The 56696-nt window shown below is 63.8% G+C and carries 54 protein-coding genes (1 of these 54 cut by a window edge); 20 read left to right on the top strand and 34 right to left on the bottom strand.

Annotated elements, in window-relative coordinates; all coding sequences use genetic code 11:
- The 14 genes from NXT3_RS02050 to mutS all read right to left on the bottom strand — a co-directional run.
- Positions 1-1101, bottom strand: the 5' portion of a protein-coding gene (locus NXT3_RS02050; RefSeq protein ID WP_104838717.1) for a hemolysin family protein. 60 nt of this gene lie to the left of the window's left edge; only the first 1101 of its 1161 coding nucleotides appear in the window; the start codon lies at positions 1099-1101; the stop codon falls past the left edge of the window.
- 12 nt (positions 1102-1113) lie between these two features.
- The gene (gene ybeY / locus NXT3_RS02045) at positions 1114-1620 is read right to left on the bottom strand and encodes an rRNA maturation RNase YbeY (protein ID WP_037420738.1); all 507 of its coding nucleotides are present in this window, start codon (positions 1618-1620) and stop codon (positions 1114-1116) included.
- 17 nt (positions 1621-1637) lie between these two features.
- Entirely contained in the window at positions 1638-2693 is a 1056-nt protein-coding gene (locus NXT3_RS02040; protein ID WP_037420741.1) for a PhoH family protein, read from the bottom strand.
- 113 nt (positions 2694-2806) lie between these two features.
- Positions 2807-4207, bottom strand: coding sequence for a tRNA (N6-isopentenyl adenosine(37)-C2)-methylthiotransferase MiaB (gene miaB, locus NXT3_RS02035; RefSeq protein ID WP_104838716.1), 1401 nt, complete (start codon positions 4205-4207; stop codon positions 2807-2809).
- Positions 4208-4286: 79 nt separating this feature from the next.
- Entirely contained in the window at positions 4287-5102 is an 816-nt protein-coding gene (locus NXT3_RS02030) for a lyso-ornithine lipid O-acyltransferase (RefSeq protein WP_104838715.1), read from the bottom strand.
- A gap of 135 nt (positions 5103-5237) precedes the next feature.
- The gene (locus NXT3_RS02025) at positions 5238-5735 is read right to left on the bottom strand and encodes a GNAT family N-acetyltransferase (RefSeq protein WP_104838714.1); all 498 of its coding nucleotides are present in this window, start codon (positions 5733-5735) and stop codon (positions 5238-5240) included.
- 83 nt (positions 5736-5818) lie between these two features.
- Positions 5819-6499, bottom strand: coding sequence for a tRNA (adenosine(37)-N6)-threonylcarbamoyltransferase complex dimerization subunit type 1 TsaB (gene tsaB / locus NXT3_RS02020; RefSeq protein WP_104838713.1), 681 nt, complete (start codon positions 6497-6499; stop codon positions 5819-5821).
- A 191-nt stretch (positions 6500-6690) separates the two neighbouring features.
- Positions 6691-7257 carry a NifU family protein gene (locus NXT3_RS02015; RefSeq protein ID WP_037378149.1) on the bottom strand — a complete coding sequence of 189 codons (567 nt, stop codon included), beginning with the start codon at positions 7255-7257 and terminating at the stop codon, positions 6691-6693.
- A gap of 104 nt (positions 7258-7361) precedes the next feature.
- Complete coding sequence (locus NXT3_RS02010; protein ID WP_037378146.1) at positions 7362-7853, bottom strand: universal stress protein; 492 nt, start codon at positions 7851-7853, stop codon at positions 7362-7364.
- Between the two features lie 52 nt (positions 7854-7905).
- The gene (gene trpS, locus NXT3_RS02005) at positions 7906-8970 is read right to left on the bottom strand and encodes a tryptophan--tRNA ligase (protein ID WP_104838712.1); all 1065 of its coding nucleotides are present in this window, start codon (positions 8968-8970) and stop codon (positions 7906-7908) included.
- 73 nt (positions 8971-9043) lie between these two features.
- Positions 9044-9436, bottom strand: coding sequence for a VOC family protein (locus tag NXT3_RS02000; RefSeq protein WP_097525545.1), 393 nt, complete (start codon positions 9434-9436; stop codon positions 9044-9046).
- Positions 9433-11040, bottom strand: coding sequence for a murein biosynthesis integral membrane protein MurJ (murJ, locus tag NXT3_RS01995; protein ID WP_104838711.1), 1608 nt, complete (start codon positions 11038-11040; stop codon positions 9433-9435). Before murJ ends, NXT3_RS02000 begins: the two co-directional genes overlap by 4 nt.
- Complete coding sequence (locus NXT3_RS01990; RefSeq protein WP_037420770.1) at positions 11037-13886, bottom strand: [protein-PII] uridylyltransferase; 2850 nt, start codon at positions 13884-13886, stop codon at positions 11037-11039. Before NXT3_RS01990 ends, murJ begins: the two co-directional genes overlap by 4 nt.
- A gap of 201 nt (positions 13887-14087) precedes the next feature.
- Positions 14088-16835, bottom strand: coding sequence for a DNA mismatch repair protein MutS (mutS, locus tag NXT3_RS01985; RefSeq protein WP_104838710.1), 2748 nt, complete (start codon positions 16833-16835; stop codon positions 14088-14090).
- A gap of 102 nt (positions 16836-16937) precedes the next feature.
- Between mutS and NXT3_RS01980 the strand changes: the two genes are divergently transcribed.
- Positions 16938-19223 (top strand): NADP-dependent malic enzyme, encoded by a 2286-nt coding sequence (locus NXT3_RS01980; protein ID WP_064252534.1) that lies wholly within the window; start codon positions 16938-16940, stop codon positions 19221-19223.
- A 394-nt stretch (positions 19224-19617) separates the two neighbouring features.
- Here the strand turns inward: NXT3_RS01980 and NXT3_RS01975 are convergent, their stop codons facing one another.
- The 5 genes from NXT3_RS01975 to NXT3_RS01955 all read right to left on the bottom strand — a co-directional run bounded on the left by NXT3_RS01975 (position 19618) and on the right by NXT3_RS01955 (position 25417).
- Complete coding sequence (locus NXT3_RS01975) at positions 19618-20508, bottom strand: l-ornithine N(alpha)-acyltransferase (RefSeq protein ID WP_097537746.1); 891 nt, start codon at positions 20506-20508, stop codon at positions 19618-19620.
- Between the two features lie 112 nt (positions 20509-20620).
- Entirely contained in the window at positions 20621-22873 is a 2253-nt protein-coding gene (locus NXT3_RS01970; RefSeq protein WP_104838709.1) for a hybrid sensor histidine kinase/response regulator, read from the bottom strand.
- 47 nt (positions 22874-22920) lie between these two features.
- A complete protein-coding gene (gene lspA / locus NXT3_RS01965) occupies positions 22921-23421 on the bottom strand; it encodes a signal peptidase II (protein WP_097525540.1) in 501 nt (166 codons plus the stop codon).
- Complete coding sequence (locus NXT3_RS01960; RefSeq protein ID WP_097525539.1) at positions 23421-24278, bottom strand: TrmH family RNA methyltransferase; 858 nt, start codon at positions 24276-24278, stop codon at positions 23421-23423. The genes lspA and NXT3_RS01960 overlap by 1 nt, the downstream gene beginning before the upstream one ends.
- A complete protein-coding gene (locus NXT3_RS01955) occupies positions 24275-25417 on the bottom strand; it encodes an RsmD family RNA methyltransferase (RefSeq protein WP_037420791.1) in 1143 nt (380 codons plus the stop codon). Before NXT3_RS01955 ends, NXT3_RS01960 begins: the two co-directional genes overlap by 4 nt.
- Before the next feature lie 293 nt (positions 25418-25710).
- On the opposite strand from NXT3_RS01955, the gene NXT3_RS01945 reads away from it, so the two are divergent.
- A complete protein-coding gene (locus tag NXT3_RS01945; protein ID WP_097525537.1) occupies positions 25711-26163 on the top strand; it encodes an SRPBCC family protein in 453 nt (150 codons plus the stop codon).
- Between the two features lie 22 nt (positions 26164-26185).
- Here NXT3_RS01945 and NXT3_RS01940 read toward each other — a convergent pair whose 3' ends face one another.
- The 3 genes from NXT3_RS01940 to sppA form a co-directional block, all read right to left on the bottom strand.
- Entirely contained in the window at positions 26186-26527 is a 342-nt protein-coding gene (locus tag NXT3_RS01940) for a LapA family protein (protein WP_037420795.1), read from the bottom strand.
- Between the two features lie 121 nt (positions 26528-26648).
- The gene (locus NXT3_RS01935) at positions 26649-26951 is read right to left on the bottom strand and encodes an integration host factor subunit beta (protein ID WP_037378120.1); all 303 of its coding nucleotides are present in this window, start codon (positions 26949-26951) and stop codon (positions 26649-26651) included.
- 117 nt (positions 26952-27068) lie between these two features.
- Positions 27069-28028: a signal peptide peptidase SppA gene (sppA, locus tag NXT3_RS01930; protein WP_104838708.1), complete on the bottom strand. Its 960-nt coding sequence runs from the start codon at positions 28026-28028 to the stop codon at positions 27069-27071.
- Positions 28029-28288: 260 nt separating this feature from the next.
- Here sppA and lptC point away from each other — a divergent pair, with 260 nt between their 5' ends.
- The 8 genes from lptC to NXT3_RS01890 all read left to right on the top strand — a co-directional run bounded on the left by lptC (position 28289) and on the right by NXT3_RS01890 (position 35680).
- Positions 28289-28957 (top strand): LPS export ABC transporter periplasmic protein LptC, encoded by a 669-nt coding sequence (gene lptC / locus NXT3_RS01925; protein ID WP_104838707.1) that lies wholly within the window; start codon positions 28289-28291, stop codon positions 28955-28957.
- 16 nt (positions 28958-28973) lie between these two features.
- Positions 28974-29537: an LptA/OstA family protein gene (locus NXT3_RS01920; protein ID WP_037420804.1), complete on the top strand. Its 564-nt coding sequence runs from the start codon at positions 28974-28976 to the stop codon at positions 29535-29537.
- Between the two features lie 14 nt (positions 29538-29551).
- The gene (gene lptB / locus NXT3_RS01915) at positions 29552-30364 is read left to right on the top strand and encodes an LPS export ABC transporter ATP-binding protein (protein ID WP_176536527.1); all 813 of its coding nucleotides are present in this window, start codon (positions 29552-29554) and stop codon (positions 30362-30364) included.
- Positions 30365-30504: 140 nt separating this feature from the next.
- On the top strand, positions 30505-32067 hold the full coding sequence (rpoN, locus tag NXT3_RS01910; RefSeq protein WP_097537742.1) for an RNA polymerase factor sigma-54: 1563 nt from the start codon (positions 30505-30507) through the stop codon (positions 32065-32067).
- Between the two features lie 190 nt (positions 32068-32257).
- Positions 32258-32830, top strand: a complete 573-nt coding sequence (gene hpf, locus NXT3_RS01905) for a ribosome hibernation-promoting factor, HPF/YfiA family (protein ID WP_037378109.1) — start codon at positions 32258-32260, stop codon at positions 32828-32830.
- A 171-nt stretch (positions 32831-33001) separates the two neighbouring features.
- Complete coding sequence (gene ptsN / locus NXT3_RS01900; RefSeq protein ID WP_037420810.1) at positions 33002-33466, top strand: PTS IIA-like nitrogen regulatory protein PtsN; 465 nt, start codon at positions 33002-33004, stop codon at positions 33464-33466.
- Positions 33467-33666: 200 nt separating this feature from the next.
- Complete coding sequence (locus NXT3_RS01895) at positions 33667-34434, top strand: SDR family NAD(P)-dependent oxidoreductase (RefSeq protein ID WP_097525534.1); 768 nt, start codon at positions 33667-33669, stop codon at positions 34432-34434.
- A gap of 10 nt (positions 34435-34444) precedes the next feature.
- A complete protein-coding gene (locus NXT3_RS01890) occupies positions 34445-35680 on the top strand; it encodes a D-arabinono-1,4-lactone oxidase (protein WP_104838706.1) in 1236 nt (411 codons plus the stop codon).
- Positions 35681-35804: 124 nt separating this feature from the next.
- On the opposite strand, the gene NXT3_RS01885 is transcribed toward NXT3_RS01890, so the two are convergent.
- The 3 genes from NXT3_RS01885 to hrcA form a co-directional block, all read right to left on the bottom strand.
- Positions 35805-36161 (bottom strand): immunity protein Imm33 domain-containing protein, encoded by a 357-nt coding sequence (locus tag NXT3_RS01885; RefSeq protein ID WP_097525533.1) that lies wholly within the window; start codon positions 36159-36161, stop codon positions 35805-35807.
- Positions 36162-36173: 12 nt separating this feature from the next.
- Positions 36174-36800, bottom strand: coding sequence for a nucleotide exchange factor GrpE (gene grpE, locus NXT3_RS01880; RefSeq protein ID WP_037420822.1), 627 nt, complete (start codon positions 36798-36800; stop codon positions 36174-36176).
- Positions 36801-36959: 159 nt separating this feature from the next.
- Positions 36960-38030, bottom strand: a complete 1071-nt coding sequence (gene hrcA / locus NXT3_RS01875; protein ID WP_097525532.1) for a heat-inducible transcriptional repressor HrcA — start codon at positions 38028-38030, stop codon at positions 36960-36962.
- Between the two features lie 156 nt (positions 38031-38186).
- On the opposite strand from hrcA, the gene rph reads away from it, so the two are divergent.
- Genes rph through hemW form a run of 4 tightly spaced genes read left to right on the top strand, consistent with a single transcriptional unit; the run spans position 38187 to position 41248 of the window.
- Positions 38187-38906: a ribonuclease PH gene (gene rph / locus NXT3_RS01870; RefSeq protein ID WP_037420854.1), complete on the top strand. Its 720-nt coding sequence runs from the start codon at positions 38187-38189 to the stop codon at positions 38904-38906.
- A gap of 52 nt (positions 38907-38958) precedes the next feature.
- Entirely contained in the window at positions 38959-39375 is a 417-nt protein-coding gene (locus tag NXT3_RS01865) for a VOC family protein (protein WP_037420825.1), read from the top strand.
- 35 nt (positions 39376-39410) lie between these two features.
- Positions 39411-40055 (top strand): RdgB/HAM1 family non-canonical purine NTP pyrophosphatase, encoded by a 645-nt coding sequence (rdgB, locus tag NXT3_RS01860; RefSeq protein ID WP_097525531.1) that lies wholly within the window; start codon positions 39411-39413, stop codon positions 40053-40055.
- 11 nt (positions 40056-40066) lie between these two features.
- Complete coding sequence (hemW, locus tag NXT3_RS01855) at positions 40067-41248, top strand: radical SAM family heme chaperone HemW (protein WP_172900183.1); 1182 nt, start codon at positions 40067-40069, stop codon at positions 41246-41248.
- 130 nt (positions 41249-41378) lie between these two features.
- On the opposite strand, the gene NXT3_RS01850 is transcribed toward hemW, so the two are convergent.
- The 8 genes from NXT3_RS01850 to mutM form a co-directional block, all read right to left on the bottom strand.
- The gene (locus NXT3_RS01850) at positions 41379-42236 is read right to left on the bottom strand and encodes a nuclear transport factor 2 family protein (RefSeq protein WP_097525530.1); all 858 of its coding nucleotides are present in this window, start codon (positions 42234-42236) and stop codon (positions 41379-41381) included.
- Between the two features lie 14 nt (positions 42237-42250).
- Positions 42251-42727, bottom strand: coding sequence for an SRPBCC family protein (locus NXT3_RS01845; protein WP_037420831.1), 477 nt, complete (start codon positions 42725-42727; stop codon positions 42251-42253).
- Positions 42728-42800: 73 nt separating this feature from the next.
- A complete protein-coding gene (locus NXT3_RS01840; protein WP_104838705.1) occupies positions 42801-44069 on the bottom strand; it encodes an RNA polymerase sigma factor in 1269 nt (422 codons plus the stop codon).
- Positions 44066-44440: a YciI family protein gene (locus NXT3_RS01835; RefSeq protein ID WP_037420835.1), complete on the bottom strand. Its 375-nt coding sequence runs from the start codon at positions 44438-44440 to the stop codon at positions 44066-44068. Before NXT3_RS01835 ends, NXT3_RS01840 begins: the two co-directional genes overlap by 4 nt.
- 165 nt (positions 44441-44605) lie before the next feature.
- Positions 44606-46048 carry a chromosomal replication initiator protein DnaA gene (gene dnaA / locus NXT3_RS01830; protein ID WP_234819747.1) on the bottom strand — a complete coding sequence of 481 codons (1443 nt, stop codon included), beginning with the start codon at positions 46046-46048 and terminating at the stop codon, positions 44606-44608.
- A gap of 1108 nt (positions 46049-47156) precedes the next feature.
- Positions 47157-47423: a 30S ribosomal protein S20 gene (rpsT, locus tag NXT3_RS01820; RefSeq protein WP_018235071.1), complete on the bottom strand. Its 267-nt coding sequence runs from the start codon at positions 47421-47423 to the stop codon at positions 47157-47159.
- 190 nt (positions 47424-47613) lie between these two features.
- Positions 47614-48387, bottom strand: a complete 774-nt coding sequence (locus NXT3_RS01815; RefSeq protein WP_037420872.1) for an enoyl-CoA hydratase — start codon at positions 48385-48387, stop codon at positions 47614-47616.
- 54 nt (positions 48388-48441) lie between these two features.
- Positions 48442-49332 (bottom strand): bifunctional DNA-formamidopyrimidine glycosylase/DNA-(apurinic or apyrimidinic site) lyase, encoded by an 891-nt coding sequence (gene mutM / locus NXT3_RS01810; protein WP_037420875.1) that lies wholly within the window; start codon positions 49330-49332, stop codon positions 48442-48444.
- 181 nt (positions 49333-49513) lie between these two features.
- Between mutM and ubiE the strand changes: the two genes are divergently transcribed.
- From ubiE to coaBC, 6 genes are all read left to right on the top strand, one after another.
- Complete coding sequence (gene ubiE / locus NXT3_RS01805) at positions 49514-50290, top strand: bifunctional demethylmenaquinone methyltransferase/2-methoxy-6-polyprenyl-1,4-benzoquinol methylase UbiE (RefSeq protein ID WP_104838704.1); 777 nt, start codon at positions 49514-49516, stop codon at positions 50288-50290.
- A 4-nt stretch (positions 50291-50294) separates the two neighbouring features.
- Positions 50295-51869 (top strand): 2-polyprenylphenol 6-hydroxylase, encoded by a 1575-nt coding sequence (gene ubiB, locus NXT3_RS01800; RefSeq protein ID WP_104838703.1) that lies wholly within the window; start codon positions 50295-50297, stop codon positions 51867-51869.
- Positions 51870-52220: 351 nt separating this feature from the next.
- A complete protein-coding gene (locus NXT3_RS01795) occupies positions 52221-52724 on the top strand; it encodes a GNAT family N-acetyltransferase (protein ID WP_097525525.1) in 504 nt (167 codons plus the stop codon).
- A 123-nt stretch (positions 52725-52847) separates the two neighbouring features.
- Positions 52848-53708 carry a helix-turn-helix transcriptional regulator gene (locus NXT3_RS01790; protein WP_097525524.1) on the top strand — a complete coding sequence of 287 codons (861 nt, stop codon included), beginning with the start codon at positions 52848-52850 and terminating at the stop codon, positions 53706-53708.
- A gap of 135 nt (positions 53709-53843) precedes the next feature.
- Positions 53844-54386, top strand: a complete 543-nt coding sequence (locus NXT3_RS01785; RefSeq protein ID WP_037420885.1) for a YbhB/YbcL family Raf kinase inhibitor-like protein — start codon at positions 53844-53846, stop codon at positions 54384-54386.
- A 165-nt stretch (positions 54387-54551) separates the two neighbouring features.
- Positions 54552-55757, top strand: coding sequence for a bifunctional phosphopantothenoylcysteine decarboxylase/phosphopantothenate--cysteine ligase CoaBC (gene coaBC, locus NXT3_RS01780; RefSeq protein ID WP_104838702.1), 1206 nt, complete (start codon positions 54552-54554; stop codon positions 55755-55757).
- 15 nt (positions 55758-55772) lie between these two features.
- Here the strand turns inward: coaBC and NXT3_RS01775 are convergent, their stop codons facing one another.
- Positions 55773-56615, bottom strand: a complete 843-nt coding sequence (locus NXT3_RS01775; protein WP_104838701.1) for a class II glutamine amidotransferase — start codon at positions 56613-56615, stop codon at positions 55773-55775.
- Positions 56616-56696 lie beyond the last annotated feature (81 nt).

Raw genomic sequence — 56696 nt, 5'->3', positions numbered from 1 at the left:
ATCGGGCAAGATTTCCTTTTCGGGCTTGACCACTCGCCGGCGTGCCGGCGGCCGCTTGCGCATGATGCGCACCCGCTTTACGCGACGCGGATCGGCGTCGAGGATTTGGAACTCGAAGCCGGGAATGGCCTGCACCACCTCGCCGCGGACCGGAATGCGGCCGAGCGATGCGAAGACCAGGCCGCCCAGCGTGTCGACGTCCTCGAGCTGCTCGCGCACGTCGAAATCCCGACCGATCGCCTCGGCAATCTCCTCGAGCTCGACACGCGCGTCCGCCACGAAAACGTCGTCCGACGAGCGGGCGAACATCACCTCGTCGTCGTCATGCTCGTCCTCGATGTCGCCGACCACCATCTCGACAATGTCTTCGAGCGAGACCAGCCCGTCGGTGCCGCCATACTCGTCGATGACGAGCGCCATCTGAATGCGTGCGGCCTGCATGCGTTGCATCAGGTCGGAAGCGAGCATCGAAGGGGGCACGAAGAGGACCTGGCGAATGATGCCCGCCTCCTCGACCGATTTGTTCAGGTCGACGCGCGATAGATCGAAGCCCGGCCTCGGCGGGCGCGGCATCTTCTCCACCTTGTCGGCGACGACCGGATGCGCTGCCTTCCCGTTGCGGCGGCGGTTGCGGGCCTGCCGGGTCACATAGGCGAGCAGGTCGCGGATATGGACCATGCCGCGCGGGTCGTCGAGTCCCTCGCTATAGACCGGCATGCGCGAACGGCCGGATTCTTCGAAGAGAACCATGAGTTCGCCGATCGTGATGCTCTGATCGACCGCTTCGATATCGGCACGCGGCACCATCACGTCCTCAACGCGGACCTCGCGGAAGCGGAGGATGTTGTTGAGCATCGCCCGCTCTTCGGGCGAAAAGGCGGTGTTGCTGTCGGCATCCGTCATCAGCGCGTCGGCGAGATCCTCGCGCAGGCTCGACGCACCCGCACCGCGCCACAGGCGGGCCGCACGGCTCCAGAAGGATGAGGTGGATTTGTTGCCCTCTGGTCGGGCGGTGGTACTACTACTGCCCGCGTCGGCGTCGCCGGAGGCATCGGCCTCCTCGCTGGCAACCGTTGCCGGCTGTGTCTTGAAGTCGCTCATTGTTCCAAACTGTCAATCCGGGGTCCGGTCCCCGTAGGGATCAGATAGGCCAAGACGCGCCAAAATGCGAGTCTCCAACCCTTCCATTCTTTCCGCTTCGTCGTCTTCAATATGATCATAGCCGAAAAGATGGAGGAATCCATGGACGAGAAGATGCGTCAGATGCTCGTCGAAAGATTTCTCCAATTCATCGGCTTCGCGCTTCAGCGTCTCGTAGGCGACGATAATGTCGCCGAGCATCGGCCCCGGCATCCTGCCGGGCGTCACCGGGAAGGCGGGGAAGGACAACACGTTGGTCGGCTTGTCCTGGTTGCGCCATTCGGCGTTGATCTCCCGCATAGACCGATCGTCGGTGAAGACCAGCGACAGTTCCGGCGGTTCGGCCGGGAACGGCTGCTTCTCCTCGGTGGCGAGAAAATCCGCGGCCGCGCCGAGAATGCGCGCAGAAAGGGCCTGCAACCGGTCCTCCGGCGGCCAGTCTCCTTCATCGACGCTGATCTGAATATCCAAAGCCGTCATGACTGGTCGCGACCGCCTCAGCGGTCGCTCTGTTCGCTTTCGTCGTGAACGGCCGTATGGCTTTCATAGGCCCTGACGATCCGCGCCACCATCGGATGGCGCACCACGTCGGCATCCTTGAAGCGGATCACCGACACGCCTTCGACGCCCTTGAGGATCTGCAGCGCCTCGACGAGACCGGATTTCACGCCGCGCGGCAGGTCGACCTGGCTCGGATCGCCGGTGACGATCATCCGGCCGTTTTCGCCGAGGCGCGTCAGGAACATTTTCATCTGCATCGACGTCGTGTTCTGCGCCTCGTCGAGGATGACGGCGGCATTGGCGAGCGTCCGGCCGCGCATGAAGGCGAGCGGCGCGATCTCGATCACGCCGGCCGAAATCGCCCGTTCCACCTTGTCGCCCGGCATCATGTCGTAAAGCGCATCGTAGAGCGGCCTGAGATAGGGATCGACCTTCTCTTTCATGTCGCCGGGCAGGAAGCCGAGCCGCTCGCCCGCTTCGACCGCCGGCCGCGACAGGATGATGCGGTCGACCGCGCCGCGCTCCAGCAGCTGGGCCGCATGGGCGACGGCGAGATAGGTCTTGCCGGTGCCGGCCGGGCCGACGCCGAAGACGAGCTCCGCCCGCTCCATGGCCCGGATATAGGCGTCCTGCATCGGCGTGCGCGCAGCAATCGTCTTCTTGCGCGTCGATATCTGCGCCATCGTCAACTTGGCTTTGCGCTCCATGGTCGGCAACTGCAGCTGGTCGTCGGCCGCGACCGCCATGCGGATCGCCCCTTCGACGTCGGACGTATCGATCGAAGCACCACTTTGCAGTCTTCCATAGAGATAGTCGAGCGCGCGCCGCGCCTGGTTGGTCGCCACGATGTCGCCGGAGATCGCAACGGAATTGCCGCGCGGCCTCGCATCGACGCGCAGCCGTTCCTCAAGCAATTTCAAATTCTGGTCGAACTGGCCGAAGAGCTCGCTGGCGAACCGATTGTTCTCGAACGTGAGCACGAAGTGATTGGCGTCTGTCGCGGTTGTCTTGGAATGGCGCGATGAGGTTGAAATCATTTCGTGTCCGTTCAAGCGGTTCTGGCTCCTCACTCTCGATCTCGGCACCGCGCGTGAAATGACGCGCAGAGAATGTTCTAACGCCTTAACTCAGCAAAAGCTCCCGAGAAGGCTCTCGTGCCCCTGCTCTATTCAATCATCTCGGCAAACAGGCTGTTCGGGCCGGCCTTGGTGATTCGTACCTTGATAATGTCACCGATTTGCGATCGTTTTGCATCAACATTCACGGGCTGCAGCCAGGGCGAGCGGCCGACTAGCTGACCCGGCATGCGGCCGGGCTTTTCCAGAAGCAGGTCTATCTCTCTGCCGACGCAGGCGGCGGCAAAGTCGCGCTGCTGTTTGAAGAGCAAAGTCTGCAATCTTTCCAGTCGCTTGGCCTTTACGTCTTCGGGAACCTGGTCCTTGAGATCGGCCCCCGGCGTACCCGGGCGACTTGAATATTTGAAAGAGAAGGCCTGTGCATAACCCACCGCCTCGACGAGACGCATCGTGTCCTCGAAATCCTGGTCGGTCTCGCCCGGGAAGCCGACGATGAAATCGCCGGAGAGCGCCAGATCGGGTTGAACGGTGCGAATCCGCTCGACAAGGGCAAGATATTCGGCCGCCGTATGGCGCCGGTTCATCGCTTTCAGGATGCGATCGGACCCGGATTGGACCGGCAGATGCAGATAGGGCATCAGCTTGGCCATCGATCGGTGCGCCTCGATCAGGCTCTCGTCCATGTCGCGCGGGTGGCTGGTCGTGTAGCGCAGCCGCGCGAGGCCGTCGATCTCGGCGAGGCGCCTCAGAAGGTCGCCGAGGCCCCAGTCGCGTCCGTCAGGCCCCGTTGCGTGCCAGGCATTGACGTTCTGGCCGAGCAGCGTGATCTCACGCACGCCGCCGTCGACCAGCTTTTCCGCCTCAGCGACGATCTGCGTCACCGGGCGCGAGACTTCCGAGCCGCGTGTGTAGGGCACCACACAGAAGGTGCAGAATTTGTCGCATCCTTCTTGCACGGTGAGAAAGGCGGTGACGCCGCGGGCACGGGTCTTGGCCCTGTCCGGCGCCGGCAGATGCTCGAACTTGTCCTCGATGACGTAGTCCGTCTCGACGACGCGCTCGCCGCTCCTCGCCCGCTTCAACGCCTCGGGCAGCCGGTGGTAGGTTTGCGGGCCGATGACGAGGTCTACCGCCGGCGCACGCCGTAGTATCTCGTTGCCCTCGGCCTGGGCGACGCAGCCGGCGACGCCGATCACCATTTCGCGGCCCGCGCTCGCCTTCGCCTTCTTCAGTTCCCGCAGCCGGCCCAGTTCGGAATAGACCTTTTCGGCGGCCTTCTCGCGGATATGACAGGTGTTGAGCAGCACGAAATCGGCATCTTCCAGCACGTCCGTCGCAATATAGCCGTCCCGCGTGAGCGCGTCGGACATACGGTCGGAATCGTAGACATTCATCTGGCAGCCATAGGTCTTGACGAAGACCTTGCGCGCCGGAGCGTGTTCCTCGCCCGCCACGGGCGATTTCGGCAGAAGAGCGGTTTCCTGGGTCATGCGGGTTCTTTAGTGCAAAGCGGCCCAAAGTTGAAGCATTTTCGGCCGGCACCCAAGGCGGCGGGGCGGCTCGTTATCGCTAGGCCGCGGTCCTCTCGCGGGCCGGCGCCCGGCCTCTCAGCCGGTCCGACAACATGTTGCGGATCCGCTGCTCGACGAGGCGGCTGATGGTCTTGCGGCTGGAGTGCCGGTCGTAATCCACCGCCTCGCCGAAATCCACTTCCACGTCGATCGCCCCTTCCCGAAGGACCCCGACGAGGTGCGGCAGCAGCCCGATGTCGCCCGGCCAGGCCGCGATCGGCCGGTAGTAGCGGCCCATGGGCATGCCATGGATGCCCGTATAGGAAATCGCCACCGGCTGGACATGCACGACGCCGGTCGGCGACTGCGGCACGGCCGAGGCGGCTGCGCCGAACAGCGAGGTCTTGATCTCGAGAAGGCGGTTGCCGTCCGAAGTCGTGCCCTCCGGAAAGAGCACGACGACCTCGCCGTCCGCGAGCCGGCGGCCGATCTCGCTTACCTGTTGGCCGATTGTGCGTTTCTGCTCCCGTTCAATAAAAACCGAGGCCTGCAGGCGGGCAAGGATACCGAAGACGGGCCAGTCCCTGACGTCCGACTTGGCTACGAAAACGACATCGGCAATGGACGACAGGACCATTATGTCCTTCCAGGAGACGTGATTGGCGCTTATCAGCAGCGGCCGCCGCCGATCCAATTCCCCGTGGACCCGAACGCGAAGGCCGAGCAGACGGCAGGCGATGCGATGCCAGAACCGCGGCAGGAAGCGGCGCGGCTTCATATCCAGCCAGAGGCAGACAAGTTGGACCGGCATCAGCAGCAAAGAGACGATCGCCAGCAGGATGGCGTAGAGCGCGACCCGTATCCAGTTGATCATCCGGAAAGACTTTCTGATCCGACCACTTCGACGGGACTGGAGCGGGTGCGCTCAATGCGTCCGCGCCGCCGCTCTATCGGATTGATTTGCCGCATTTATGCGACGGCAGGTGAGTCCACCTGCCTGCAAAATGCTCTAGCGAAGATCGAGCCGCATGACAAGGGCGGCCGTGCGCGACCCGCCCGCTCCCTGATAATAGGCCTTGCGCTCGCCGACCTTCGCGAAGCCGAGCTTGCCGTAAAGTCCGATCGCTGCCAGGTTCGTCTCATCGACTTCGAGGAATAGCGTCTCAGCGCCCTTGACGATCGCCTCGCGCATCACCGCCTGCATCAGCCGCCAGCCGAGACCGGAGCGGGCAAAACGCGGATCGACGCCGATCGACAGGACCTCGGCCTCACCCGCGGCGGCACGCGACAGCACGAAGCCTCCGAATGCAGGTCGAAACGTGCCATTCGTCTGGCGGGCAGCGAAGCCGAAGACCGTTTCCTGCAGCAGGAGCGCATGAATTTCGCCGTCGCTCCAGGGCTTGGCGAAACGCTGGCTGTGCAGAGTTGCCGCCGCGATCAGGTCCGCCTCCTCCAGCGGGAAGATGTCGAATTCAGTTCGGCGCGTGAAATAGTCGGTGAAGCTCATCTCTGTCCTGCGCATCCGGCTCGACGGTACCGCGCCCTCCTCATCCAGGGCGCCGGCCGGCTGTCTCGATTGGCTGAACGGGTCTATCCTGCCGTCGCCCTCCTGACGGCGAAGCCCGCCTGAGGCTTTGCATCCGGGCCCCGCAAGTAGAGCGGTTTCGGCTTGGCCGAGGCTGGATCGGCCGTAGCGCCTAGCCGGCCGACGAGGCCGATATCGATGGCGATATCGATCTCGTCCGGCTTGCCGACCGTATCGGCCGAGGCAACGAGCGGTGCGCCGGAGCCGCAAATAACGCCGACGAAACCGGAAAAGCGGTCGCGCGCTGTGGCGAGCGGCAGGATTTCGGGCTCGCCTTGCGCCTCGCCGCACGCGCTAAAGGCCTGGACATAGACCTCGTCCCGTTTCGCGTCGATGACCGCCAGCACCGGCTGCCCCGGCTGCTTCTCCCTGGCGCTCTCGGCAACAAGCTGGAGCGTGGTGATACCGAGGGCCGGCTTGCCGAGGGCAAGCGCCAGGCCGCGCGCCGCTGCGACGCCGACGCGAATGCCGGTGAACGACCCCGGCCCTACGGTGACGGCGATCCGGTCTATGTCCGCAAGTTCCCTGCCGGAGGCGAAGAGCGCCTCATCGACGAACTCCATCAGGCGCTCGGCATGACCGCGGCCGATGTCGGCGCCGGCATGGGCCAGCACTTCGCCCGCCGCGCCGTCATAGACTGCAGCCGCGCAACCGCTGCCCGAGCTATCGATGGCAAGGACCAACATTGTGAGACGCCATGACCTCCCTGCGCTGCTTCGCCGGCCCGCGAAGAGGCTCTTCCGCTGCAAGGCGCGACCGCAGCCGTCGCCTGTCGTCGGTGTCCGAAAATCTTGGGGCTGCAACAAGCCTAAGTCGGTACGAACCGTATCCGCAAGAGCGGCGCAAGCGCCGCTCCGCCTATCCCGCTCGGCCGGCTTCAGACCGATTCGACCGATTCGACCTCGGGCACGAAATGGCGCAGCAAGTTCTGCACGCCGTGCCTGAGCGTCGCGGTCGAGGACGGGCAACCGGAGCAGGCTCCCTTCATGTTCAGGAACACGGTGCCGTCCTTGAAACCCCGGAAGGTGATGTCGCCGCCATCCTGGGCGACGGCCGGGCGCACCCGCGTGTCGAGCAGTTCCTTGATCGTCGCGACGATCGCCTCGTCGCCCTCGTCATAGAATTCGCCTTCCTGATCCGTCTCTTCGGCTCGGCCGGCGCCCGACATGATCGGCTGGCCGGACATGAAATGCTCCATAATCGAGCCGAGGACCGCGGGCTTAAGGTGCTGCCACTCCTGCCCTTCCTTGCTGACGGTGATGAAGTCGTAGCCGAAATAGACGCCGCTGACGCCGGGAATCGAGAAAAGCCGTGCCGCCAGCGGCGAACCGGCGCGCGCCTCTTCCTCGCTTCGGAATTCGGCGGTTCCGTTCTCCATCACCACCTTGCCCGGCAGGAACTTCAACGTGGCCGGATTCGGCGTGGCTTCGGTCTGGATGAACATGGTTCTCTCCGTTGCGCCGGGAGCACTCTCAACCGGCTCTTTAGAATTGTTCAAAAATATAGGGGCATCGCTCCGGCGCCGCAAGGGCGCGTTCTGCCGCACTGTCAGGTCAGCGCGTCGATCTCCTCGTCGGTCAGAAGATCGGGAATGACCGTGACCGGAATCGGAAAGGCCGCCGCCTTGCCTGCGATCGAAGATACGAGCGGCCCGGGCCCTTCTTTCGCCGATCCCGCGGCAAGCACGAGGATGGCGATATCCCGATCTTCCTCGATCAGCGCGTATATCTGCTCCGTGGCGATCCCCTCGCGAATGACGATTTCAGGCTCGATGCCGATCCTCTCGCGTACCGTCTGCGCGACCTTGGCCAGCGTCGCCTCGGCCTCCTCGCGCGCCTCCGCCCGCATGATTTCCTCCACCCCCAGCCATTGCTGGAAGTCGGCGTCGGAGATCACATAGAGCAGCACGAGACCGCCATTGGAGTTCTTGGCGCGCATGCCTGCATAGTGCACGGCACGGCCGCATTCGGGCGTGTCGTCGATCACCGCCATGAACTTGCGGCGATGACCTTCCAGTCGTGAGAGTCGGGTGGAAACCATGCGGCGAACATTACATCGCCGCATGCGTCCCGCAAGCTCTCATTTCGGCGGACTACTGCAAAAAGCCGATGATCTCGCGAACCTCGCGCATGGTCTTTTCCGCCCGCGCCCGCGCCCGCTCGCTGCCATTCCTGAGGATCGAGTCGATATGCGCCGTGTCGTCCATCAGACGACGCATCTCGCCGGTGATCGGCGACAGCACTTTGACGGCGAGATCGATGAGGGCCGGTTTGAAGACCGAGAATTGCTGACCGCCGAACTCGGCGAGAACCTCATCCTTCGTCCGGTCGGCAAGGGCCGCATAGATGCCGACGAGGTTTTCCGCTTCCGGGCGGCCCTTCAGCCCCTCGGCTTCGCTCGGCAGCGCATCCGGATCGGTCTTGGCCTTGCGGATTTTCTTGGCAATCGTCTCCGGATCATCCAGCAGATTGATGCGCGACAGGTCCGACGGATCGGACTTCGACATCTTCTTCGTGCCGTCGCGCAGCGACATGACGCGGGGCGCCGGTCCGCCGATCAGCGGCTCCACCGGCGGGAAATAGGCATGGATCGGTTCTTCGCCGACGACAATGTCGACGCCGTAGCCGCGCGTCCGGATGTGCTCCATGAAGTCGATGTTGAACTTCTGGGCAATATCGCGGGTGAGCTCCAGATGCTGCTTCTGGTCGTCACCGACCGGAACATGGGTGGCGCGGTAGACGAGAATGTCGGCCGCCATCAGGCTCGGGTAAGCGAGCAGGCCGAGCGAGGCGTTCTCGCGGTCCTTGCCGGCCTTGTCCTTGAATTGCGTCATCCGGTTCATCCAGCCGATGCGGGCGACGCAGTTGAAGATCCAGGCAAGCTCCGCATGCTGCGGCACCGCCGACTGGTTGAAGACGATATGCTTCTCGGGATCGATGCCCGAGGCGACGAAGGCGGCCGCGATCGAGCGGATCTGACCCGGCAGGTCGTCATGCACCAGCTGCGCGGTGATGGAGTGCAGGTCGACGACGCAATAGATGCAGTCGTTGTTCTCCTGCAGGGCGACGAATTTTCGGATCGCGCCGAGATAATTGCCGAGATGCAGATTGCCGGTCGGTTGAACGCCGGAAAATACGAGCGGCCTGAATTCGTTCATGTCGTCCTCATCGGGCTTGTGGAGGGCCCACCAATTGATATCGCCGCGCTTATGCACGGCGCGCCAAATGCAATCAAGAGGCGGGTTGCAGGAGGTCCCAACGATTGCCGAACGGATCGGTGAAGACGGCGACAATGCCGTAGGCCTCATGGCGCGGCGTCTCGAGGAATTCGACGCCGGCGGCAAGCATCGTCGCATGGTCGCGGGCAAAGTCGTCGGTGAAGAGGAAGAAGCCGACGCGGCCGCCGGTCTGATTGCCGATCGCCGCCTTCTGCCGATCGCCCTCGGCCTTGGCGATGAGCAGCGCCGTTTCGGTCGCGCCTTTCGGCCGCACCAGCACCCAGCGCTTGCCGCCGCCTAGATCGGTGTCCTCGATCAGATCGAAGCCCAAGCGACCGCAATAGAAGGCGATGCCCTCGACATAGTCCGGGACGAGAATGGCGACCCGGGCAATGGTCTGCCTCATGGCTCGCCGTTCTCCTCACCCGCCCTCGAGGCAGCCGCCGGAACAGCTTTGCGCTTCAAGCTGCGGCGTATCATCCCCAGGCTGGCGCCGCCAAGCCCAAAGGCGGCGGCGAAATAGATCGACATCGCAACCGCCACCAGGCCGCAGACGGTTGCGGCGCGGATCGCCAGTGGCGCGGCGGAGGAAAGCGGGAAGGCCAGCCACTGGATGGCGTAGTGGAGCGCCGCCGCCATGATCGCGGCGGCGATCACAAGGCGCGGAATGCGGGTGAGTAGCGGAATGTCGCGGCCCCAGTGGCCGCGCCAGGCGAGCGTCGCAAAGAGCAGGAGGGCGTTCACCCAGCCGGCGACGATCTCGGCGGTGGCGATGCCGCTGGCGCCGAGCGAGGGAAACAGCGTCAGCGCCAAGGACACGTTCACCGCCACCGAGATCGCAGCGAAGATCATCGGCGTGCGCGTGTCCTCGCGCGCGAAGAAGCCCGGGATGAAGGCCTTGATCAGCACGAAGGCCGGCAGGCCGAGACCGTAGATCGCCAGGATATGCCCGACGACGACGGTCGATTCGGGCGAGAACTTGCCGCGTTCGAAGAGCAGCCGGACGATCGGCTCCGACATGACGAGCAGCGCCGCGGCCGCCGGCAGCGTCAGGAACAGGGTGAACTCGACGGAGCGGTTCTGGAGGTTCGACGCCTCGTTGAGATTGCCGGCGCGCAGCGCCCGCGACAGTTCCGGCAGGAGCACGGTTGCGACGGCGATGCCGACGACGCCGAGCGGAAGCTGGTAGATGCGGTCCGCATAGACGAGCGACGAAACCGCCCCTTCCTGCGCCGAGGCGATATTGGTGTTGATCAGCAGGTTGATCTGGGTGATGCCGCCGGTGATCGCCGCCGGCAGCGCCAGCACCAGCAGGCGCCGGACATTGGCGGTCAGGCGCGGACGGCGGAAGCCGATCCGGATGCCGGCGTTGCGGACGGCGATCCAGACGATCGCCAGCTGGACGAGGCCGGCCGCCATGACGCCCCAGGAGAGGCTGTAGCCGACGGCAACCGCGTCCTGGCCGCTATACCAGGCATAGGCAAGCGCGCCGATCAGGATGAAGTTGAGGAACACCGGCGCGATCGCCGCGGCGAAATAGCGGTGCAGCGAATTGAGCATGCCCGCCATCATCGCCGCCAGCGACATGCAGGCGAGATACGGGAACATGATCGTCGCGAAGGTGACGGTGCTTGCGAATTTCGCCGGATCGTCGGCGAAACCGGGAGCGATCAGTTCGCCCACGATAAACGGCATCGCCAGTTCCATGGCGATCGTCAGAAACAATAGGACGGTGAAGAGCACGCCGAAGACTTCTTCGGAGAAGCGGCGGGCGCCGTCCATGCCGCGCGCCTCGATCTCCTTGGCGAAGAGCGGCACGAAAGCCGAGTTGAACGCACCCTCGGCGAAAAGCCGGCGAAAGGTGTTGGGGAGCCGGAAGGCCGTGTTGAAAGCGTCGGCGACCGGTCCGGTGCCGAGGGCGGCCGCCATGAAGGTCTCGCGCACGAAGCCGAAGACGCGGCTTCCGAGCGTCGCGCCGCCGACGGTTGCGAATTTCTTGACGAGGCTCATGTTTCGGCTTTTGTCGTTCTGGAAGCCTGCGACGTCCGCGGCGGATGGGCGGGAGCGATGATGCCGGAGGGCATGCGCTCGCGCGCCTCGTCGACCTCGCCGGCCAGCACTGCCTTGAGGCGCGCGGCAATGTTACTCTGCCGGTTCTCATTGATGATCTTCGCGCCGACCAGGTCGGTCACATAGAAGGTGTCGATGACCTTCTCGCCGAAAGTGGTGATATGGGCCGAGGCGATATCGAGCGAGAGGTCGGAAAGCACCGCGGTGATCTCGGAAAGCAGGCCGGTCCGGTCGAGGCCCTCGACCTCGATGACGGTGAACTTGTTCGACAGCGTATTGCTGATCGTCACCTCCGGCGTCACCGTGAAGGCCTTGCTGCGCCTCTTCGCCCGGGTGCGGCTGGCGATCACCTCCGGCAGCCGCTTGCGGCCGGAGAGCACGTCCTCGATCAGCTTGCCGATGCTCGCCGCGCGCCGCATCTCGTCCTCGTCGACCGAGAACTCCCGGTTGACGAGGATCGTATCCAGCGCCCGGCCATCCGAGGTCGTATGGATCTGCGCGTCTACGATGTTGGCGCCCGCGGCGGCGCAGGCGCCGGCGATGACCGTCAGCAGCCGCGGATGGTCCGGCGAAAGCACGGTGATCTCGGTGATGGCATGGAAATGATGGGTGCGCACCATCGTCGCCAGGGTCTTGCCGGCCTTATCCGCCTCGCGGATGAATTCGGCGTGCCGCACCTGATCCTCGAGCGCCACGGTCAGGAGATAGGGCTGGTAGTGAAGCCGGACATAGGCGTCCCGCTCCTTCTTCGACCAGTCCTTGAGCGCGTCTGCAAGCATATGGGCGGCGTGCTTTGCCCGCTCCTTGCGCGACAGTTCCGAGAAGCCGCCGGAGAGAAGAAGCTCGGTTTCGTAATAGAGCGTGCGCAGCAACTGCCCCTTCCAGCCGTTCCAGACGCCGGGGCCGACCGCCCGGATGTCGCAGACGGTCAGGATGAGCAGCATCTTCAGGCGCTCGAGCGATTGCACGCGCTCGGCGAAGTCGAGGATGGTCTTGCGGTCATTGAGGTCGCGGGTCTGCGCGACCATCGACATGGTCAGATGTTCCTCGACCAGCCAGACCACCGTCTCGGTCTGCTTCGGCGACAGGCCGAGACGCGGGCAGAGCTTGCGGGCAACCTTGGCGCCGGCGACCGAATGGTCCTCGGGCCGGCCCTTGGCGATGTCGTGCAGCAGCACGGCGACGTAGAGCGCCTCGCGATCCTCGATGCCGGGCATCAGCATGGCCGTCAGCGGGTGCGCTTCCTCCTCGAGGCCGCGATCGATCCGCGACAGCACGTCGACCGTGCGCAAGAGGTGCTCGTCCACCGTGTAGTGATGATACATGTTGAACTGCATCATCGAGACGATCTTGCCGAAATCCGGGATGAACCGGCCGAGCACGCCCGACTCGTTCATGCGCCTCAGGATCAGTTCCGGATTGCGGCGCGAGGTGAGGATCGACAGGAACAGCCGGTTGGCCTCGTCGCTTTCGCGCAAATGCGGGGTGATCAGGCCGAGCGAACGGGTCACCTGCTTCAGCGCGTTCGGATGGAACTCCAGCCCGTGGATATCGGCAATATGGAACAGGCGCAGCAGGTTGATCGGATCCCGTTTGAAGACGTCCGGGCTTGCGAGCGCGATGCGGCCGCCATCGTCGACGAAATCGAGCGTACCGGCAATCTTGCGCGTGCGGTGCCGGAAGCGGCTGAAGACGCCCGAGATCCCCGGCGTATCCTTGGCCTGCTGGTCCTCGAGCGCGGCGCAGAAGATGCGGGTGAGATCGCCGACGTCCTTGGCGACGAGGAAGTAATGCTTCATGAAGCGTTCGACGGCCGAGAGGCCCGGATGGTCGTGATAGCCGAGCGCTTCGGCAATCTCGCGCTGGATGTCGAAGGACAGGCGTTCCTCCGCCTTTCCGGTCAGGAAGTGCATGTGGCAGCGAACTGCCCAGAGGAAATCGTCCGATTTCTGGAAAAGCTTGTATTCCTGCCGCGACAGGACGCCGAGCTTGACGAGGTCGGCCGGATCCTTAACCCGGTAGAAATACTTGGCGATCCAGAACAGCGTGTGCAGATCGCGTAAGCCCCCCTTGCCCTCCTTGACGTTCGGCTCGACGAGATAGCGGGTGTCGCCCGCCTTGCGGTGGCGCCCGTCGCGTTCGGCGAGCTTGGCAGCGATGAATTCGGGGCCAGTGTTGCGGACGATCTCGTGATCGAAGCGCTGCTCGAGTTCGCCAGCCAGCGCCTCGGAACCGCAAATATAGCGGCATTCGAGGATCGCCGTGCGGATCGTCATGTCGGCGCGCGACAGTCGGATGCATTCGTCGATGGTGCGCGTCGCATGGCCGACCTTGAAGCCGAGGTCCCACAGGACGTAGAGTGTGAATTCGATGGCAGGCTCCGCCCAGACCGCCTTTTTGGGCGGCAACAGGAAGAGCAGGTCTATGTCCGAGCCCGGCGCCAGGGTGCCGCGGCCATAGCCGCCGACCGCGGTCACGGCGAGCCGGGAAGCCGCCGGCGCATGGGCGGCGTCGAACACCTCGTTCAGCACGAAATCGTGCAGCACGGTGATCAGTTGATCCTGCAGCCAGGATATGCGCTCGGCGCATTTGATGCCGGCCCCGTCGACGGCAAGCAGTTCGCGCGCCTTGGCTCGGCCTGCATTGTTCGCCTCCTTGAAGGCGGCGAGAAGCGCGCGGCGCATCGGCTCGCGCTGCTCGGCATGGGCCGAGGCGATGAAGCCGCACTTGGCCCGAAGTGCGGCGACGTCGAGAATTTCAGGGAAGGAAGTTTCGTGTTTGGCCATTTAGTGCCGGGAGGCGTCCTGTCCGACTGATCGTAATGGTTCGCTGCATGTGCAAGCGCCGGAATCATGCAGCATTTCAAGCACTACCGCATGCCCTCGTGAAAAGGCACGCGGCGCTGTATAGCCTTTTTGCCGGTCGATTGACAGGGAAAATCGGGGCGCTGCGCAACGGCCCGGGCGCGTCGAGACGCGCCTCTCAAGTCAGCGGCCGGCGAGGTCCTTTTTCAAGGCGTAGAGCGCATCCAATGCGTCGCGCGGCGTCATGTCGTCGGGATTGAGCGCCCTTAGCGCCTCTTCGACCCTGGAGGGGCCGGAGGCCCTCGCCGCCTCTTCGCGCCTGACCGCCACCTGGAAGAGCGGCAGGTCGTCGATCAACTGGCTCGCCGGATTCTTGCGGTCGGCATCCTCAAGCTTGGCAAGCACGTCCCTCGCCCGCGCGACGACGGAGGCGGGAAGCCCGGCAAGGCGGGCGACCTGAATGCCGTAGGATCGGTCGGCCGCGCCCGGGCCGACCTCGTGCAGGAAGATCACGTCGCCATCCCATTCCTTGACCCGCATCGTCGCATTGGAGAGCCGCCCGAGCTTTTCCGACAGCACCGTCAGTTCATGGAAATGGGTGGCGAAGAGCCCGCGGCAGCGATTGACCTCGTGCAGATGCTCGACCGCCGCCCAGGCGATCGACAGGCCGTCGAAAGTCGCGGTGCCGCGGCCGATCTCGTCGAGGATGACGAGCGAGCGGTCGGTCGCCTGGTTGAGGATCGCCGCCGTTTCGACCATCTCGACCATGAAGGTCGAGCGGCCGCGGGCGAGATCGTCCGAGGCGCCGACCCGTGAGAACAGCCGGTCGACAATGCCGATATGGGCAGCGTTGGCGGGCACGAAGGAGCCCATCTGCGCTATGATGGCGATCAGCGCGTTCTGGCGCAGGAAGGTCGACTTGCCGCCCATGTTCGGACCGGTGAGCAGCCAGATGGCGCCGGCCTCCGGACCGTCCGGAGGCGACAGGTCGCAGCCATTGGCGACGAAAGGATTGGCCGCCTGGCGCCTGAGCGCCTGCTCGACGACCGGGTGGCGTCCGCCGTCGATCGAAAACATCCGCGAGTGATCGACGAGCGGCCGTGCATAGTTCTGTTCCTCGGCAAGCACGGCAAGCCCGGCCGAGACGTCGAGCGTCGCGAGCGCCAGCGCCGCCGCCTTGATCGCGTCGGCCTCGGCGACGACCTCGCGGGCCATCGCCTCGAAGGCCGCGAGCTCGATCGCCAGCGCCCGATCGGCGGCATTGGCGATCTTCGTCTCGAGCTCGGCAAGTTCCGTGGTGGTGAAGCGCATCGCATTCGCCATGGTCTGGCGATGGATGAAACGGGCGCGGCCGGCATCGGTGTCGGTCATGGCGCCGGCATTGCCGGCCGTCACCTCGATGAAATAGCCGAGCACATTGTTGTGCTTGATCTTCAGCGACTTGATGCCGGTCTCTTCGCAGTATTGGAGCTGCAAGCCGGCAATGACGCGACGCGACTGGTCGCGCAGCGCCCGCATCTCGTCGAGTTCGCCGCTTGCCCCTTCGCGCAGGAAGCCGCCGTCCCGCTTCAGAAGCGGCAAGTCTTCGGCAAGCATTGAATCGAGGCGCTCCAGCAGGGCTGCCGGCAAGGCGGCGAGCGCGGCTTGCGCTTCGGTAAGCTCCGACGAAAGCCGCGCCTCCGCAAGCAGCGCCGAGGTCGCCGCCGCGGCCCGAAGTCCCGCCTGAATGGCGCCGAGGTCGCGCGGGCCGCCGCGGCCGAGCGCGAGCCTAGAAAGGGCCCGCGGCATGTCCGGCGCGCGCCGCAAGGCGTCGCGGACGTCCATGGCGAAGCTTGGCTGGTCGATAAGGACCTCGATCGAATCGAGACGGTGATTGATCCGCTCCGGGTCGGTGAGCGGCGACATCAGCCGCTCGGCGAGCAACCGCGCGCCGCCGCTGGTGACTGTGCGGTCGAGGGCTCTCAACAGGCTACCGTCGCGGGAGCCGGACAGCGTCTTGACGAGTTCCAGATTGGCGCGGGTTGCCGGGTCGATGAAGAGGGTCGAGGCGGCGCTCTCCCGCTCCGGGATGCCGAGCGCCGGTCGTTCTGCGAGCTGCGTCTTCTCGACATAGGAGATCGCGGCGGAAGCGGCGGCAAGTTCGGCGCGCGAGAAGGTGCCGAAGCCGTCCAGGGTCTTTACGCCGTAGTACCGGCCGATCCGGCCTTCCGCCGTGGCACTGTCGAAGAGGACCGCCGGCTGCGGCACCGCCACCCGGCCGAGCACGTCGAAGACCGGGCGCAGTTCCGGATCGTGGAAGACGGTATCCGGCAGGATCAGCTCGCGCGGCTCGACGCGCAGGATGTCGGCGAGCAGCCGGCTCTCGGCCGTCTCGGCAAGACGGAAAATGCCGGTGGAAATGTCGATCCAGGCGAGCGCGTAGGCCGGATCCGAGCCGCTGCGGATGCGGGCGAGCGCCATCAGATAATTGGTTTCCGAGGGCGAGAGCAGCTTGTCCTCGGTGATCGTCCCCGGCGTCACCAGCCGCACGACGTCGCGGCGCACCACCGATTTGCCGCCGCGCTTCTTGGCTTCGGCGGGGTCCTCCACCTGCTCGCAGACGGCGACCCGGAAGCCGAGCGCGATGAGCTTCTGCAGGTAGTCGTCGGCGGCGTGCACCGGCACCCCGCACATCGGGATGTCCTGGCCCAGATGCTGGCCGCGTTTGGTAAGCGTAATGCCAAGCGCGCGCGAGGCTTCCACCGCATCCTGGAAGAACAGCTCGTAGAAATCGCCCATCCGGTAGAACAACAGCGAATCCGGATTGTTCGCCTTGATCTCGATGAACTGCTCCATCATCGGCGTGGCAGTGGAGCGGCTCTCCTCGCTCGCCAGATCGGACACGGAAAGGACGTCGCCCGTGCGGCTCGATGCGTCAGGCATGAAATTCATGATTGTTCCAAAAAAAGAGATGTCACACTATCCGCAAGCATTTATAGACGACAACAACAAAGAGGCTGATCGAAAGGGTCGCCCACAGGAGGTTGAGGAAACATGCCGGCTACCGACAAGTCCGACCGCACGAGGACGAGCGTGACTGAACAGGAAGCACTCGACTTCCATTCCCAGGGTCGTCCCGGCAAGCTGGAGATCTCGCCGACGAAACCGATGGCGACGCAGCGCGACCTGTCGCTCGCCTATTCGCCGGGTGTCGCCGTTCCCGTCAAGGCAATCGCCGAGGATCCGGCGACGGCCTATGACTACACGGCGCGCGGCAACATGGTGGCGGTTATTTCGAATGGCACGGCGATCCTCGGCCTCGGCAATTTGGGGGCGCTTGCCTCGAAGCCGGTGATGGAGGGCAAGTCGGTGCTCTTCAAGCGTTTCGCCGATGTCGATTCGATCGACCTCGAGGTCGATACCGAGAATGTCGACGAATTTATCAACTGCGTGCGCTTCCTCGGTCCCTCCTTCGGCGGCATCAATCTCGAGGACATCAAGGCACCGGACTGTTTCATCATCGAGCAACGACTGCGCGAGGTCATGGACATTCCGGTGTTCCATGACGACCAGCACGGCACGGCGATCATCGCCGCCGCCGGTCTCATCAATGCGCTGACGCTGACCGGGCGCGACTTCAAGACGACCAAGCTCGTCTGCAACGGCGCCGGTGCGGCCGCCATCGCTTGCATCGAGCTGATCAAGGCGATGGGCTTCAATCCGCAAAACATCATCCTCTGCGACACCAAGGGCGTGATCTTCAAGGGCCGCACCGAAGGCATGAACCAGTGGAAGTCGGCGCATGCGGTCGAGACCGATCGCCGGACGCTGGCCGAGGCGGTCGAGGGCGCCGACGTGTTCTTCGGACTCTCGGCAAAGGGCGCGCTGTCACCCGATATGGTGCGCTCGCTCGCTCCGAAGCCGATCATCTTCGCCATGGCCAATCCGGATCCGGAAATCACCCCGGAAGAGGTCGCCCAGATTCGCGACGATGCAATCGTCGCGACCGGCCGCTCCGATTATCCGAACCAGGTCAACAACGTCCTCGGCTTCCCCTATATCTTCCGCGGCGCGCTCGACGTGCGCGCCTCGACGATCAACGACGCGATGAAGATCGCCGCGGCGGAAGCGCTTGCCAGCCTCGCCAAGGAAGACGTGCCGGACGACGTCGCCGCCGCCTACCAGGGCAACCGGCCGCGCTTCGGAGCGCAGTACATAATTCCGGTGCCCTTCGATCCGCGCCTGATCTCGGCGATCCCGATGGCGGTCGCGAAGGCAGCCATGGAGACGGGCGTCGCGCGCAAGCCGATCACCGATCTCAATGCCTACGGGCAGCAGCTTTCGGCCCGGCGCGATCCGATCGCATCGACGCTGCAGCGCATCTACGAGCGCGTCCGCCGCCAGCCGAAACGCATCGTCTTCGCCGAGGGCGAGGAAGTGCAGATGATGCGCTCGGCCATCGCCTATGCGAACCAGCAGCTCGGCACGGCCATCCTGCTCGGACGCGAGGAGCAGATGCGCGAAACCGCCGAGCGGGAAGGCATTGACCTCGACCGACCGGGCATCCAGATCGTCAATGCCCGCCTGTCGAAACGTGTCGGCGCCTATACCGACTTCCTCTATGCCCGCCTGCAGCGCAAGGGATATCTCTTCCGCGACGTGCAGCGGCTGATCAACAACGACCGCAACCACTTCGCCGCCTCGATGGTCGCGCTTGGCGATGCCGACGGCATGGTCACCGGTCTTACGCGCAATTATTCGACGGCGCTCGAGGACGTCCGCCGCTGCATCGACGCAAAGCCCGGCCACCGGGTGATCGGCGTCTCGATCGCGCTCTGCCGCGGCCGCACCGTGCTCGTCGCCGACACCGCCGTGCACGACATGCCGTCGGCCGAGGAACTGGCCGATATTGCCGAGGAGGCCGCCGGCCTCGCCAAGCGGCTCGGCTACGTGCCGCGCGTCGCGATGCTGGCCTATTCGACCTTCGGCCATCCGTCGGGCGAGCGCTCCGAGCGGGTGCGCGAGGCCGTGAAGATACTCGACCGCCGCCGTGTCGACTTCGAATATGACGGCGAAATGGCCGCCGACGTGGCGCTCAATCACCGGGTGATGGAGCAATATCCGTTCTGCCGGCTTTCCGGCACCGCCAACGTGCTGGTGATGCCCGCCTTCCACTCGGCCTCGATCTCCACCAAGATGCTCCAGGAGCTGGGCGGTTCGACGGTCATCGGCCCGCTGCTCGTCGGCTTCGACAAGTCGGTGCAGATCGTCTCCATGTCGGCCAAGGACTCCGACATCGTTAACCTGGCCGCAATCGCCGCCTACAATGCCGGGACCTGACGGGGCGGATGCGCCGTTTCGGCACGGCCCACCTTGTCGTAGTCAAGCGCATTTGTGAATCTGTACAGTAACGGTACAAAGTCTCCAAATAAAACAAGAGCCCACTTCTTGAGAAGGAAGTGGGCTCAATACATTGTGGCCAACCTACAGCTTACGTCATCAAAAATACGGAACTTTCCGCGATCGCGGCTCCCTCCAGCCGCAGCGGCGGTTGCCCCCTTCTTTTTTACACCGCTTCGTAATGAAATTGAGATCCAACCACGAGGATATATTTCCGTCTCATTATGTTAGAAGTCAAACATACACTTAATAAGTGGTTAACGGTTAAACTGCGACGTAAAAGGCATGGCTTCGCCGAGCATGATCTTCTTGAACGATCGGCGTGATGGGGAGATCAGGAGACGGATGAAGAAAAACGTCCCGCGTCGGCACCGTAGTAGTTGAGATAGCGACCGGAAATATTGCTGATCGGCAGAACGATCAGCACGTCTGTCGTGCGGAAAGCGTGATCGACCACGGCACCGTCGCCGACCATGGCACCAAGCCGCATATAGCCCTTGATCAGCGGCGGCAGGGCCGCAAGCGCCTTTTTCGGATTAACCGCCTCGGACGGCATCAGATCCATCGTGCGATAGAGCTCCGGCCGGGCGGCGACCGCCCATTCGTCGCGAGCCAGAATATTGTGGTGCAGGAAGGAGAGCGCCAACGCGTGCTCCGCCGGAACCACGCCCGGAAGCGAACCGCAGCCGAACATGGCGTCGATGCCGTGCCTCAGCGCATAGGCCCAATTGCCCTGCCAGAGCAGTTCCACCGTGCGCTTGGTCCGGTACTCCGGCAACACGCAGGATCGGCCGAGTTCCATGAAGCGCTTGTCCGGATGCCGGGCGAGAAGATCGCCGATCGCGAACTCGGAGGCCGAATAGAAGCCGCCCGCGCGCACGGCAACCTCCTGGCGCAGCAGGCGATAGGTGCCGACGATCTGCTCCTCGGCATCGCCTTCGATCGACGTGTCGAGGACGAGCAGGTGGTCGCAGATCGCATCCCAGCCGTCGACATCGCGTTTGCGCCGTTCTGCTTCGGGCGCCACCTGCGCCTTCATCTCCTCGACGAAAACCCGGTAGCGTACCGCCTGCGCCGCATCGATCTCCGCGGCCGTACGGGCAAGGCGCGTTTCGAGATTGGCGATACGGCCGAGAACATCGGTTGCCGGTGCCGCAATCGTCTTGCGGACGCAAGCCTGTGAAGTGTCAACCACGCTCGTCGAATCCAGAAGGTCGATCGTCATGCCGTGTCATCCCGAATCGTCAGTGTCCGTCGGGCTTAGACCACGTTTCTGCAACAACATAGTGACACGAAAACGCAAGACAACCCCGAGGCGGGACAATGCCGCGCGGCGGCTAGGCTTGCCCGACCCCAAGCAGCCGAGCGACTTCATTGAGGAACTGCTGCGGTTCGACCGGCTTTGTGAGAACGGCGTCGACGCCGGCCGCAAGCAACAGCCGATGAAGATCGCTGCGGACGTCGGAGGTCAGAACGATCACCGGCAGGCGACGTCCCGTTCCGGGCGCTTCCTCCGCGCGAAGGCGCCGCAGCAGGGCAAGACCGTCGCCGCCCGGCATGTTGACGTCCGTCACGATGAGCGCCGGGGCACCCTTCTCTCGCAACACGGCCTCGAGCGCGGCGAAATCGCCAACAGGGTGGACGGCGTGCCCGGCTCCTTCGAGCATTTTCCGCAGGATCAGGGCGTTCACCGGATCGTCCTCGGCGAGCAGCACCGGGCGGCCGTGATCTCGGACCGTTGCCGCCTTCGGCGGCTCCGCCCTCAGGATCGGCCTGTTGTCGTTGATCCCGTCGCGCCTTTCGATGCCCGTCATGCGGCCGAGCAACACCTCGACCAGCGATTTCTCCCGCAAGGGGCGTATCAGCCAGGCCTCGTAGCCGCCCATCCTGCTGAGCGGATGGCTGCTGCGCTCTTCGGGGCTGATCAGGCAGGTCTTGCGCAATCGCTGCCGCCCGAGCGCCGGCTCCAGGGAGAGGAGTTCGCGCAACTGCGCCGCATGGCGGTGATCGACGATAATATCCGTCAGCGGCAAGCGATCGGCGAGCGCGTCGGCTGCGACAGCGCGCGCGGCCGAGAGGGTTCCGGCACGGTGGCACTTGCCGCCGAGCGTCTCGATCGTCGCCGCAAGCGCCGTCGAAGCAGGACCGTCGGGAGCGAGCAAGAGTACATGGGTGTCGGCAAGGACACCGCGGCGGGGCTGAGCCGCCGAACCGGCTCCAGCGACCGGGAAGCGAATATCGAAGCGGCTTCCCTCTCCCGCGATGCTCGACGCGGTCAGGCTGCCGCCGAAAGCCTCCATGATGCGGCGGGATATCGCCAAACCGAGACCCGTTCCCTTGGAGCGCTGGGCGTCGTCGCCGGCCTGTTCGAACTCATCGAAGACACGCGCCAGTTCGTCGGCCGACATGCCGAGGCCGCTGTCGTCGACGCGGATGCGGACGATCCCCGCTTCGAAGCCGGCCGTGACGAGGACGCCGCCGGTCTCGGTGAATTTCACGGCATTGCCGATAACGTTGAACAGCACCTGCCGCAGCCGCGCCGCATCGAAGGCCACGCAGCGCGGCACACTCGCATCGATCGCGGCGCCGATTTCGATGCCTTTCTCATGGGCACGATGCGAGAGCATCTCCACGACGTTCTCGATGACGAGGCGCAGGTCTTGCCCGGACGGATGCAATTGAAAGCGCCCAGCCGAGAGCGAGGAGAAGTCGATCAGGTCCTCGACCAGTTGCACCAGGGCGTGGCCCGACTGCTGCATGTCGGCAAGATAGTTCCGCTGCTCGGCCGACAGTTTCGTCTGGGCGAGCAGATGGCTCATGCCGAGAATGCCGGAAAGCGGCGTGCGGATCTCATGCGTGACGGTCGCAAGCAGCCGCGATTTCGCCTGGCTCGCCTCTTCGGCGCGCTGCCGCGCCTCCTCCCGCCGGCGTGCCGCCTGCGCTTCCTCCGTTATGTCGCGGGCGATGCTGTGGCGCATCAGCCGGCCGGTTGCCGGGGCGCGGATCACGACATCGTGCCAATCGAAAAGGCGCAAGCCCGCCGGCGTCGCCAAGCGGACGATGAAACGGTCGGGATCCGGCCGCGTTTCGAACTCGAGGCCCAGCGAGGAGCAGGTCAGCCCCCGCACGTCGGCTCGCCCGCACATTCGCGTGAACACCCGGTTCGCCTGGACGATCCTGCCGTCCATGCCGCGGACGAGAGCAATGTCGCCCAGCGCGTCATGGATCGTCGAAAGCAGCTTCGCCGTCTCGGAACACAGCGCATCGGCTGCGGCCCTGCCCGCCTCCGGAACCTGCCCGGAGGCCGTGCCATGGCTGGAGAGCAGCAGAAAGCCGCCAACAAGGGCACTGAGGGCCGCAAGGACCGGCAGCAGATAAAGATCGGCGCGCGCGCCGACGACCAGCAGAACGCCCGCAGCAGCGAGGCCGGCGAGCGCAAGGAGAAGTCGCCCGACGGATGCTTCGCCGCCGATCGCCGGCCGCAAGCCACCACCGAGCGTAGTCGCCTTCGAGAACGTGATTCCAGCCGCTCCGGATCGCGCGCCCGAGCCGGCTTGGTTCCGATGCTTGACCGATGGAAGCTCGCTCATGCCTTCAACCTGGCATGGCAAGCCTTCCGAATGGCTTCAACGGACGTCTAAAGTTTTAGCGACCGCGGTTTTTTCGCCTGCAACAGCTCGTCCAGAATGATCGCACCGGCCCCGACGGTGATGAAACTGTCGGCGAGATTGAAGACGGCGAAGGACCAGGTGGCGGTGTGGAACAGGATGTAGTCGATGACATAGCCGAAGAGCAGCCGGTCGACGAGGTTGCCGAGCGCGCCGGCAATGATCATCGCATAGCCGAGATGGGCGAAGAAGCGGTCCTTCGGAGTGCGGCGCCACAGCCAGAGCACGAAAGTGACGACGGCGAGACGAATACCGACGATGAACCAGCCTTCCATGCCGGAGAGCATCGAGAAGGCGACGCCGTAATTATAGGTGCGGTAGAGCGCGAGCATCGGGATGACCGACACCGCCTCCTGGAAGGGCAGGAAGGCTTCCACCAGATACTTGATCGCCTGGTCGGCAACGAGCGCGACGAGAATGAAAAGCGCGATCGGCAGCGGCCGGGAAAAAAGGGTGTTGCGTTCACTCATCAGCGCTCATCCAATGAAAGAAGATGGCGGCGCGCCTCGAACAGCATGATGCCGGTGGCAATCGCCAGATTGAGCGAGTCGGCCCGGCCCGCTTGCGGAATGCGCGCCAGTGCGCCGGCTTCGCGAGCGAGCTCGACGGGCAGGCCTGCTTGCTCGTTGCCCATCAGCAGGACGACCGGCTTCGACCGGTAGTCTATGGTGCGATAGTCGACGGAGCCCGCCAGATGCGTCGCCACCACCTGGACGCCGGCCGACTTCTGCCAGCGGACGAACTCCTCGGCACTGGCCCGCGCGATCGGCAAGGCGAAGACCGAGCCCATCGTTGCGCGCACCGTTTCGAGCGAGAAGGGATCGGTGGTCTCGCCGACCAGGATGATGCCGGACGCTCCGGCGGCGTCGGCGGTTCGGATGATCGTGCCGAGATTGCCGGGATCGCGCACCCGGTCGAGCGCCACGTAGGTCTCGCCCTCCTGAGGGCGGATATCCTTCAGCGGCCGGTAGCGTTGCTCGAAGATGCCGACCACCATCTGCGGGTTGTCGCGGCGGGTGATCGTCGAGATCACCTTCTCGCTGACCTCGAGGACGAGCCCGCCCTTTGCCACCGCCTTTGCCGCTATCTGCTCGACCTGCGGTTTGCCTTTGGCCGCCTTGGCATAGACGAGCGTCTTGATCTTCCAGCCGAGATCGAGCGCATCGATCACCAGCTTCAGCCCTTCGGCCATGAAGGAGCGCGTCTCGTCGCGATGCTTCTTCTGGGAGAGCGCGCGGATATCCTTGATGATCGGATTGGTGAGGCTGGTGACCTCCTTGACCTGGCCGACGCGCGGCGTGCCGTGATCGCTTCTGTCAGAATTCATTTGGGTACCCAGCGGCTGAAGAGGGAGGTGGACAGCGCCCGACCGGGCGCCGTGCCGTCGAGACCGCCCTCGCGGATGATAAGCTCGCCCGATTCCACCCGGCCGCCGCGCCCCCGCATCGTCTCGCGCATGAGCTCGTGGATCGAATAGAAGCTGGCGCGGATCGAATAGGCGGTGAGCACCAGGCCGCGAGCATCCTCAGACAGGATTTCGCGGCAGATGTCGAGCATCGCCGCCAGATGGTCGAAGAGCTGCCAGACCTCGCCGTTCGGACCGCGGCCGAACTTGGGCGGGTCGGTCAGAATGATGTCGTAGCGGCTGCCGCGTCGCTCCTCGCGCTGGATAAACTTCATGGCGTCGTCGCAGATCCAGCGGATCGGCAGTTTCTCGGCGCGCGCCATGGCTTGGTTCTCGCGTGCCCAGCCGATTGCCTTCTTGGAAGCATCGACATGGGCCACCTCCGCGCCGGCCTTCGCCGCGATCAGCGAGGCGACGCCGGTATAGCCGAAGAGGTTGAGCACCTTCAGCGGCCGGCCGGCCGACGCGACCTGGTCTTTCATCCACGACCAGTGGGCAAGCTGTTCGGGGAAAACCCCGACATGCCGGAACGAGGTGAATCGGCCGAGAAAATCCGTGTCGAGAAGCTGCATCGGCCAGGTTTCCCCGAGCGCTTCCTGCGGGAAACGCCAACGGCCCATGCCATCCTCGTCGGTGTCGCCGGTGAAGATCGCATCCGCCTTTTCCCAGACGCCAGAGGGCAGCGCCTTCGGCCACAGCGCCTGGGCTTCGGGCCGGACGATGCGATAGGGCCCGTACTGTTCCAGCTTCTCGCCGTCGCCGCTGTCGATCAGGTGGTAGCCGGCGGTCGGCCGCGTCTCGAGGATGAGCGGCACCGTCTCGGCCGGCTTCGCGCCGCTCCGCGGCTCCACGCGGCGCGGCGGCGTGCTCTCCTGTGCGGCCGAACGCGGCAATTTCTGCGGCGCCGCCTTTGGCGACGGCAGCCCGCCGGCCTTGCCCTTCTGAGGACCGCCCTTTGCCGAAGAATGCCTTTGCTCGTGACGACCGCCACGCGCCTCTGCGCCGCGTCCCTTGGCCGCCGTGACCGAGGCGTTCTTCGATCGCCGATCTTTTTCCTTCACGCGCTGATCCTTGGATTTCGCTCGATCACCGGCACATCCCTTTTGCCCGGCCAGCAGAGGGAATGTGCCCTGGCCGCGCGCCCGGACGGACGCGCGACTTGCTCAGTGCGTGCAATAGCATCGCGGATGCTCTTGGCAAAGCCGTTTCCGGTCTGCGAAGATCGGTGACTTCACTACAGCGTCGCGCGCCTCAGGCGCGCAAAGGTCGCTGTAGCACTTTGAATTGCTGCATGTCTTTGTCCTTAAAATCGAGGTCGATTTAGGGACACATACAGTAGAAGGGAGGAAGCTCTATGGACATTACCGGAGAGGAGCGGATCGCGGCACGGCGGGAAGCGGTTTGGCAATGCCTGAACGACCCCGAGATCTTGAAGCGGTGCATTCCCGGTTGCCAGGCGATCGAGGCGGTCTCGCCGACGGAACTCACGGCCGTCGTGAAGGTCAAGATCGGTCCGGTTTCGGCGACCTTCAACGGCACGGTCATGCTCTCCAACCTGAATCCGCCCGAAAGCTACCGGATATCGGGTGAGGGAAAGGGCGGCATCGCCGGTTTTGCCAAGGGGGGCGCGGATGTCATGCTTGCCGAAGCGAGTGACGAAACGGTGCTGCGTTACGACGTCAAGGCCGAAGTCGGCGGCAAGCTCGCTCAGCTTGGCTCCCGCCTGATCGATTCGACGGCCAAGAAGCTCGCGCAGCAGTTCTTCGCCAATCTGAACCTCGCCGTCAGCGGCGAGCCGGCGGGCTGAAGCGCGCCCGCATCTCGGCCAGTCAGTTCTGCGGCGCCGGCAGGCTCGATTGCGCCAACCTTTCGGCCTCGCTGCGGTGCTTTTCAGCCTCGCGATGCCATTTCAGCGCCTCATGGGCCTCGTTGCGCGCCCGGCGGCGGTACTTGCCCTGGCTGAACCAAACCACGGCGGCCCCAAGGAACAGGCCGAGGACGACCGCCAGAAATAGGAAGAGGAAAAACGGCGCGGATACGGAAAGCACGTTGTCGGCCGGATCGAAGGGATTGAGCGACAATGTAACGGTCTGTCGGTTGGCGACGCTCAAGGCGACAAGGATCACCCCGAGCGGTACGAGCACGACGATGTTGACGATTTTCTTGAACATGCACCGCTCCGGCTATGGCACCGGCTCGGAATGCTCTGCGGCAGGCACGGTGCGCTGTTGGAATGAGAGGGGCGACCGCCGCTTTCAAAACGTACGGCGCTGTCGTCGCTGCGCCTCTCGCTCAGTCTTCATCCTGACCGTTCATACCTGGATTGAGCCGTTCGCGCAGCTCCTTGCCGGTCTTGAAGAACGGCACCCATTTCTCCTCGACGAAGACGGAATCGCCAGTGCGCGGATTGCGGCCCGAGCGCGATGGCCGGTTCTTCACCGAGAAGGCACCGAAACCGCGCAGTTCGACCCGGTTTCCGGCCGCGAGTGCGTCAGTGATCTCATCGAGGACCGCATTGACGATATTTTCAACGTCGCGGTGATAGAGATGCGGATTGCGCGCGGCCACAATCTGCACCAGTTCTGACTTGATCACTTTCGCCCCCTGGTCTTTTGCTTTTTGTGAATGTTTGTGACGCTTGGAAGACCTCACCGGACGCCCGGAGCATGGGTGAGGCCCCATCTCGCCTCAGGGCGGCATTTCTAGCCTTCCTTATTGAGCATCAACCTGCCAAACCGAAACAAGACCGTCAAGAAACAACTTGTCGCCGCCAATCTTTTCGATCCCGTTCATCGCCGGAAAAGCATCATATCCCAACAGCTTGAGCCAATTGGATACGACCGTCGAAAGCCCGAAGGGGAAGGAGCCGCCCGGATCCTTCCAATCGACGACGGGCAGGTCCTTCGACACCTTGCGCTCGGCCAGAAATGCCCTGATCTCGTCGTCGCCACCGATCGTGTCGACGAGTTTGTCCCTGAGAGCCTGCCGCCCGGTGAAGATCCGGCCGTCTGCCAGCGCCAGCGCCTCCGGCCGCGGCAGCTTGCGCCGCTCGGCCACGAGATCGACGAACCAGTTGTAACTGTCGTCGATCATCGTCTGGATCATCGCCCTTGCCTCGGGGCTGGGCGGGTGGAACGGCGAGGGCTCGGCCTTCAGCGGCCGCGACTTTATCGACTCCAGCGACACGCCGACCTTGTCCATCAGTTCCTTGACCTGCGGATACTGGAAGATGACGCCGATCGAGCCCGTGATCGAGGTTTCGCCGGCGACGATGCGGTCGCCGGCGAGCGCGATCATGTAGCCGGCGGAGGCGGCAAGCGTCCTGACATCGGAGACCACCGGCTTCTTGGCTGCGACTTTGCGGATCGCCTTGTAGAGCACCTCTCCGCCATAGGTGGTGCCACCCGGCGACGATATGGTCACGATCAGAGCCTTGGCGGAATTGTTGTCGGCAATGCTCTCCAGCCTCTCGACCAGCTCCCGATCGTCCTGGATGACGCCCGTCACGGTCACGCGGGCAACGTGCTCGCGGGCCCGTCCGCTGACCTCCGTCCAGCCCAAAAGGGCAACGAGCGCGAAACCGCCCAGAACGAGGATGGCAGCCGCCGCCCAGCGCCAGAAGCTCAGCTTCCGGCGCAGGCTGCGGCGATCGGCAACGGCGAGTTCGTCCATGGGCATCTCCCAAATCTTGGCGCGGGTCCTGTCAGTTTCCTCAGGAACATGCTATCTGCGCCCGCGGTGGCAGGCTAGATAGGCGCGGCTGGCGACGGAGGAAAGTCGAAAGCCCGCGTTTTTCGCAGTCCCTTCAAACTTTTTGCCGCTCCATTGCCGGACGATAACAAAATAACCATATTCGCCGTGACCTACGCCATTGCATGTAAATGCGGATCTTGCGGCTATCGCAAGATCCGAACGGAACCAACAGGCCCTTGATGCTGAACCAAGCGCGTTTTCCCGATATCGTCGCCGATACGGGCACGAGCTCCGTGGATGCCTATGCATCGGCGGCGCGACACTCCGCGCGGGTGAAGCGCCTGAAGATCGTCCTGCCGCTCGCGGCCGGCGTCGTCGCTCTCGTCTTCGCGGCCATTTCCTTCATCCGCGCCTTTCTGCCGGAGGAACTGCAGCTCGAAACCGCGACGATCGAAAACGGCAAGATCGTCATGCAGAATCCGGCGATTTCCGGCCGCAACCGGCAGGATATCAGCTATTCCATGAAAGCCCAGCGGGCGCTGCAGGACATTGCCAATCCGGACATCATCACGCTCGAGAAGATCCACGCCGAGATGCCGGTCAACGAGACTTTGGTGGCGACGGTCGACGCGACGAGCGGCATTTACGATCGCGGCGGAAATACGCTCGATATGAACGCGCCGTTCACTATTTCGATGAATAATGGCGTCAATGCCGATTTCCAGTCGGCATATCTGGATATCGACGCCGGCGAAATGGAGACCAAGCATCCGATTGCCATCAGCATGAACGGCGGATCGATCATTGCGCAGTCGCTGCGAATGACAGATAAGGGACGTATTGTAACATTCGAAGGCATGGTCCGGGTCAATGTCGAACCCAGCGCCATCCGCAAGAACGCCAAATAGGACCTGGTGCACCCCCATGTCGGTCACATCTACCGTTTCTTTTAAGGTATCCGCCACCCTGGCTGCCGCCGGGCTCGGCGCTTTGATCATTGCTTCCGGCGCCTTGGCGCAGGCCACATCCAGCCGCATGAAGGGCATGCAGCTTTCCAACGACCAGCCGATCCAGATCGAGAGCGACAAGCTCGAGATCAAGGATCCGGAAAGCAAGGCGATCTTCACCGGCAATGTGAAGGTCGTGCAGGGCACGACGACGCTGCAGGCCGGCAACATGACCGTCTTCTACAAGGCGACCGAAGGCGCGACGATCACCAGCGGCAACGCCGATATCGACCGGATCGAGGTCAGCAACAAGGTGTTCTTGAGCTCCGGCGCCCAACAGGCCACGGGCGATACCGGCCTCGTCAACCTGACCAACCAGACGATCGTGCTCAAGGGCGAGAAGGTCGTGCTGTCGGAGGGCAAGAACGTCTTCGTCGGCTGCCAGTTGAATGTGCAAATGGATACGGGCGAAGCCCAGCTCGAGGCCTGCGGCGGCCGCGTGCAGATTCAGCTCGATCCGCAGTCCCGCAAGCAGAATTGATGCAAGATTCGGACGTGCAGATCCCCTTTCTTCCCAAACGCAAACGGGTCAAGAAACCGTCGGCGGCAGCCGTTGCTGCGCGCACGGTCGACAAGGCGCGCTATGACGGCACGCTGATCGCCCGCGGCCTGACGAAATCCTACCGCTCGCGGCGCGTCGTCAACGGCGTCTCGCTTGTCGTGCGCCGCGGCGAGGCGGTCGGTCTGCTTGGGCCGAACGGCGCCGGCAAGACGACCTGCTTCTACATGATCACCGGATTGGTCCCCGTCGACGAGGGAGCGATCGAGATCAACGGCAACGACGTCACCACCATGCCCATGTACCGCCGGGCGCGGCTCGGCGTCGGTTACCTGCCGCAGGAAGCCTCGATCTTCCGTGGGCTGACGGTGGAGGAAAACATCCGCGCCGTGCTCGAAATCCACGACAAGAATGTCGAGCGGCGCGAAAGCAAGCTCAACGACCTGCTTGGCGAATTTTCGATCACGCATTTGCGCAAATCACCGGCCATCGCCCTTTCCGGCGGCGAACGCCGCCGCCTCGAGATCGCCCGCGCCCTTGCAACCGACCCGACCTTCATGCTGCTCGACGAACCCTTTGCGGGCGTCGATCCGATCTCGGTCGCCGATATCCAGGCGCTGGTCCGGCACCTGACCTCGCGCGGCATCGGCGTCCTGATCACGGATCACAACGTCCGCGAAACGCTGGGGCTGATCGACCGCGCCTATATCATCCATGCCGGTGAAGTGCTGACCCACGGGCGCGCCAATGACATCGTCACCAATCCGGATGTGCGCAGACTTTATCTCGGCGACAATTTCAGCCTGTAACCGTGCGTGCAGGCGAATTACCGCTTCACAACGCCTCGGCGCTTGACCAAATTCCAGTAATAAGCAATTTTTGGGCCAACTAAGAAATGGCCCGTCCACGCTAGACCGGCCCGAAGAATTGACGGGAGTTTCGCGTCTGCATGGCTTTGTCCGCCAGCCTTCATTTGCGACAGTCACAGTCGCTGGTCATGACCCCGCAACTGATGCAGTCGATCCAGCTGCTTCAGATGACGCATCTCGAACTCGGCCAATTCATCGCCCAGGAAGTCGAAAAGAACCCGCTGCTGGAGTTTCAATCGGCCGAGGAGGCAGGCTCCGGCCCAGACCGGTCCGAACGCGACGAGGCAGGCCTTGCCAGCGAGACGGGCGGCGGGGCGGAGGAGAGTGGCAGCCAAAGCGACCTCTATGACAGCACCATGTCGAGCACCGGCGAGAGGCTCAGCGAAGAACTCGACGCCGACTTCGCCAACGTCTTCCAGGACGATACGGCTCCGCAGCGCGCGGATGCGCCGGAGCTGCTCGGCCAATGGAAATCGATGCCGGGCGCCGGCGGCGGCGATGATGGCGAAGGATACGATCTCGACGATTTCGTCGCCGGCCGGAAAACGCTCCGCGAGACGCTGCTCGAGCAGATCCCCTTTGCGCTTGCCGCCGCGCGCGACCGGCTGATTGCCCAGCATCTCATCGACCAACTCGACGAAGCGGGCTATCTGCATGCGGAGATCGGGGAAACGGCGGCAAGGCTTGGCGTGGCCGCGCAGGACGTGACGCGCGTCCTTTTCGTCCTGCAGCAGTTCGATCCGCCCGGCGTCTTCGCGCGCTCGCTCAGCGAATGCCTTGCCATTCAGCTGCGCTTGCGCAACCGCCTCGACCCGGCCATGGAGGCGCTTGTCGCCAATCTCGAGCTTCTGGCGCGCCGCGACTTCGCGAACCTCAAGAAGATCTGCGGGGTGGACGAGGAGGATCTCGTCGACATGCTCGCGGAGATTCGCAAGCTCGATCCGAAGCCGGGGACAAGCTTCGAGACCAGCATCACCGAGGCGATCATACCCGATGTCGTCGTCCGCTCGGCACCCGATGGCGGCTGGCTGGTCGAGCTTAACCCTGACGCGCTGCCGCGGGTCCTCGTCAATCACGACTATTTTGCCGAGGTTTCACGCCACAGCCGGAAAAACAGTGCCGAGCAGGCTTTCCTCAGCGATTGCATGCAAAACGCCAATTGGCTGACGCGCAGTCTCGACCAGCGCGCCAGGACGATCATGAAGGTCGCGAGCGAGATCGTGCGGCAGCAGGACGCTTTCCTCATCCATGGCGTCGACTACCTGCGGCCGCTGAACCTCAGGATCGTCGCCGACGCGATCAAGATGCATGAATCGACGGTGAGCCGCGTCACCTCGAACAAATACATGCTGACCCCGCGGGGTCTTTTCGAGCTGAAATACTTCTTCACCGTGTCGATCGGCTCGGCGGAAAACGGCGACGCCCATTCGGCGGAATCCGTCAGGCACCGCATCCGCACGTTGATCAGTCAGGAAAGCGCCGATGCGGTGCTGTCTGACGACGATATCGTCGATGTCCTCAAGCAGGCCGGGGTCGACATCGCACGGCGCACCGTCGCCAAATATCGCGAAGCGATGAACATCCCCTCCTCGGTCCAGCGGCGCCGCGAGAAGCGCGCGCTTGCCAAGGCAGCCGGGTTCTGATTGGGGTTTTTTTTCGGCTGCAATTGACTCGCTGCGACGCAGGCGATATGAGGCCGCCGCGAAATGCCGAGCCAGTCACTCCACTTCGGCGGCTCCACGCGCCCCGTCCGCCCCCTCGTTGAAACGCTTGGATGACGAAGGCGCTTGGAATAGACTGGATACGCAAGTCACGAACGAGAGAGGAAACTCCATGAGTGTGCGTGTATCCGGTAAACATATGGAAATCGGCGAATCGTTTCGCTCGCGCATAGGCGAGCAGGTCCGCGAGGCCGTAACCAAATATTTCGACGGAGGATATTCAAGCCAGGTCACTGTGGAAAAATCCGGCTCACGCTTCAGCGCCGACTGCAAGCTTCATCTCGACACGGGCGTGGTCTTGCAGGCAAACGGTCAGGCGAATGAACCACAGCTGGCCTTCGACGCGGCTTCGGAGCGCATCGAAAAGAGGCTCCGGCGCTACAAGCGTAAGCTCAAGGACCATCACAACGGCAATGGTCAGAATGCTACCGAGGTGGCCTACAGGGTAATGGACTCGGTTCCCTTCGAGGACGAGGAAGTTCCCGATGATTACGCACCGACCATCGTCGCCGAAAGCACGAAGCAATTGAGGACAATGTCCGTCGCCAACGCCGTCATGGCGCTCGACATGACGGACGAGCCGGTGCTGATGTTTCGCACCCCCGGCAAGGAAGATCTGAACATCGTCTATCGGCGCAATGATGGAAACATTGGCTGGATCGACGCCGCCAATATCAAAGGATGAGTGGGTTCGGGGAATGCCGGCGCGGTCGGCCTTCCCCGCCGCTCCGTTCGGCGGGCCAGGAAAGTTCGTCTTTTCTGTGAATGCGACCCACCAGCCTAAAGATGGTTGGAGCCATTGCGGCAAATTTGTGTTGAAGTTGTCAGGCTCTGACCGGCAAACGAGGATAAAAGAATGGCATTGGCAGGCTTGCTGCACCAAAATGCGATCATCCCGGCCATGAGGGCCAACTCGAAAAAGCAACTCCTTCTGGAATTGGCAGCAAAAGCATCGAAGCTCACCGGTCTGCCGGAACGGGAGATTTTCGACGTCATCCTGCAGCGCGAACGCCTCGGCTCGACCGGCGTCGGCAACGGCATTGCCATCCCGCACGGAAAGCTCAGCAATCTTTCTTCGCTCGTCGGCATCTTCGCACGGCTTGAAACGCCGGTCGATTTTGAAGCCCTTGACGACCAGCCGGTGGACCTCGTCTTCCTTCTGCTCGCCCCGGAAGGCGCCGGCGCCGATCACCTCAAGGCGCTGTCGCGCATTGCGCGGGTGCTGCGCGACCATGACATGGTGACGCGCATCCGGGCGACCGATTCCGCCAGCGCCATCTATATGCTCCTCAATGAGGACACGACCTCGCACGCCGCGTAAAAGCGGCCGTAGTGGAGCGGGCCGGATTCACTTGCGCTTCGCTGACCGAGACCGATCGTGTTTCCGTCCGCGTCCGGATTGATCAAACAATTCAAGCGTTCCGCTGCTCTCGCCCACCCGAAAAGGGCTATCGACAGCTTCCCCGTCGTCAACAATAATCCACTCCGGCATTCGATCGGCGATGCGGGGAGGACGACATCATGACGGGCAGGCTTTCGGGCAAGGTCGCGTTGATCAGTGGCGGCGCCGGCGGCTGCGGGCTGGCGGCCTCCGAGCTTTTCGCGCGCGAGGGCGCCAAGGTCGGCATCGTCGACCTGCCGAAGAGCAAAGGCGAGGAGGTTGCAGCCGCCATTCGCGCCCGGGGCGGTGAGGCCGTGTTCGCGGCCGCCGACGTCTCGGTCTCGGCCGACGTGAGTGCGGCGGTCCGCCCCGTCGAGGATGCCTTCGGCCCGATCACCGTCCTCTTCAATCATGCCGGCATTCTCGCCGTCGGACCCTTCCTCGAAACCGAAGAGGCGGAGTGGGACCGGCTGATGGCGGTGAACGTGAAGAGCATGTTCCTGATGACCAAGGCGGTGCTACCGGGCATGATCGGCGCTGGCGGCGGCAGCATCGTCTGCACCTCGTCGATCTCGGCAGTCGCGGCGACGCCGATGGAGGTGCTCTACGACACGACAAAGGGCGCCTGCCACATGTTCGCCCGGGCGATCGCCGTCGAGTTTCGCGACCGCGGCATTCGCTGCAACGCCGTCTGCCCGGGCTTCATCGCCACCGATCACGGCAAGCGCGAGCTCGCCGGCCTCACCAAACACGGCGTCGATGTGTCCGAAGCGGCAATCGCCGCCCAGCAGGGGAGGATGTGCGATCCGATGGAGGTCGCCAATGCCGCGCTGTTCCTGGCGAGCGACGAGGCGAGCTTCGTCAACGGCACGCATCTCTTCGTCGACAATTGCTTCACGGCCGTCTGAGGAGACAAGCATGCTGCAAGCGGGTGGTCATTGGCGCAACTGGGTCGGAAATCAGTCCTGCATCGTCCGTCACAGGGGCGTGCCGGAGAGCGAAGCGGAACTTGCCGAGATGGTGCGGGAAGCGACGTCCGCCGGTCTCAACGTTCGCTGCGCCGGCTCCGGCCATTCCTTCACACCGGTCGCGCTGACGAGCGGCCTGCATCTGACGCTGTCCGGCATGCAGGGCGTCACCCAAATCGACCAAGCACGCAAACGGATATCGGTCAGCGCCGGAACGACGATCAACCAGCTCGGCAAGGCGCTGAAACCGAACGGCCTGTCGCTCATCAACCAGGGTGACATCGACAGCCAGGCGCTCGCCGGCGCGCTCACCACCGGCACGCACGGCACCGGCGCATCGCTCGGCAACATGGCGTCGCAGATCGTCGGCATGCGCCTGGTGCAGCCGGACGGCTCGATCCTCGTCGTCGACGAGACGACGCCGGATCTCCTGGAGGCCTCCCGCGTCTCCGTCGGCATGCTCGGCGTCATCTCGGAAATCACCCTTCAGGTGATGGACAGCTACAACCTTCATGAAAAGCTGTGGCGCTGCGACTTCGACGAATGCATGGAGCAGCATGACGAGCTCGCCGCGAAGCATCGCCATTTCGGCTTCTTCTGGTGCCCGGTTCCGGAAAGCCGCCATTGCTACTGTCTGCCGGATACATCATCCGTCTCGACGACGGAAAAGACCGCCGATGTCTGCGAAATGAAGGTGATCGACATCACCGAGCGCCCGCCGATGGACGGGGCCTTCGAGCGGATCGCCTATTCCTCGGAAATCTACCCGATCGAATATGTCCCGAACTTCCACGAACTCGAATATGCGGTGCCCGTCGCACACGGCAAGGAGGCCGTCCGCGCTGTGCGCCAGCTGATGCTCGAGAAGCACCCGACCTGCATCTACCCGATCGAATACCGCTTCACCGCTGGCGATTCCGGCTGGATCAGCCCATTCTTCGAGCAGGATTCGATCACGCTTTCGGTCTCCGGCGAACCGGGCACCGACTATTGGGACTATCTGAAGGACGTCGACACAATCCTGCGCCAATATGGCTCGCGCCCGCATTGGGGCAAGCTGCACTTCTTGGGCGCCGAAGACGTGACGGCGCTCTATCCGCGCTCCGGCGATTTCCGGGCGCTACGGGCGAAGGTCGATCCGGAGGGCCGCTTCCTGAACGACCATCTCCGGCAGCTTTTTGGGTAGGACCCCTGCGAGGTCGTTTGCAAGCAAGCAACGTCAAACGCCGCTTCACCTTACGCGGTCGCTCCAAACGCGGGTCGGAGGAATAGCTGCGGCACTGAGCCCGGGCAAGCAGCACACCAAAATATCAGACGCTCAATAACGACCCGTCGTACCAAACATCCTCATAATTCCCGCTAATCAGAAATCGCCATCCGGGCGGCAAAGCAAGATACTTCTGAATCTCAGGATACCAACCAGCCAAATGCCGCACATGCAGTGGTTTAAAGAAATCCGTGTCCGCAGATAGCATTTCACCGGCCCATATATACCAGCCGGTGGTGTCGCCTTCGGGCGGATGACGCAAGCCATTTATGGGCGTTTTACCATCCCAGCCGTTCAGAGCGATCCCTACCTTCATCCCTGGTGGTGAAAGGTAGTAAGCCGTGCCGTATTTCGCGCAGATTTCTTTCTGCGCATTTTCGACTGCGTCGGTCAGGTCCAACCTCCTCCGCCCTCAGGCGGCAGGCGTCTCGCTTTCCGCGGCGGCGACCTTCGGGCCACCCTTGGCGACGCCGACCATGGCCGGGCGCAACACGCGCTCGCCGATCGTGTAGCCGGCCTGGACAACCTGGACGACCGTGTTGTTCGGAACCTCGGTGTTCGGAACCTCGAACATCGCCTGGTGGAAGTTCGGATCGAATTTCTGGCCGGTCGGGTCCAGCTGCTTGACGCCGTGGCGCTCGAGCGCCGCCAGCATGGAGCGCTCGGTCATCTCGACGCCTTCGATCAGCGCGGCGAGGCCGGCATCGGCGGATTCCCTTGCTTCGGCCGGAATGGCTTCCAGCGCGCGGCGCAGATTGTCGGAGACGGCCAGCATGTCGCGCGCAAAGCCGGCGACGGAATAAGACTTGGCGTCCTTCACCTCGCGCTCGGTGCGCCGGCGCAGATTGTCCATCTCGGCGGCGAGGCGAAGATATTTATCGCGCAGCTCCGCACTTTCGGCCTTGGCGAGCTCCAGCGGGTCCGGCGCAGCGGCAGAAGTCTCGGCCTCCGGCTTCTCCACCGCGTCCGGCGCGGCGGCCTTTGCAACCTCTTCCGGCGCTGCGGCCTCAGCTCCGTTCTTGTTCGTTTCGTCGGTCATGACGGTCTCCGAATGTCTTGTCTTTGGCGTGTTCGGCATCATCAAACCAGCGGAAGTCGCTTTGCTTGAACGTTCTGTTGCCTGGATTTGAAGCCGATATCGAGGTTTGAGCCCGAAAAATCAAGGGTCCAATCGGTCTATTCGTCCAAAAGGATTCGCTCAGCGCGACAGTCGCGACATGAGCTGGGCGGTGTAATCGACCATGGGCACGATCCGGGAGTAATTGAGCCGCGTCGGGCCGATGACGCCGACGGCGCCGACGATCCGGTCGTCGCTGTCGCGATAGGGTGCGACGATCAGCGACGATCCGGAGAGCGAAAACAGCTTGTTTTCCGAGCCGATGAAGATGCGCACGCCCGGACCGCTTTCGGCAAGATTGAGAAGCTCGATCAGGCTGTCCTTCTTTTCGAGATCGTCGAACAGCATGCGCAGCCGCTCGATGTCCTCGCTTCCTTCCAGGCCCTCGAGCAGGTTGGCACGTCCGCGCACGATCAGGCGCGCCGGCTTCTCGTCGCCCTCGCTGCCCGACCAGATCGCAAGGCCGCGCTCGACCAGGTCCTGCGACAGCGCGTCGAGTTCGCCGCGCACGGTCTTCTTGACCTTTTCGAGCTGGGCGCGCAGTTCCGGAATGGTCTGCCCGGCAAGATGGGCATTGACGAAGTTCGCCGCCTCGGTGAGCTGCGCGCTGGTGACGCCAGCCGGCAGCTCGATGATGCGGTTCTCCACCTGGTCGTGATCGCCGACGAGGACCGCAAGCGCCTTGGTTGGCGCGAGCCGGATGAATTCGACGTGTTTCAGCACCGGATCGCTTTTGGTGGTGATGACGAGGCCGGCGCCGCGGGACATGCCGGAAAGCATCTGGCTTGCCTCAGTGAGAAGACTTTCGACCGGTTGGTCCCGCCGCACCTGCCGCTCGATCGAGGTCCGCTCCTCGGTGGAAAGCTTGCCGACCTGCATGAAAGCATCGACGAAGAAGCGCAGGCCTGTCTGGGTCGGCAAGCGGCCCGCACTGACATGCGGCGAATAAATGAGCCCTAGATCCTCGAGATCGCTCATCACGTTGCGCACCGAGGCGGGCGACAGCGACATCGGCAGGAGGCGGGAGAGATTGCGTGAACCGAGCGGCTCGCCGCTTTCCAGATAGGTTTCCACGATGCGGCGGAAGATCTCGCCGGAGCGCTCGTCCAGCGTCGATGCGATCCCCTGCTTTTGAGGGTTGCGCAGTACCATGTCACTCCATGCAAACAACCGTTCGTGTCGCCGAAGAATATAGTGATCCGCCGGGGCAATGGCAAAAGGGAAAAATCACCGTCCCGGCCCGATATCAGGCGGTTCCCTTTGGGGGCGCCATGATCTAGAAGGCTGCTGAGAACACAGGAGTTGAAGATGCGGCCATCCGGCAGAAAAACCGACCAAATGCGCAAGGTTTCCTTCGAGCGCAATTTCTCCAAGCATGCGGAAGGGTCCTGTCTGGTGCGCTTCGGCGACACGCACGTGCTCTGTACCGCGAGTCTCGAAGAGAAGGTCCCCGCCTGGCTGCGCAACGGCGGCAAGGGCTGGATCACGGCGGAATACGGGATGCTGCCGCGGGCGACCGGCGAGCGGATGAAACGCGAGGCCGCCGCCGGCAGACAGAGCGGCCGCACACAGGAGATCCAGCGGCTGATCGGCCGTTCGCTCCGGGCCGTCGTCGATCTGCCGGCGCTCGGCGAGCGGCAGATTTCGATCGACTGCGACGTGCTCCAGGCGGATGGCGGCACCCGAACCGCCTCGATCACCGGCGCCTGGATTGCCCTGCACGACTGCCTGAAATGGATGGAAGCGCGCAACATGATCAAGGTCGAGAGGGTGCTCAAGGACCATGTCGCCGCCATTTCCTGCGGCATCTTCGCCAACCAGGCGGTGGTCGATCTCGACTATCTGGAAGACTCGGCCGCTGAAACCGACGCCAATTTCGTCATGACGGGCAGCGGCGGTCTCGTCGAGATCCAGGGAACGGCGGAAGGAAAACCCTTCAGCGAGGAAGAGTTCGCAAGCCTGATGCAACTCGCCAAGGACGGCATCGCCGAGCTCGTGGCGCTGCAGAAGCAGGCGATCGCCGGCTAGCGGTAGGCGGGGCGCGCGCGCCCGCTTTGGCTGACAGAAGAGAGGATTGGCATTGGCTCCGGCTCTTGAAGGCATCCTCGAAACCGCACTCTATGCGCACGATCTGGATGCGGCCGAGGCATTCTACGGCAACGTGCTCGGACTGACGCGAATCACGCGGGCCGGCAACCGCCACGTCTTCTTCCGTTGCGGCGACGGCGTGCTGTTGATCTTCAATCCGGCGGAAACGGTGAAGCCACCCGCGGCCGGCGCGCTGCCCGTGCCGCCGCATGGCACGCAAGGCAACGGGCACATGTGCTTCCGTGTCGCGGCGCAGGCGCTCGATGCCTGGAAGGCGAAGCTGGAGGCGGCGGGAGTTGCAGTCGAGGCGGATGTCCGCTGGCCGAACGGCACCCGCTCCTTCTACTTCCGCGATCCGGCCGGAAACAGCCTTGAATGCGCGGAACCCGGCCTCTGGGCCATCGATTGATGACGCTTTGAACGTTTGGACGGAACGAAACTCGAATGCGCAAACTGGTTGACAAGACACTCGTGGTGGCAAGCCACAATGCCGGCAAGATCCGCGAAATCCGTGACCTGATCGGACCGCTCGGCTTCGAGGCAAGATCGGCCGCCGATCTCAATTTCATCGAGCCGGACGAGACCGGCACGACCTTCGAGGAGAACGCGACGATCAAGGCGCTCGCCTCTGCCAAAGCCTCCGGCCTGCCGGCGCTTTCGGACGATTCGGGCCTTGCCATCGATGCGCTCGGCGGCGCTCCCGGCGTCTACACCGCCAATTGGGCGGAACGCGACGACGGCAGCCGCGACTTCGCGATGGCCATGGAAAAGGTCGAAAAAGAGCTCAGGGAGAAAGGTGCGACGGAGCCGGGCGAGCGTACCGCCCGCTTCGTCTCGGTGCTCTGCCTTGCTTGGCCGGACGGGCATGTCGAGCTCTTTCGCGGCGAAGTCGAAGGCTACGTCGTCTGGCCGCCGCGCGGCACGAGCGGCTTCGGCTATGATCCGGTCTTCCAGCCCAAGGGCTACGCCACCACGTTCGGAGAAATGAGCGCCGAAGAGAAGCACGGCTGGAAGCCGGGCGACGCGGACGCGCTCTCGCATCGCGCCCGCGCCTTCAAGCTGTTTGCCGAGACCTGCCTCGGCGCCTGAGAACGAGAATGATCCAGACGGCCCCGCTTTCGGCAATCGGTGACGGCATGGACCCGGGCTTCGGCGTCTATGTACACTGGCCGTTCTGTGCCGCCAAATGCCCCTATTGCGACTTCAACAGCCATGTCCGCCACCAGCCGGTGGACCAGCCGCGCTTCGTCGCCGCCTTTCTACAGGAGATGGCGGCGGTGCGGGCGCTGTCAGGCCCGAGAACGGTGACCAGCATTTTCATGGGCGGCGGCACGCCGTCGCTGATGGACCCGGCGACCGTCGCCGCGATCCTCGACGGCACAGCGAAGCACTGGCATGTGCCGGATGGCATAGAGATCACCATGGAGGCCAACCCCTCGAGCGTCGAGGCGACACGCTTCCACGGCTATCGTTCTGCCGGCGTCAACCGTGTCTCCCTCGGCGTCCAGGCGCTGAACGACCGCGACCTGAAATTCCTAGGCCGGCTGCATAATGTCGAGGATGCGTTGAAAGCGGTGCGGCTGGCGCGCGAAATCTTCCCGCGCATGTCCTTCGACCTGATCTATGCGCGGCCGGACCAGACAGTCGACGAATGGGAGCGCGAGCTGAAGGAGGCGGTTTCCTACGCCGTCGATCATCTGTCGCTCTACCAGCTCACCATCGAAGAAGGCACGCCCTTCTTCGGGCTGCACAAGGCCGGCAAGCTGATCGTTCCGGATGGCGAACAATCGGCGGTGCTTTACGAGGCGACCCAGGAGATCACGGCGGCGATCGGCATGCCGGCCTACGAGGTCTCCAACCATGCCCGGCCGGGGGCGGAAAGCCGGCACAACCTCACCTATTGGCGCTATGGCGACTATGCGGGGATCGGACCCGGCGCCCACGGGCGGCTTACGGTTGGCGGCAGCAAGATCGCGACCGCAACGGAACGGAACCCGGAGGCGTGGCTGCGCCTCGTCGAAGAACGCGGCGAAGGCATCACCGAACAGGAGCCGCTCGACCTGGAAGCCCAGGCCGACGAATTGCTGCTGATGGGCTTGAGGCTTCGGGAAGGCGTCGATCTTGCCCGCTGGCAGAGCCTCTCCGGCCGGGATCCGGATCCGGAGCGCGAACAGTTCCTGATCGATCACGGCTTCGTCGAGCGGCTCGGCAATTCACGCCTGCGCTGCACGCCGGCCGGCATGCTGATCCTCGATGCGGTGGTCGCCGACCTCGCCTGCTGACGGCTGGGAGGAAGCGGAGCGCGGATTGCCCCTCTCCTCGCATGCGGCGCAGGCGGGGAGAGGGGACTGATGGCGACGCGGCATAGCCCTTCGCCCCGCCTGCGGGGAGCCGGCAGGCGGATGAGGCTCGTCAGCTCTTCTTCACCGGCGCGACTATTCCCCAGGTGACTCCAAAGGGATCGCGCAGCTGACCGTAATAGTCGCCCCAGAAGGCGATCTCCAGCGGCATCGTCACCTCCGCCCCCGCCGCGACGGCCCGCTCCCACCAGAAATGGGCGTCGTCGACGAGGAGGTGCAGCACAAACCCCTCTGGCGCCTTCCAGGGAATGCCGAACTCCGGGAAGGGGTCGTTCAGCATCAGCGCGCCGCCGTTGATCGTCAAATGGCAATGGATGAGGCGCTTGCCGTCCTCGGCATATTTTCGGTCCTCCTCCTTGGCGGCAAAGGCGCGGGCATAGAATTTGGCGGTCGCGTCCGCATTCTCGACGTTGAGATAGGCGATAACGCCCGCCATCGGCGGATGCGGGGGCGCGTTCCAGTCGATCTTTGATGTGGGCTCGAGATCGACCGCCGCCTTGAGGCTGCCGTCCATGTAGAAGGGGACGGATTCGTGCTGGTGGGCGATCTTCCAGCCCTTGTCGGTGCGTTTCAGGCCGAGCGTCTGGCGATACCAGAGCGCGACTTTCGATCCGTCCTGCTTCTCGCCGGAAAGATGGGCCAAGGACGTGGCGAAGGCGACGTCGCCGCTTGCGGAAATGTCGAGCTCCTGTAGCCGGTAGCCGAGCGGTCCTCTCCAGGTCGAGAACCATTGCTCAAGTCCATCGGCGTCGGCGTCCGAGCCCTTCAGCGGCGGCGCCAGCGAAAAGACGAGACAATCCTTGGTGCCATGCGAGAGGACGCGATCGGCATCCTTCTGGCGCAATGCCTCCGCCCAGTCTTCGATCACCGCCCGAATCTCCGCGGTGCTGCTGCTCTCGGTGCTGGACATATTCCGTCCTCCGCTCAGAGTTTTGCGACAAGGGCCGCGAGCTGGTCGGCACACTGGCCCCAGCCCTCGTGAAAGCCCATCTTCTCGTGGGCCTCGCGATCGGCGACGCTCCAGTGGCAGGCGCGGGCGGTGTAACGGGTCTTGCCGCCCTCCTCCTCGAAGGTCAGGATCGCCGTCATGAAGGGCTTTTCGGAGGGCTTCCAGGCTTCCGTATAGGCGTCGGTCATGACCAGCTTCTCGTTCGGCACGACTTCGAGATAGACGCCCTGGTTGGGATAAAGCTCGCCCTCCGGCGAGCGCATGACGAAACGGTTGGTGCCGCCCGGCCGGACATCGAGCTCCGCTTCCGTGATCGTCCACGGCAAGGGCGCGAACCATTGCTTCAGCAGCTCCGGATCCGTGAAGGCGCGATAGACTTTCTCACGCGGCGCGTCGATCAGGCGGATCAAAATCAGTTCGCGTTCGTTGGCGACGTCGGCTGCTGCGGTCATTTGCAATTCCTCCTTGCTGGGTTCGAACCTAGGACGATGGGGGAGATCGAGTCCCGACAGCGGCAGAAGATTTTTATTGCTGACCTCCGCGCGAGGTGCCCGCCTCTCCTGCAAGATGGTCGAGCTGCTTGCGGATATAAGCTGCCTCCGCCGCGTTGGTCGCAAGCGCGATCGCCTGGTCGAAGGCAATCCGCGCCTCGCGCGCCCGGCCCATCTGCTTGAGCAGGCCGCCGCGCAGGCCGTGGAAATAGAAGTAGCCGGAGAGCCTGTCGGCGAGCGGCTCGACCAGTGCCAGCGCCGCCTCCGGCCCCTGTCGCTTCGAGACGGCCACCGCGCGGTTAAGGGTGACGACCGGGGACGGCTGCAGACGCTCGAGCGCCTGGTAGAGCAGGTCGATCTCCTCCCAATCCGTCCCTTCCGGCCGCTCGGCGCGCGCGTGCAGGGCCGCAATTGCCGCCTGGATCTGGTAGGGACCGGGGCGGCGATGGCGCATCGCCTTGTCGATCATCGCCAGCGCCTCGGTGATCATCGGCCGGCTCCACAGCGAGGGATCCTGATCATCGAGGAGGACGATGGCGCCATGCGCGTCGAAGCGGGCACGAGCGCGCGAATGCTGGAGAAGCAGGAGCGCCGTCAGCCCCATGATTTCGGGCTCCGCCGGAAACAGGCGCAAGAGCAGTCGGGAGAGCCGGATCGCTTCGTCGCAGAGATCCGCGGACACGCCCTCGGGGCCGTTCATGCCCGAATAGCCCTCGTTGAAGACGAGGTAGATCATCGTCGCGACGGCCGCGAGCCGCTCAGCGCGGTCCGCGGCGTCCGGCGTTTCGAACGGGATGCCGGCCGCAGCGACCCGCGCCTTGGCACGGGTGATGCGCTGTTCCATCGCTGCCTCGCTGACGAGAAAGGCGCGGGCGATCTGCTTGACGGTAAGGCCGGAGACGATGCGGAGCGCCAGCGCGATCTGCTGTGTCGCCGGCAGGGCCGGATTGCTGCAGACAAAGAGCAGCCGCAGGATGTCGTCGCGATAATGCGCGCCGTCGAGACGGTCGGCAAGCTCGCTTTCCCGGTCCCCGAGGTCGGAGAGAATGTCCTCCGGCGGCAGGGGCGTCTCGCGCGCTTGCCGCCGGACCTTGTCGATACCGCTGTTGCGGCCGACGAAAATCAGCCAGGCGGCGGGATCGCGCGGCGGTCCGTTCGTCGGCCAGGTCTTCAATGCCCGGATACAGGCCTCCTGGAAGGCTTCCTCCGCCAGATCGAGATTGCGGAAATAGCGCAGCAGCGCGCCCATGGCCTGCGGCCGCGCGGAAACAAGGGCAAGGTCGATCCAGGCCGTGTCGGTCATGGGGCAAGCTCGCCCGGTTTGTAGAGAGAAAGCGGGCGGATCTCGTAGGAGCCGGCGGCCGGATTGGCGGCACTCAGCTCGCGGGCAAAATCCAGCGCCTCGTCGAGCGATGCGCAATCGATCAGGTAGAAGCCGAGCAGTTGCTCCTTGGTCTCGGCGAAGGGTCCGTCCATGACAACGGTCTCGCCCGGCCGGTGGCGCAATGTGGTGGCCGCGGTCGTCGGCAGAAGCCGTGCAACCGGGCCGAGTTTGCCGGCTTCGACATATTTGCGCTGGACCGCCGTCAGGTCGCGCATGACCTGGTCGTCCTCCTCTTTGGTCCAGGCACTGGTGACGTCTTCCGTATTGTAGCAAAGCACCGCGTAAAGCATCGAGACCTCTCCCGCTTCGATTGAATAGACGAATGACGAAAGAGATAGCCGACAAGCGCGGCGAAAAAAACACGGGGCAAGCCGCATGCCACGCACACCCGCGGGTGCCGGCCAACAAAAAGCCCGGTCGAACCGGGCTTTTCGTAACTACAAGCTTACCTATCCCTATTCATTGATCAGGCGCTTGAGCAGCTCGATCTCGTGGCTGAGCTTCGTGTCGCCCGCGATCAGTTCCTCGATCTTGCGCACCGCGTGCAAGACGGTCGTGTGATCGCGGCCCCCGAAGCGGCGGCCGATTTCCGGGAAGGAGCGCGGCGTCAGCGTCTTCGAAAGATACATGGCGATCTGGCGCGGCTTGACGATGACGCGGGTGCGGCGGTTCGAGACGAGTTCCTGACGCGAGACGTTATAATGCTTGGCGACGATGCGTTGGATGTCCTCGATGCGAACGCGGCGCGGCTCACCGGCATTGACGAGATGGCCGAGGAGCTCGTCGACGCGCTCGATCGACAGCTGCGGCTCGAAGGAGCGGCGGAAGAGGAGTTGGTTGAAGGCCCCTTCCAGTTCGCGGCCGCTGGCGGTGACGTTGCGCGCCACATGGGACAGGATTTCCTGCGGAATATCGAGCGACCCATCGTCCTGACGGGCCGCTTCGAGGCGGCGCTTCAGCATTTCGAGGCGCATCTCGTAGTCCGGGCCCTCCATCTCGATCGCCACGCCGCCCTGCAGGCGCGAGCGAACGCGGCTATCGAGCGATTCCAGTTCCCAGGGCGCCCGGTCCGCCGCCACGACCACCTGCTTGGCCGAGTCGAGCAGCATGTTCAGGAGATGGCAGAATTCGTGCTGGATCGACTTGCCCTGCAGGAACTGCATGTCGTCGATGACGAGAAGATCGATGTTGCGCAGCGATTCCTTCAGCGACAGCGCGTCGTTGTCACGGATCGCGGTGGCGAAACGCCACATGAAATATTCGGCCGTCAGATAGACGACGCGCGGCGCCCGGGCGCTCTGCAGAGCCGCTAGTGCGATCGCCTGCAGGAGATGCGTCTTGCCGAGGCCGACGCTCGAGTGAATGAACAGCGGATTGAAGCGCACGGCGCCGGCGCCGGCCTCCGCGATGGTGCGAGCGGCAGCGAGCGCAACGCGGTTGGAGGAGCCTTCGACGAAGCTCTCGAAATTGTAGCGCTGGTCGAGCGGCGAGCCGAAAAGCGGCGCCTGGGCCGGCTTTGCGGCGGCGGCGACCGTGGCGGCGGCAGCGGCGACCGGCTGCGGCGAGGCCGTGCGGCGGACCGGGGCAGCGGGCGCAGGTTCGGCTGCCGCAGTCGCTGCCTCCTCGTGAACCGCCGGACGCTGGCCGCGGGTCGCGGTGCGGACGAGGATCTCCACTTTCAGGATCTCACCGTCTTCCTGCTGGAAAATATTGGTGATCAGATCGAGATAGCGATTGTTGATCCACGACTTCAGGAACGTCGTCGGCACCGACAGGCGCACGACGCTTTTCGATACCGAATGGAGCTTGAGACGCCCGAACCAGCTGGCGAAGACATCCGGACCGACCTGGGCTTTTAGACGCGCACTTACCCGCTCGAAAAGTGCGTCATGCCGCATGTCGTGCTTTTCCCCCGCCGCCTGAGACTGATTGCTTCCGGCCTGAAATCCTTCAGACGCCGTCGCCAAATTCATCTGCATGTTGCCGCCTTCCAATATCATTGTCCGATGCCGTCATTGCTGCCGGCGTCATTCTTTTATCCATCGGACACGGCCGCCTTCCGAAGCCATGCCGCGTCCGACGGACGCCCTGTCGCAGTGAATCGGGCTCCTCATAATCCCGCCCCGCTGCGCGCTGCGCGCACCCGCTCGCCTCGAACAAGCGAATGTCCCCTCGCGCCTCCTGCATGCTTCCCTGAACCGGCTTCGATTCAAGGACGGAACCATGCAGCACTCAAAACTCTACAGCGACCTTTGCGCACCGAGACGAGGTGCGTGGCGCTGTAGTCCTATCGATTCCGCGTGGCCGTTTTCAAGCCATCCGGTCCTATTCATAGCGACTACGCCGCACCCTCGTACGAAGCGGGTAGCCCGGGCCTCCTTCCTCTTGAACGAACACCGACACAGTACCGATCGGGGCCGCGCACGACACAACCTTAAGACGAAATGTCCTCGTTCCGCGGCGACGGATCGCCCGGTTCACCATCTCGACTTGTCTGATTGAGCGACGTGGATTTCCCCCGCCACAGGGAACAGAAAGCCCAAAGCCATCTCGTTGAAATGACTCCAAACCTCCTTGATACAGATGTGATCCGTGTCCCCTGTGGAAGCCATTTAGGCAGGATCGATGGGTAAGATCAATGGCGATTTTTACCGCTTCTTAAGCGCTGGCAGTTGACTCTCGTGCCGCGTTTTGCATGCGGGTTTGCGAGTCCCGAAAGAATCCCTGTTGAATCAAGGGTTTTAATTTTTGCTGCCGTGTTTAGCTGGCGAAAAAGAAAAAAAATAAAAATCTGCTTGACTCACTTCGCCCCGAAGAGGGCAAGCCGCCGACACCTATTCCTTGTGACAACCTCGCGCAACCGCTTGAAATTGTTTCAATAATTTTGTCACGCCACTGACACAACCATCCTTCTGGCAGGCTAGTCACGACCATGGCAGAATTATGAATCCGAAAAGCCCGGCGCACGCGCCGGGCTTTTCATCAACTGCTTATTATTTAGCCGGGTTAGGCCGAAAGCGACTTCACGCGCTGGGCCAGACGGGACACTTTGCGCGACGCCGTGTTGGCGTGCAGCACGCCCTTGGTGGCGGCGCGCATCAGTTCCGGCTGAGCTGCCTTCAGGGCAGCGGCGGCGGCTGCCTGATCGCCGGAAGCGATCGCCTCTTCAACCTGGCGGACGAAGGTGCGGACGCGCGAACGACGAGCCTTGTTCACTGCGGTACGGCGTGCGATCTTGCGGGTCGCCTTTTTCGCCGAAGTTGTATTGGCCATTGATGCCTCTCTTCGAAAACTGACATGAACTCCGCCTTCGCCGTGCCGGGTCACTGCGACCTGTCATCGAAGCAATTCGGGAGCAGTATCGGAAAGCCATGCGAGATGGCGTTTCAAACTGAGGGCGGCGTATAGCGGGAAAGCGCCCGCGCGTCAACGCGCATTTTGCGAAATCCCGCACCTTGCCGATTCACCTGTGCTTGAATTCCGCCTTGCGCTTCGCCACGAAGGCGGCCATCCCCTCCTTCTGATCCTCGGTGGCGAAAAGCGCCTGGAACAGCCGCCGCTCGAAACGCAGGCCCTCGGCAAGCGTTACTTCCAGCGAGCGGTTGACCGCTTCCTTGGCCATCATCACCGCCGGAAGCGCGAAGGAGGCGATCTTCTCGGCGGCGCCGAGCGCCTCTTCCATCATTTTGTCGGGCGCAACGATGCGCGCAACGAGGCCGGCCCGCTCCGCCTCTGCCGCGTCCATCATGCGGCCGGTCAGAATCAGGTCCATCGCCTTCGCCTTGCCGACCGCGCGCGTCAGGCGCTGCGATCCGCCCATGCCGGGAATGACGCCGAGGGTGATCTCCGGCTGGCCGAATTTCGCCGTCTCCGAGGCGATGATGAAGTCGCACATCATCGCAAGCTCGCAGCCGCCGCCAAGCGCAAAGCCCGACACGGCGGCAATCATCGGCTTGCGGGCGCCGGCGACGTGTTCCCATCCGCCGAGAAAGTCGCCGAGATAGCTGTCGACGAAATCGAGCGACTGCATTTCCTTGATATCGGCGCCGGCCGCGAAGGCCTTTTCCGAGCCGGTGATGACGATCGCGCCGACCCCCTTGTCCGCGTCGAAGGCCCTCAACGCCGCGTCAAGCTCGCGCATCAGGGTCGAGTTCAGTGCGTTCAGCGCCTGCGGCCGATTGAGAGTGATCAGGCCGACGCGCCCGCGCGTTTCGACCAGCAGCGTCTCGTAACTCATTGTCGTCTCCTCCAATTTCGAACTCGATTGGGTAGGCGCTGAGGCCCTCCCCGCTTATTTCTGGCAGCGCGGGCAATGGAAGGTCGAACGCCCCGCCTGAACGATGCGAGCGACCGTACCGCCACAGCCCGGCTTGCGGCAAGCCTCGCCCTCCCGGTCATAGACGGAGAAGGCGTGCTGGAAATAGCCGAGGCTGCCATCCGCCTGGATATGATCCTTGAGCGAAGAACCGCCGGCCGCGATCGCATCGGCGATCACCGCCCGGATCGCCTCGACAAGTGCGGACAAGGTCTTTCTCGGACGACCGCGCTTGTCGACGAGCGTGCCCGCCGCGCGTTTCGGCGACAGGCCCGAGCGCCACAGCGCCTCGCACACATAGATATTGCCAAGCCCGGCAATGGTCTTCTGATCGAGGAGCGCCGCTTTCAGTGGCTGCGCCCTGCCGACGAAGCGCTGGGCCAGATAGGTGGCGTCGAGGGCATTTCCCGTCGGCTCCTCCCCGAGGCCGCGGAAGAAGGCATGCTCGGCGATCGTGTCGCGGCGTGCCAGATCCATGAAGCCGAAGCGGCGCGGATCATTGTAGATCACCCGCGCCCGGCCGGAGTGTCCGTCGAGATGGAAGACCACATGGTCGTGCTTCTGGTCCTTGCCACGCGGATGATGGAACGCGCCGGGCGTGGCTGGTGCCGCCCCGGTTTCGATCCGGAACGATCCGGACATGCCGAGATGCGCGACGATGACATCGCCGCCCTCGAGATCGATCATCAGATATTTGGCGCGGCGCGAGAGCGCAACGATGCGCCGGCCCGAAACGGCGGCGGCGAAATTGTCAGGAAAGGGAAAGCGCAAGTCCGGCCGGCGCAATTCGGCGCGCACCAGCAGCGCCCCCTCCATCGTCGGCGCCAACCCGCGTTTGACCGTCTCGACCTCAGGCAATTCCGGCATCGGCCGTCTTCCTTCACTCTTTGTTCATTCCATCCGCCCGCAGGGCGAGCGCACCATTCCCATGGCAGCATCGATGGCCTATACGGATGCGCTATGTCGCAGCCATGTCCCGCGCGCTGAGATAGCGCGTGCGGGGCGATTTCGCTATGGTGCCGGCAAAATTCGTGAAGTGGAGTTTCGTATGACGGATGAGCGCGTATCGACGGATGGCGGAATGGAGACCTCCTTCGGTTTCCGCGAGGTCGGCACGGGCGAAAAGCAGCCGCTGGTCAACGACGTCTTCCACAAGGTCGCCAAGCGCTACGACATCATGAACGACGTCATGTCGGCCGGTCTCCACCGCGTCTGGAAGGATGCGATGATCGCCGCGCTCAACCCGCCGCGCCGTGAGGACTATCGCGTCCTCGACGTTGCCGGCGGCACGGGCGACATCGCATTCCGCATCGTCGAGGCCTCCGGCCGCAAGGCGCATGCGACGGTGCTCGACATCAACGGCTCGATGCTTGCCGTCGGGGCCGAGCGCGCCAGGAAAAAGGGGCTTCTCGGCAATCTCGAATTCGTCGAGGCGAATGCCGAGGACCTGCCCTTTGCGGCAAATTCGTTCGATGCCTATACGATCGCCTTCGGCATTCGCAACGTGCCGCGCATCGACGTGGCGCTCAAGGAGGCCTATCGCGTGCTGAAGCGCGGCGGCCGGCTGCTGGTGCTCGAATTCTCCGAGGTCGGGATGCCGCTGCTTGACCGCTTCTATGACGCCTGGTCGTTCAACGCGATCCCGAAATTCGGCAAGCTCATCACCGGCGACGACGCGCCCTACCAGTATCTGGTCGAATCGATCCGCAAGTTCCCGGACCAGCGCGATTTCGCCGCGATGATCCGCACTGCCGGCTTTGGCCGCGTCTCCTTCACCAACTACACCGGCGGCATCGCAGCCCTGCATTCCGGCTGGAAGATCTGACCGCATGAGCACGCCTGGAGCATATTTCCGTCTCGTGCGGATAGGCTGGGTGCTCGCGCGCGAGGACGCATTTGCAGCGGTCCCGTCCGAACACCTTCCGCCGCTGGCGCGTTTCGTACAGCGGCTCGCCGGGCTGCTTGCCCGCCGCAGGGCCCGCTTTGAGGTGCGCAGCGGCCGGCTCGCCCGGGCCGTCGAACGGCTTGGCCCCTCCTATGTCAAGATCGGCCAGTTTCTCGCCACGCGTCCCGACGTCGTGGGCGCCGAGCTTGCCGCCGACCTCTCCCTCCTGCAGGACCGGATGGCGACATTTCCCGAGAGCGAGGCGCGGGCCGCCGTTGAAGGCTCGCTCGGCCGCTCCGTCGATACGCTTTTCGTCGAGTTTTCCGAAGCGATGGCGGCCGCGTCAATCGCCCAGGTCCATCCGGCAGTCGTCCTGCGCGACGGCAGGCGCGAAAGGGTGGCCGTCAAGGTCATCCGCCCGGGCGTGCGCCAGCGTTTCGCCGCCGATATCGAGGCGATGTATCTCGTTTCGCGCATGCAGGAACGGTTCCTGCCCTATACGCGCCGGCTGAGGCCGGTCGAGGTGACGAAGACGCTCGAACAGACGACCAAGGTCGAAATGGACCTCAGGCTCGAGGCCGCCGCCCTTTCCGAACTCGGCGAGAACACCAAGGAGGATTCCGGTTTTCGCGTCCCCAAGGTCGACTGGGAGCGCACCGGCCGCGACGTCGTGACGATGGAATGGATCGACGGCGTGAAGATGTCGGATATCGAGGGCCTGAAGGCCGCCGGCCACGACCTCAATACGCTCGCCGAAACGCTGATCCAGTCCTTCCTGCGCCACACGCTGCGCGACGGCTTCTTCCACGCCGACATGCATCAGGGAAATCTGTTCGTCGACGAGGCAGGCCATATCGTTGCGGTCGACATGGGCATCGTCGGCCGGCTCGGTAAGAAGGAGCGCCGCTTCCTCGCCGAGATCCTCTTCGGCTTCATCACCCGCGACTACCAGCGCGTCGCCGACGTGCATTTCGAGGCGGGCTACGTGCCCTCGCACCATGACGCGGCGAGCTTTGCCCAGGCGATCCGTGCCATCGGCGAACCGATCCACGGCCAGCCGGCCGAAACGATCTCGATGGCCAAGCTTTTGACACTGCTCTTCGAGGTGACCGAGCTCTTCGACATGCAGACGCGCCCCGAGCTCGTGATGCTGCAGAAGACCATGGTCGTCGTCGAGGGCGTCGCCCGCACGCTCAACCCGCGGTTCAACATGTGGAAGGCGTCGGAACCGGTCGTCGGGAAATGGATCCGCGACAATCTCGGCCCGAAAAGGATCGTCACGGATCTGCGCGACGGGCTGCACGCGGCACTCCGGGTCGCCGAAGCCGTTCCGGAAATCGCCGCGCGCACCGAACGTTTCTCGGCCGAAATCATGGCGATGACCGAGAATGGCCTGCGCTTCGATCCGGAGACGGCAGAAGCGATCGGCCGGGCGGAGGCAAGGCACACCCGGTCGGGTCGGCTGGCGCTCTGGGTGATCGCGGCAACGCTCATTTTCATTGCATGGCAGCTTGTTTGACCGGTGGAGTGAAGCAGGCTGCTTTGCATTTGAGCCCCTCATCCCGCTGCCGCGACCTTCTCCCCGCTCGCGGGGAGAAGGGACAAAGCCGCGCCGCTTCATTCCCCTCGCCCCGCTTGCGGGGAGAGGGTTAGGGTGAGGGGCAAAGTGCTGACGAACACCCTTCCTACATCCCGCATCCTGGAATAGTATCCGTCCATGGACAGTCGTTTTTCGCTCGTGATGCCGGTGACCACGCAGACCTCAGGGTGTGCGGGAGACCTGTTGCACTAAGCGAGCCGTCTTCATGCCAACCCTGCCGAGGCAAGCAGGGTTCGGCTCTGTTTCCTCGGCGAGAAGAGAGAGGAAACAATGACCGCTGGTTCACCCGCACTTCATATCCGCGCCGCGTCCATCTCCGACTGGGAAGTCCTCGCCGCTTTGCGCGATCTGCCCGGCATTCGCTCCGGAACGCTACGCCTGCCCTTCGCGCCGCCGGAGCAGACGCGACGCTGGCTCGAAAGCCTTACGGAAAACGACATGGTTATCGTCGCCGAACTCGAGGGGCAGATTGTCGGGCTTGCCGGTTTGCACCGGCACAAAGGAAGGCGGCGGCATGCGGCCGACATCGGCATGTCGGTCCACGACGATTACCGCCGGCGCGGCATCGGCAAGGCACTGCTCGAGGCGCTGACCGAGGCCGCGGACCGCTGGCTCGGCATTTTACGCATCGAACTGACGGTCTTCACCGACAACGAGGCGGCGATCGGCCTCTACCGCAATGCCGGTTTCGTCACCGAAGGCGTGTTGAAATCCTATGCGCTGCGCGACGGAGCATATGCCGACGTCTTCGCGATGGCGCGTCTGCGGCCGTGATCGGAGGAAGCGTGCCTGCGGCCCCCACCGGCGCGGAGTAGCTCTGACCGATTCACGGGTCCCGCGTCTTGCGATCGACCGTCGGAACTGTCATTGCCGTTCGCCAAATCGGGAGACCAGCACATGAAGCACGAAACTCCTCCTGTTGTGGCCGGCGCCGTCATCCGCCAGGGCGGAAGAACCTGCCTTCATCGCCTGACGAACACCACCCCGGTGCTTATCCATGTTCGTTCGGGAAACAAGGTCGTGGTCATCCGCGACACGCCTTTGCTGCTCACAGCCGGCGAGTTTGGCCTGTTGCCCGACCACCAACCCATGACGATGGAGAACATTCCCAAGGCACCGCAGAACTACGAAGCGCGCATCCTACCCGTACCGCGTCCGTTGTTCGAGGAAACATATGCCCGCCTGGCTTTCATCACGCCACCTCGAACCGCCCTTCCCGTGAAGGCTTTGGACCTGCCCGCCGAGGCCGTGGCTCTGTTTGACTTCTGCTGCTCCCCGGAAAATTTCTCGAGGCTCCCCGCCCCCGTGGCGACGGTCCGCTTGATGGAACTCATCACCTGGTTTGCTCTGAGCGGCGCCGTATTGGGCGTCCAGGGAAATCCCCTTTTGCAGCATCGCCTGCGCCAGATGATCGAAGCCGAGCCTGCCCGCAACTGGACCCTCGGCCAGGCCGCACGCAGCTTCAACATGAGCGAGGCCACGCTTCGGCGTAAGCTGGCGGCGGAAAACACCAGTTTCACCGAAACATTGAGCGATACGCGCATGACGCGGGCGCTGGCGCTGCTGCAAACGACCACCCTGCCGATCGCCCATGTCGCCCAGGAGGTCGGCTACGACTCGCCATCGCAGTTCTCGGCAAGGTTCAAGGAGCGATTCGGCATCAATCCGCGCGAGGTACGCGGCGATCTCGGAATTTTTGAGCGGATCGGGACAGAAGTTGAGCAGATCAGGAGAGACGCTGTGTCCGTCTGGGGATAGGGTTTCTTTGTCAGATCACCTCATTGTTTCCCTGAAACACTGAACTGACCTAACCCTCTGAAACTACGCAATTCCGTACGGAAAGACCGTTGCACACTTTTCCTGGAATTGCTCCAGCAACTGCAGGAAAGATCCATGCGCTTCATCACCACACTTCTGGCCCTGAGCTTCCTCGGCGCTACCGCCGCGCACGCCGAAATGAAACTGACCTCGAACGACTTGGCGGCCGGAAGGACCATGGCCGACGCCCAGGTCTTCAACGGCTTCGGCTGCAGCGGCAAGAACATCTCGCCGCAATTGCAATGGTCGGGCGCGCCCGCGGGCACCAAGAGCTTCGCGATCATGGCCTATGATCCTGACGCCCCGACCGGCTCCGGCTGGTGGCATTGGACGGTATTCAACCTTCCGGCAGATGCGACGGAGCTCGCGAATGGGGCGAGCGGAGGCGGAAAGCTTCCGATCGGCGCGATCGAGGGCCGCACCGATTTCGGTTCGTCCGGCTATGGCGGTGCATGCCCGCCGGAAGGTCATGGACCACACCGCTACCAGTTCACGGTCTACGCGCTGTCCGTCGACAAGCTTCCTCTCGACAAGGACGCCCCCGCCGCCATGGTCGGTTTCTTTACCCGAGCGAACGCGCTGGACCAGGCGACGATCGAGGTCACCTACGAGCGCTGATCCGGCATCAGCGGCAGCACAGCGCTTTTGTGCCCTGCGGCGGATTTCAGCCGCAGGGTGCAGCGTCATTCCGGCGGGCACAGCCTTGAGCCTCCGATTGCGCGGGTCAGTCGCCTCGGATAGGCTCGCGTCATACAGCAAGGAGCGGCGAAAAGCCGAAGCGGAATGACACTGTCGGGCAAGCGTATTCTCCTCATCATTTCCGGCGGCATCGCGGCCTATAAGAGCCTGGACCTCATCCGCAGGCTGCGCGAACGCGGCGCCACGGTCCGGCCGGTAATGACTGCCGGGGCGCAGCAGTTCGTGACGCCGCTCGCGGTCGGTGCGCTTTCGGCCTCGCACGTCTATACGGAGCTCTTTTCACGCGAGGACGAGCAGGATGTGGGGCATATCCGGCTGGCGCGCGAGTGCGACCTCGTCGTGGTGGCGCCGGCGACCGCCGACCTGATGGCCAAGATGGCGAGCGGCCATGCCGACGACCTTGCCTCGACGATCCTGCTCGCAACCGATCGCACCGTGCTCGTCGCCCCGGCGATGAACCCGAAGATGTGGGCGCATCCAGCGACCCGCCGCAACCGCGCGACGCTTGCCGCCGACGGCATCCGCTTCGTCGGGCCGGCCTCCGGCGAGATGGCGGAAAGCCGCGAGGCCGGCGAAGGCCGGATGGCCGAACCCTTGGAGATCGTCGCGGCGATCGAGGACTTACTCGCCGGCGCAAAGCCGCTTGCCGGGCGCAAGGCAATCGTCTCCTCCGGGCCGACGCACGAGCCGATCGACCCGGTCCGCTATATCGCCAACCGCTCATCCGGCAAGCAGGGTCATGCCATCGCCGCGGCGCTGGCGCGGCTCGGGGCCGACGTCACTCTCGTCTCCGGTCCTGTAACGATCCCCGACCCCGCGGGCGTGCGTGTCGTTCGGGTCGTGCGCGCCGATGAGATGCGCGACGCGGTCGTCGCCGCGCTGCCGGCCGATGTAGCGGTGATGGTGGCGGCGGTCGCCGACTGGCGCGTCGCTTCCGCCGCCGGCAACAAGATCAAGAAGCGGCCGGGCGAGGCACCGCCGCCGCTGCAACTTGCCGAAAATCCCGACATCCTGAAGACCATCGGCCATCATGCATCGCGCCCGAAATTGGTGATCGGCTTTGCCGCGGAGACGGAAAACGTCGCGGAGAACGGCCGGGCAAAGCTTGAAAGGAAAGGCGCCGATTACATCGTCGCAAACGACGTCTCGCCGACAACTGGGATCATGGGCGGCGACAGGAACCGGGTGAAGCTCATCGCCCGCGACGGCATCGAGGAGTGGCCGGAAATGGGCAAGGACGAAGTGGCCGACAAGCTCGCGGCCCTAATCTCCGCGAAACTGTTGTCGTAAGAAGCGCCGCTTCGATCAGGCAACAGGGCTTGCGACCTTCGCGGAAGAGGAGGCGGAGGCAACGGACTCCCGTGCCGAAAGGTCGGCGGCGCTGAAAAGGCGAACGTCGACGCCGTTTTCACCGACGATGACAGCCGAGCCATCCGGTATCTCGGCCCATGCGTTGTCGTCGTCATTGAGGGGTTCCGATACGAGGCAGTAACCGCCCTGCGCTCCCATCGGGGCGGCATAGAGCGTCGGCGCCTTGCGGTCGGAGGCGTAGCGCACCGCATAGAGATCCTCACCGTCGGAAAATGCCGCGGTGAAGCGGACGAGCACCTTAAGGCTGAGTTGTTCTGCGAGGCGCTCCACGAAGCCGAGCGCCTCGGCGACCGCGCCAAGCGGATCGCGGTCGAGGCCGAACTGCAGGGCGAGCAGGAAAAGCAGCTCCGAATCCGTCGTTCCGGTGCGGGCCGCATAGAGATCGTCGGCGAGCATGTTTTCCATCGGCCGCCGCAGATGCTCGAAATGGCCGATCTGGCCGTTGTGCATGAAGGCCCAGCGGCCATGCACGAAGGGGTGACAATTGTCGCGCCGGGTGCCGCCGCCGGTCGCAGCACGGACATGGGCCAGAAACAGGCGGGAGCGTATCTGCCGCGCAATGCTCTTCAGGTTGCAGTCGGACCAGGCGGGCAGGATGTCGCGATAGCGGCCAGGCTCGGGGCGGTCGCCATACCAGGCGATGCCGAAGCCGTCGCCATTGGTGGCGGTCTTCGCCCGTGTCGCGCAATGGGATTGCTCAATCAGCGAATGCGCCGGCGACGTCACCAGTTCCTCGAGGTAAAGCGGCTCTCCACGATAGGCTGCCCAGCGGCACATGCGTCGATCACTCCGGTTCGGGTTCTTTGATAAAAGGCGATTCGCCGACGATCGTCACGGCGATGTTCCAACAGAACATGG

This window comes from Sinorhizobium fredii, from assembly GCF_002944405.1.
Classification (GTDB): domain Bacteria; phylum Pseudomonadota; class Alphaproteobacteria; order Rhizobiales; family Rhizobiaceae; genus Sinorhizobium; species Sinorhizobium fredii_C.
Note: the sequence above shows the minus strand (reverse complement) of the source record. Positions and strands in the feature narration are given on the sequence as shown.

Bases quoted from the DNA above. Each gene is read 5' to 3' on its own strand.
- ybeY (WP_037420738.1), bottom strand. From the start codon at position 1,620: ATGACGGCTTTGGATATTCAGATCAGCGTCGATGAAGGAGACTGGCCG.
- miaB (WP_104838716.1), bottom strand. From the start codon at position 4,207: ATGACCCAGGAAACCGCTCTTCTGCCGAAATCGCCCGTGGCGGGCGAG.
- NXT3_RS02030 (WP_104838715.1), bottom strand. From the start codon at position 5,102: ATGATCAACTGGATACGGGTCGCGCTCTACGCCATCCTGCTGGCGATC.
- NXT3_RS02025 (WP_104838714.1), bottom strand. From the start codon at position 5,735: ATGAGCTTCACCGACTATTTCACGCGCCGAACTGAATTCGACATCTTC.
- tsaB (WP_104838713.1), bottom strand. From the start codon at position 6,499: ATGTTGGTCCTTGCCATCGATAGCTCGGGCAGCGGTTGCGCGGCTGCA.
- NXT3_RS02015 (WP_037378149.1), bottom strand. From the start codon at position 7,257: ATGTTCATCCAGACCGAAGCCACGCCGAATCCGGCCACGTTGAAGTTC.
- NXT3_RS02010 (WP_037378146.1), bottom strand. From the start codon at position 7,853: ATGGTTTCCACCCGACTCTCACGACTGGAAGGTCATCGCCGCAAGTTC.
- trpS (WP_104838712.1), bottom strand. From the start codon at position 8,970: ATGAACGAATTCAGGCCGCTCGTATTTTCCGGCGTTCAACCGACCGGC.
- NXT3_RS02000 (WP_097525545.1), bottom strand. From the start codon at position 9,436: ATGAGGCAGACCATTGCCCGGGTCGCCATTCTCGTCCCGGACTATGTC.
- murJ (WP_104838711.1), bottom strand. From the start codon at position 11,040: ATGAGCCTCGTCAAGAAATTCGCAACCGTCGGCGGCGCGACGCTCGGA.
- NXT3_RS01990 (WP_037420770.1), bottom strand. From the start codon at position 13,886: ATGGCCAAACACGAAACTTCCTTCCCTGAAATTCTCGACGTCGCCGCA.
- mutS (WP_104838710.1), bottom strand. From the start codon at position 16,835: ATGAATTTCATGCCTGACGCATCGAGCCGCACGGGCGACGTCCTTTCC.
- NXT3_RS01980 (WP_064252534.1), top strand. From the start codon at position 16,938: ATGCCGGCTACCGACAAGTCCGACCGCACGAGGACGAGCGTGACTGAA.
- NXT3_RS01975 (WP_097537746.1), bottom strand. From the start codon at position 20,508: ATGACGATCGACCTTCTGGATTCGACGAGCGTGGTTGACACTTCACAG.
- NXT3_RS01970 (WP_104838709.1), bottom strand. From the start codon at position 22,873: ATGAGCGAGCTTCCATCGGTCAAGCATCGGAACCAAGCCGGCTCGGGC.
- lspA (WP_097525540.1), bottom strand. From the start codon at position 23,421: ATGAGTGAACGCAACACCCTTTTTTCCCGGCCGCTGCCGATCGCGCTT.
- NXT3_RS01960 (WP_097525539.1), bottom strand. From the start codon at position 24,278: ATGAATTCTGACAGAAGCGATCACGGCACGCCGCGCGTCGGCCAGGTC.
- NXT3_RS01945 (WP_097525537.1), top strand. From the start codon at position 25,711: ATGGACATTACCGGAGAGGAGCGGATCGCGGCACGGCGGGAAGCGGTT.
- NXT3_RS01940 (WP_037420795.1), bottom strand. From the start codon at position 26,527: ATGTTCAAGAAAATCGTCAACATCGTCGTGCTCGTACCGCTCGGGGTG.
- sppA (WP_104838708.1), bottom strand. From the start codon at position 28,028: ATGGACGAACTCGCCGTTGCCGATCGCCGCAGCCTGCGCCGGAAGCTG.
- lptC (WP_104838707.1), top strand. From the start codon at position 28,289: ATGCTGAACCAAGCGCGTTTTCCCGATATCGTCGCCGATACGGGCACG.
- NXT3_RS01920 (WP_037420804.1), top strand. From the start codon at position 28,974: ATGTCGGTCACATCTACCGTTTCTTTTAAGGTATCCGCCACCCTGGCT.
- rpoN (WP_097537742.1), top strand. From the start codon at position 30,505: ATGGCTTTGTCCGCCAGCCTTCATTTGCGACAGTCACAGTCGCTGGTC.
- hpf (WP_037378109.1), top strand. From the start codon at position 32,258: ATGAGTGTGCGTGTATCCGGTAAACATATGGAAATCGGCGAATCGTTT.
- ptsN (WP_037420810.1), top strand. From the start codon at position 33,002: ATGGCATTGGCAGGCTTGCTGCACCAAAATGCGATCATCCCGGCCATG.
- NXT3_RS01895 (WP_097525534.1), top strand. From the start codon at position 33,667: ATGACGGGCAGGCTTTCGGGCAAGGTCGCGTTGATCAGTGGCGGCGCC.
- NXT3_RS01890 (WP_104838706.1), top strand. From the start codon at position 34,445: ATGCTGCAAGCGGGTGGTCATTGGCGCAACTGGGTCGGAAATCAGTCC.
- grpE (WP_037420822.1), bottom strand. From the start codon at position 36,800: ATGACCGACGAAACGAACAAGAACGGAGCTGAGGCCGCAGCGCCGGAA.
- hrcA (WP_097525532.1), bottom strand. From the start codon at position 38,030: ATGGTACTGCGCAACCCTCAAAAGCAGGGGATCGCATCGACGCTGGAC.
- rph (WP_037420854.1), top strand. From the start codon at position 38,187: ATGCGGCCATCCGGCAGAAAAACCGACCAAATGCGCAAGGTTTCCTTC.
- rdgB (WP_097525531.1), top strand. From the start codon at position 39,411: ATGCGCAAACTGGTTGACAAGACACTCGTGGTGGCAAGCCACAATGCC.
- NXT3_RS01850 (WP_097525530.1), bottom strand. From the start codon at position 42,236: ATGTCCAGCACCGAGAGCAGCAGCACCGCGGAGATTCGGGCGGTGATC.
- NXT3_RS01845 (WP_037420831.1), bottom strand. From the start codon at position 42,727: ATGACCGCAGCAGCCGACGTCGCCAACGAACGCGAACTGATTTTGATC.
- NXT3_RS01840 (WP_104838705.1), bottom strand. From the start codon at position 44,069: ATGACCGACACGGCCTGGATCGACCTTGCCCTTGTTTCCGCGCGGCCG.
- NXT3_RS01835 (WP_037420835.1), bottom strand. From the start codon at position 44,440: ATGCTTTACGCGGTGCTTTGCTACAATACGGAAGACGTCACCAGTGCC.
- dnaA (WP_234819747.1), bottom strand. From the start codon at position 46,048: ATGCGGCATGACGCACTTTTCGAGCGGGTAAGTGCGCGTCTAAAAGCC.
- rpsT (WP_018235071.1), bottom strand. From the start codon at position 47,423: ATGGCCAATACAACTTCGGCGAAAAAGGCGACCCGCAAGATCGCACGC.
- NXT3_RS01815 (WP_037420872.1), bottom strand. From the start codon at position 48,387: ATGAGTTACGAGACGCTGCTGGTCGAAACGCGCGGGCGCGTCGGCCTG.
- mutM (WP_037420875.1), bottom strand. From the start codon at position 49,332: ATGCCGGAATTGCCTGAGGTCGAGACGGTCAAACGCGGGTTGGCGCCG.
- ubiE (WP_104838704.1), top strand. From the start codon at position 49,514: ATGACGGATGAGCGCGTATCGACGGATGGCGGAATGGAGACCTCCTTC.
- ubiB (WP_104838703.1), top strand. From the start codon at position 50,295: ATGAGCACGCCTGGAGCATATTTCCGTCTCGTGCGGATAGGCTGGGTG.
- NXT3_RS01795 (WP_097525525.1), top strand. From the start codon at position 52,221: ATGACCGCTGGTTCACCCGCACTTCATATCCGCGCCGCGTCCATCTCC.
- NXT3_RS01790 (WP_097525524.1), top strand. From the start codon at position 52,848: ATGAAGCACGAAACTCCTCCTGTTGTGGCCGGCGCCGTCATCCGCCAG.
- NXT3_RS01785 (WP_037420885.1), top strand. From the start codon at position 53,844: ATGCGCTTCATCACCACACTTCTGGCCCTGAGCTTCCTCGGCGCTACC.
- coaBC (WP_104838702.1), top strand. From the start codon at position 54,552: ATGACACTGTCGGGCAAGCGTATTCTCCTCATCATTTCCGGCGGCATC.
- NXT3_RS01775 (WP_104838701.1), bottom strand. From the start codon at position 56,615: ATGTGCCGCTGGGCAGCCTATCGTGGAGAGCCGCTTTACCTCGAGGAA.